At 72.0% G+C, this 56,031-nt stretch carries 51 protein-coding genes and 2 pseudogenes (2 of these 53 running past the window's edge); 21 read left to right on the forward strand and 32 right to left on the reverse strand.

All coding sequences use genetic code 11. From position 1 onward, the window contains the following. Positions 1 to 386, reverse strand: partial view of a Rossmann-like and DUF2520 domain-containing protein gene (locus tag OG276_RS15760; protein WP_266905924.1) — the start only. 619 nt of this gene lie to the left of the window's left edge; 386 of the gene's 1,005 nt are visible here — the first part of the coding sequence; it begins with the start codon at positions 384 to 386; the stop codon falls past the left edge of the window. Between the two features lie 548 nt (positions 387 to 934). Here OG276_RS15760 and OG276_RS15765 point away from each other — a divergent pair. After that, positions 935 to 2,041, forward strand: coding sequence for a low specificity L-threonine aldolase (locus tag OG276_RS15765; protein WP_266912858.1), 1,107 nt, complete (start codon positions 935 to 937; stop codon positions 2,039 to 2,041). 77 nt (positions 2,042 to 2,118) lie between these two features. Here the strand turns inward: OG276_RS15765 and OG276_RS15770 are convergent, their stop codons facing one another. Then, positions 2,119 to 2,328, reverse strand: a complete 210-nt coding sequence (locus tag OG276_RS15770) for a hypothetical protein (protein WP_266905926.1) — start codon at positions 2,326 to 2,328, stop codon at positions 2,119 to 2,121. 644 nt (positions 2,329 to 2,972) lie between these two features. Here OG276_RS15770 and OG276_RS15775 point away from each other — a divergent pair. Both OG276_RS15775 and OG276_RS15780 read left to right on the forward strand, forming a co-directional pair. Next, positions 2,973 to 4,097: a DUF5937 family protein gene (locus OG276_RS15775; protein WP_266905928.1), complete on the forward strand. Its 1,125-nt coding sequence runs from the start codon at positions 2,973 to 2,975 to the stop codon at positions 4,095 to 4,097. A gap of 339 nt (positions 4,098 to 4,436) precedes the next feature. Next, entirely contained in the window at positions 4,437 to 5,993 is a 1,557-nt protein-coding gene (locus tag OG276_RS15780) for a M28 family metallopeptidase (protein WP_266905930.1), read from the forward strand. A 310-nt stretch (positions 5,994 to 6,303) separates the two neighbouring features. Here the strand turns inward: OG276_RS15780 and OG276_RS15785 are convergent, their stop codons facing one another. Further along, positions 6,304 to 7,305 carry an SAM-dependent methyltransferase gene (locus OG276_RS15785; RefSeq protein ID WP_266912860.1) on the reverse strand — a complete coding sequence of 334 codons (1,002 nt, stop codon included), beginning with the start codon at positions 7,303 to 7,305 and terminating at the stop codon, positions 6,304 to 6,306. Positions 7,306 to 7,432: 127 nt separating this feature from the next. On the opposite strand from OG276_RS15785, the gene OG276_RS15790 reads away from it, so the two are divergent. Continuing rightward, on the forward strand, positions 7,433 to 8,632 hold the full coding sequence (locus OG276_RS15790) for a sensor histidine kinase (RefSeq protein ID WP_266905932.1): 1,200 nt from the start codon (positions 7,433 to 7,435) through the stop codon (positions 8,630 to 8,632). A 2-nt stretch (positions 8,633 to 8,634) separates the two neighbouring features. Further along, positions 8,635 to 9,330, forward strand: coding sequence for a response regulator transcription factor (locus OG276_RS15795; protein WP_266905934.1), 696 nt, complete (start codon positions 8,635 to 8,637; stop codon positions 9,328 to 9,330). A 56-nt stretch (positions 9,331 to 9,386) separates the two neighbouring features. Here the strand turns inward: OG276_RS15795 and OG276_RS15800 are convergent, their stop codons facing one another. The 3 genes from OG276_RS15800 to OG276_RS15810 all read right to left on the reverse strand — a co-directional run bounded on the left by OG276_RS15800 (position 9,387) and on the right by OG276_RS15810 (position 12,080). Next, entirely contained in the window at positions 9,387 to 10,001 is a 615-nt protein-coding gene (locus OG276_RS15800; protein WP_266905936.1) for a hypothetical protein, read from the reverse strand. A gap of 187 nt (positions 10,002 to 10,188) precedes the next feature. Then, a complete protein-coding gene (locus OG276_RS15805; RefSeq protein ID WP_266905938.1) occupies positions 10,189 to 11,526 on the reverse strand; it encodes a PH domain-containing protein in 1,338 nt (445 codons plus the stop codon). Between the two features lie 62 nt (positions 11,527 to 11,588). Continuing rightward, positions 11,589 to 12,080 (reverse strand): PH domain-containing protein, encoded by a 492-nt coding sequence (locus OG276_RS15810; RefSeq protein WP_266905940.1) that lies wholly within the window; start codon positions 12,078 to 12,080, stop codon positions 11,589 to 11,591. Between the two features lie 135 nt (positions 12,081 to 12,215). Between OG276_RS15810 and OG276_RS15815 the strand changes: the two genes are divergently transcribed. The 4 genes and pseudogenes from OG276_RS15815 to OG276_RS15830 all read left to right on the forward strand — a co-directional run. Next, on the forward strand, positions 12,216 to 13,358 hold the full coding sequence (locus OG276_RS15815; protein WP_266905942.1) for an NADH-quinone oxidoreductase subunit D: 1,143 nt from the start codon (positions 12,216 to 12,218) through the stop codon (positions 13,356 to 13,358). 70 nt (positions 13,359 to 13,428) lie between these two features. Further along, the gene (locus OG276_RS15820; protein ID WP_266905944.1) at positions 13,429 to 14,337 is read left to right on the forward strand and encodes an arylamine N-acetyltransferase; all 909 of its coding nucleotides are present in this window, start codon (positions 13,429 to 13,431) and stop codon (positions 14,335 to 14,337) included. 85 nt (positions 14,338 to 14,422) lie between these two features. After that, positions 14,423 to 14,638, forward strand: a complete 216-nt coding sequence (locus tag OG276_RS15825) for a hypothetical protein (RefSeq protein WP_266905946.1) — start codon at positions 14,423 to 14,425, stop codon at positions 14,636 to 14,638. A 51-nt stretch (positions 14,639 to 14,689) separates the two neighbouring features. After that, positions 14,690 to 14,945, forward strand: a pseudogene (locus OG276_RS15830) (alpha/beta hydrolase); the annotation flags it as partial. 30 nt (positions 14,946 to 14,975) lie between these two features. Here the strand turns inward: OG276_RS15830 and OG276_RS15835 are convergent. From OG276_RS15835 to OG276_RS15850, 4 genes are all read right to left on the reverse strand, one after another. Continuing rightward, the gene (locus tag OG276_RS15835; RefSeq protein WP_266905948.1) at positions 14,976 to 16,106 is read right to left on the reverse strand and encodes a hypothetical protein; all 1,131 of its coding nucleotides are present in this window, start codon (positions 16,104 to 16,106) and stop codon (positions 14,976 to 14,978) included. Positions 16,107 to 16,203: 97 nt separating this feature from the next. Then, a complete protein-coding gene (locus tag OG276_RS15840; RefSeq protein WP_266905950.1) occupies positions 16,204 to 17,193 on the reverse strand; it encodes an ABC transporter substrate-binding protein in 990 nt (329 codons plus the stop codon). A gap of 56 nt (positions 17,194 to 17,249) precedes the next feature. After that, positions 17,250 to 17,915 (reverse strand): ABC transporter permease, encoded by a 666-nt coding sequence (locus tag OG276_RS15845; RefSeq protein WP_266905952.1) that lies wholly within the window; start codon positions 17,913 to 17,915, stop codon positions 17,250 to 17,252. After that, the gene (locus OG276_RS15850) at positions 17,915 to 18,640 is read right to left on the reverse strand and encodes an ABC transporter permease (RefSeq protein ID WP_266905954.1); all 726 of its coding nucleotides are present in this window, start codon (positions 18,638 to 18,640) and stop codon (positions 17,915 to 17,917) included. The genes OG276_RS15845 and OG276_RS15850 overlap by 1 nt, the downstream gene beginning before the upstream one ends. A gap of 133 nt (positions 18,641 to 18,773) precedes the next feature. On the opposite strand from OG276_RS15850, the gene OG276_RS15855 reads away from it, so the two are divergent. Further along, positions 18,774 to 19,790, forward strand: a complete 1,017-nt coding sequence (locus OG276_RS15855) for an ABC transporter ATP-binding protein (protein ID WP_266905956.1) — start codon at positions 18,774 to 18,776, stop codon at positions 19,788 to 19,790. A 13-nt stretch (positions 19,791 to 19,803) separates the two neighbouring features. Here the strand turns inward: OG276_RS15855 and OG276_RS15860 are convergent, their stop codons facing one another. After that, positions 19,804 to 20,910, reverse strand: a complete 1,107-nt coding sequence (locus OG276_RS15860; RefSeq protein ID WP_266905958.1) for an esterase family protein — start codon at positions 20,908 to 20,910, stop codon at positions 19,804 to 19,806. A 153-nt stretch (positions 20,911 to 21,063) separates the two neighbouring features. Here OG276_RS15860 and OG276_RS15865 point away from each other — a divergent pair, with 153 nt between their 5' ends. The 6 genes from OG276_RS15865 to OG276_RS15890 all read left to right on the forward strand — a co-directional run bounded on the left by OG276_RS15865 (position 21,064) and on the right by OG276_RS15890 (position 26,167). Next, on the forward strand, positions 21,064 to 22,923 hold the full coding sequence (locus tag OG276_RS15865) for a phosphatidylglycerol lysyltransferase domain-containing protein (protein ID WP_266905960.1): 1,860 nt from the start codon (positions 21,064 to 21,066) through the stop codon (positions 22,921 to 22,923). A gap of 210 nt (positions 22,924 to 23,133) precedes the next feature. Further along, on the forward strand, positions 23,134 to 24,039 hold the full coding sequence (gene folP, locus OG276_RS15870) for a dihydropteroate synthase (RefSeq protein ID WP_266905962.1): 906 nt from the start codon (positions 23,134 to 23,136) through the stop codon (positions 24,037 to 24,039). Continuing rightward, positions 24,036 to 24,479 (forward strand): nuclear transport factor 2 family protein, encoded by a 444-nt coding sequence (locus tag OG276_RS15875; RefSeq protein ID WP_266905964.1) that lies wholly within the window; start codon positions 24,036 to 24,038, stop codon positions 24,477 to 24,479. Before folP ends, OG276_RS15875 begins: the two co-directional genes overlap by 4 nt. Positions 24,480 to 24,619: 140 nt before the next feature. Next, a complete protein-coding gene (gene folB / locus OG276_RS15880) occupies positions 24,620 to 24,979 on the forward strand; it encodes a dihydroneopterin aldolase (protein ID WP_030010912.1) in 360 nt (119 codons plus the stop codon). A gap of 8 nt (positions 24,980 to 24,987) precedes the next feature. Next, a complete protein-coding gene (folK, locus tag OG276_RS15885; RefSeq protein WP_266912862.1) occupies positions 24,988 to 25,584 on the forward strand; it encodes a 2-amino-4-hydroxy-6-hydroxymethyldihydropteridine diphosphokinase in 597 nt (198 codons plus the stop codon). A 94-nt stretch (positions 25,585 to 25,678) separates the two neighbouring features. Further along, on the forward strand, positions 25,679 to 26,167 hold the full coding sequence (locus OG276_RS15890) for a DUF3180 domain-containing protein (RefSeq protein WP_266905966.1): 489 nt from the start codon (positions 25,679 to 25,681) through the stop codon (positions 26,165 to 26,167). Here the strand turns inward: OG276_RS15890 and OG276_RS15895 are convergent. The 7 genes from OG276_RS15895 to dacB form a co-directional block, all read right to left on the reverse strand. Continuing rightward, positions 26,164 to 26,721, reverse strand: coding sequence for a GNAT family N-acetyltransferase (locus OG276_RS15895; protein ID WP_266905968.1), 558 nt, complete (start codon positions 26,719 to 26,721; stop codon positions 26,164 to 26,166). The genes OG276_RS15890 and OG276_RS15895 overlap by 4 nt on opposite strands. 55 nt (positions 26,722 to 26,776) lie before the next feature. Then, a complete protein-coding gene (gene folE / locus OG276_RS15900; RefSeq protein ID WP_112449909.1) occupies positions 26,777 to 27,385 on the reverse strand; it encodes a GTP cyclohydrolase I FolE in 609 nt (202 codons plus the stop codon). 95 nt (positions 27,386 to 27,480) lie between these two features. Next, on the reverse strand, positions 27,481 to 29,508 hold the full coding sequence (ftsH, locus tag OG276_RS15905; RefSeq protein ID WP_266905970.1) for an ATP-dependent zinc metalloprotease FtsH: 2,028 nt from the start codon (positions 29,506 to 29,508) through the stop codon (positions 27,481 to 27,483). Positions 29,509 to 29,690: 182 nt separating this feature from the next. Next, the gene (gene hpt, locus OG276_RS15910; RefSeq protein WP_243339812.1) at positions 29,691 to 30,251 is read right to left on the reverse strand and encodes a hypoxanthine phosphoribosyltransferase; all 561 of its coding nucleotides are present in this window, start codon (positions 30,249 to 30,251) and stop codon (positions 29,691 to 29,693) included. 66 nt (positions 30,252 to 30,317) lie between these two features. Then, positions 30,318 to 31,442: a tRNA lysidine(34) synthetase TilS gene (gene tilS / locus OG276_RS15915; RefSeq protein WP_266905974.1), complete on the reverse strand. Its 1,125-nt coding sequence runs from the start codon at positions 31,440 to 31,442 to the stop codon at positions 30,318 to 30,320. A 234-nt stretch (positions 31,443 to 31,676) separates the two neighbouring features. Then, on the reverse strand, positions 31,677 to 32,828 hold the full coding sequence (locus tag OG276_RS15920; protein ID WP_266905976.1) for a zinc-dependent metalloprotease: 1,152 nt from the start codon (positions 32,826 to 32,828) through the stop codon (positions 31,677 to 31,679). Between the two features lie 57 nt (positions 32,829 to 32,885). Next, positions 32,886 to 34,328 carry a D-alanyl-D-alanine carboxypeptidase/D-alanyl-D-alanine-endopeptidase gene (gene dacB / locus OG276_RS15925; RefSeq protein WP_266905978.1) on the reverse strand — a complete coding sequence of 481 codons (1,443 nt, stop codon included), beginning with the start codon at positions 34,326 to 34,328 and terminating at the stop codon, positions 32,886 to 32,888. A gap of 172 nt (positions 34,329 to 34,500) precedes the next feature. Here dacB and OG276_RS15930 point away from each other — a divergent pair, with 172 nt between their 5' ends. Then, complete coding sequence (locus OG276_RS15930; RefSeq protein ID WP_266912864.1) at positions 34,501 to 34,995, forward strand: inorganic diphosphatase; 495 nt, start codon at positions 34,501 to 34,503, stop codon at positions 34,993 to 34,995. Between the two features lie 422 nt (positions 34,996 to 35,417). After that, positions 35,418 to 37,079, forward strand: coding sequence for a threonine/serine exporter ThrE family protein (locus OG276_RS15935; RefSeq protein ID WP_266905980.1), 1,662 nt, complete (start codon positions 35,418 to 35,420; stop codon positions 37,077 to 37,079). A gap of 69 nt (positions 37,080 to 37,148) precedes the next feature. Here OG276_RS15935 and OG276_RS15940 read toward each other — a convergent pair whose 3' ends face one another. From OG276_RS15940 to OG276_RS15975, 8 genes and pseudogenes are all read right to left on the reverse strand, one after another. Continuing rightward, a complete protein-coding gene (locus tag OG276_RS15940) occupies positions 37,149 to 37,685 on the reverse strand; it encodes a S1 RNA-binding domain-containing protein (protein ID WP_266905982.1) in 537 nt (178 codons plus the stop codon). A 187-nt stretch (positions 37,686 to 37,872) separates the two neighbouring features. After that, positions 37,873 to 38,502, reverse strand: a pseudogene (locus OG276_RS15945) (DedA family protein); the annotation flags it as partial. Positions 38,503 to 38,593: 91 nt separating this feature from the next. After that, positions 38,594 to 39,346 carry a MerR family transcriptional regulator gene (locus OG276_RS15950; RefSeq protein WP_266905986.1) on the reverse strand — a complete coding sequence of 251 codons (753 nt, stop codon included), beginning with the start codon at positions 39,344 to 39,346 and terminating at the stop codon, positions 38,594 to 38,596. Positions 39,347 to 39,427: 81 nt separating this feature from the next. Further along, on the reverse strand, positions 39,428 to 40,027 hold the full coding sequence (locus tag OG276_RS15955) for a PadR family transcriptional regulator (RefSeq protein ID WP_266905988.1): 600 nt from the start codon (positions 40,025 to 40,027) through the stop codon (positions 39,428 to 39,430). An 85-nt stretch (positions 40,028 to 40,112) separates the two neighbouring features. Further along, entirely contained in the window at positions 40,113 to 40,616 is a 504-nt protein-coding gene (locus tag OG276_RS15960; RefSeq protein WP_266905990.1) for a DinB family protein, read from the reverse strand. Positions 40,617 to 40,724: 108 nt separating this feature from the next. Continuing rightward, a complete protein-coding gene (mrdA, locus tag OG276_RS15965) occupies positions 40,725 to 42,803 on the reverse strand; it encodes a penicillin-binding protein 2 (RefSeq protein ID WP_266905992.1) in 2,079 nt (692 codons plus the stop codon). A gap of 60 nt (positions 42,804 to 42,863) precedes the next feature. Further along, the gene (locus OG276_RS15970) at positions 42,864 to 44,321 is read right to left on the reverse strand and encodes an aldehyde dehydrogenase family protein (protein WP_266905994.1); all 1,458 of its coding nucleotides are present in this window, start codon (positions 44,319 to 44,321) and stop codon (positions 42,864 to 42,866) included. 115 nt (positions 44,322 to 44,436) lie between these two features. Further along, positions 44,437 to 45,273, reverse strand: a complete 837-nt coding sequence (locus tag OG276_RS15975; protein ID WP_266912866.1) for a helix-turn-helix transcriptional regulator — start codon at positions 45,271 to 45,273, stop codon at positions 44,437 to 44,439. A 355-nt stretch (positions 45,274 to 45,628) separates the two neighbouring features. On the opposite strand from OG276_RS15975, the gene OG276_RS15980 reads away from it, so the two are divergent. Continuing rightward, on the forward strand, positions 45,629 to 46,144 hold the full coding sequence (locus OG276_RS15980) for an ATP-binding protein (RefSeq protein ID WP_266905996.1): 516 nt from the start codon (positions 45,629 to 45,631) through the stop codon (positions 46,142 to 46,144). 74 nt (positions 46,145 to 46,218) lie between these two features. Here the strand turns inward: OG276_RS15980 and OG276_RS15985 are convergent, their stop codons facing one another. The 5 genes from OG276_RS15985 to OG276_RS16005 all read right to left on the reverse strand — a co-directional run bounded on the left by OG276_RS15985 (position 46,219) and on the right by OG276_RS16005 (position 51,841). Continuing rightward, on the reverse strand, positions 46,219 to 47,379 hold the full coding sequence (locus OG276_RS15985) for a transposase (RefSeq protein WP_266905998.1): 1,161 nt from the start codon (positions 47,377 to 47,379) through the stop codon (positions 46,219 to 46,221). 173 nt (positions 47,380 to 47,552) lie between these two features. Next, positions 47,553 to 47,789: a DUF397 domain-containing protein gene (locus OG276_RS15990; RefSeq protein ID WP_112450436.1), complete on the reverse strand. Its 237-nt coding sequence runs from the start codon at positions 47,787 to 47,789 to the stop codon at positions 47,553 to 47,555. Between the two features lie 104 nt (positions 47,790 to 47,893). Beyond that, complete coding sequence (locus tag OG276_RS15995) at positions 47,894 to 49,975, reverse strand: FUSC family protein (protein ID WP_266906000.1); 2,082 nt, start codon at positions 49,973 to 49,975, stop codon at positions 47,894 to 47,896. A gap of 245 nt (positions 49,976 to 50,220) precedes the next feature. Further along, entirely contained in the window at positions 50,221 to 51,399 is a 1,179-nt protein-coding gene (locus OG276_RS16000) for a DUF2786 domain-containing protein (RefSeq protein ID WP_266906002.1), read from the reverse strand. A 4-nt stretch (positions 51,400 to 51,403) separates the two neighbouring features. Continuing rightward, positions 51,404 to 51,841, reverse strand: coding sequence for a helix-turn-helix domain-containing protein (locus tag OG276_RS16005; protein ID WP_266906004.1), 438 nt, complete (start codon positions 51,839 to 51,841; stop codon positions 51,404 to 51,406). A gap of 99 nt (positions 51,842 to 51,940) precedes the next feature. On the opposite strand from OG276_RS16005, the gene OG276_RS16010 reads away from it, so the two are divergent. Both OG276_RS16010 and OG276_RS16015 read left to right on the forward strand, forming a co-directional pair. Then, complete coding sequence (locus tag OG276_RS16010; RefSeq protein ID WP_266906006.1) at positions 51,941 to 52,762, forward strand: NAD(P)H-binding protein; 822 nt, start codon at positions 51,941 to 51,943, stop codon at positions 52,760 to 52,762. Between the two features lie 334 nt (positions 52,763 to 53,096). Then, a complete protein-coding gene (locus OG276_RS16015; RefSeq protein WP_266906008.1) occupies positions 53,097 to 54,764 on the forward strand; it encodes a bifunctional 3'-5' exonuclease/DNA polymerase in 1,668 nt (555 codons plus the stop codon). Between the two features lie 10 nt (positions 54,765 to 54,774). Here OG276_RS16015 and OG276_RS16020 read toward each other — a convergent pair whose 3' ends face one another. Next, positions 54,775 to 56,031, reverse strand: the 3' portion of a protein-coding gene (locus tag OG276_RS16020; protein ID WP_266906010.1) for a hypothetical protein. It continues 15 nt past the right edge of the window; 1,257 of the gene's 1,272 nt are visible here — the last part of the coding sequence; its start codon lies beyond the right edge, outside the window; its stop codon occupies positions 54,775 to 54,777.

The following is a 56,031-nucleotide window of genomic DNA, read 5'->3' on the forward strand; positions in this document are numbered from 1 at the left end:
TACCGCCCGGAGGTGTGCACGAGGAGCTGCCCGGGACGGACCGCGCCGGTCTCGGCGAGGCCCTCCACCAGGGACGGCAGGGCGTCGTCGGGGACCGTCAGCAGCACGAGGTCGGAGGCCTGCAGCACCTGCGCCGGTGACACGACGGGCACGTCGGGCAGCATCCGTGCGGCGCGGCGGCGCGAGGCGTCGGAAACACCGGACACGGCGACGGGCCGGTGCCCGGTCTGCTGCAGGGCACGGGCCAGCGCCGGGCCGACCCTGCCGGCTCCGACGACACCGACGGAGAGCCGGGCGGGGCGCTCCGCCTGGGGGGCTGTGTTCACGCGGGGGAGGCCTTCCGTTCCGTTCCGGTCCGCGGGGGGTACCGGACGATACGTCGCCATGCTAGCCCCTGGTGTGCGGGCCGGTCGGCGATGATCGGGGCATGAACCAGGACACGGAGCGGACGACGACCGCGGGGCCGGGCTCGGGGCCCGGCGGCGGTGCGGGGCCGGGCTCGGGGCCCGGCGGGGGTGTGGGGGCGGGGGCGGGCTCCGGCGGAGGGTCGGGCAGGCACACGGGCGTGCAGCGGATCGCGGAACCGGACGCGGCGGCGGAGCGGGCCGGGGGCCCGGAGCGTATCGCGGAACCGGACGCGGCAGCCGAACTTGCCGCGGGCCCGAACCCGGCACAAGCCCCGAACCCGGACCCGCAGCGGGGCACGGACGCGGCCGGGGAGCGAGCGGCCGGTCGGGTGACGGACCCGGGCGAGACCGCGAAACCGAGCGCGGAGCGGGTCCCGGACGACCTGGCGGCGCAGGCCACGGACGACGTGACGGCTCAGGCGGCGGACGACATGGGGGCGCAAGCCGCAGACGACCTGGCGACTCAGGCCACGGACCACGTGACGGCTCAGGCTGCGGACGACCTGGCGGCTCAGGCGGCGGACGACATGGCGGCGCGGTTGGTGGTCGCCGGGCGGGCGGCCGGGCGGAAGCTGTCGGACAGTCTGCGGGAGGCCACGGTCGGCGAGCTGCTGGCGGAGTTGGGGACGCTGGCCCCGGACCCGGACGAGCCGGGCGACATCTACGGCAACGGCATCGTGGAGCGGCTGGAGCGGCGGGTCGCGGAGCTGCTCGGCACCGAGGACGCGGCGTTCTTCCCGACCGGGACCATGGCCCAGCAGATCGCGCTGCGCTGCTGGGCCGGCCGCACCGGCAACCCGGTGGTCGCCCTGCACCCGATGAGCCACCCGGAACGGTGGGAGGGCGGCGCGCTGTCCGTCGTCTCGGGGCTGCGGACCATCCACCCGACGGGCGAACCGCGCCAGCCGACCGCGTCCGAACTCGCCGAGCTGCCGGAGCCCTTCGGGACGCTGATGCTGGAACTGCCGCTCCGCGACGCGGGCTTCCTGCTCCCGACCTGGGAGGAGCTGTCGGCCCTGGTGGACACCGCCCGGGAACGGGACGCGGTGGTCCACTTCGACGGCGCCCGGCTGTGGGAGTCGACGGTCCACTTCGGCCGGTCCCTCCCGGAGATCGCGGCGCTCGCGGACTCGGTGTACGTCTCCTTCTACAAGTCCCTCGGGGGCCTCAGCGGGGCCGCCCTCGCCGGATCCGCGTCGCTCGTGGCGGAGGCGAGGGTGTGGCGGCACCGGTACGGGGGCCAGATCTTCCGCCAGTTCCCGGCCGCGCTGTCCGCGCTGGCCGGGTTGGAGCGGGAGCTGCCGGAGCTGCCCTCCTACGTGGCCAAGGCGCGGGAGGTGGCGTCCGCGATGTCCTCGGCGCTCGCCGCGGCCCCGGAGGTGCCCTGGTTCCGGGTCCACCCGGAAATCCCCCACACCCACCAGTTCCAGGTGTGGCTCCCCTACGACGCGGACCGCCTCACGGAGGCGGGCGTCCGGCTGGCGGAGGAGACGGGCACTGTCCTCTTCCGCCGCTGGTCCCCCGACGGCCCGCCGGGCCTGTCGCTGACGGAGGTCGAGGTCACCCGCCCGGGCCTGTCCTGGACGGAGGCCGAAGTCGCCACGGCGGTAGCGGACTTCGTGTCCCGCCTGTAGCCCACCCGACCGAACCCGGCCGGCCCGCGCCAAGCTGGACCAGAGCTCCCCAGACCCGGGGGCCGCGCTCCCGTGCCTCAGGCGGTTGGGCGGCGGGTCAGCAGGCGGTGGAGGGCCTCGCGCCAGAGGTGGCGGGACGGGGCGCCGTCGGGTACGGCCCGGAACTGGCCGTAGGCGCGGGCCCCGCGCAGGACGGCCACGTCGTCGCGGCCCGGCGGCGGGGGCATGGGGGTGCCGTGCTGTGAGGCCCGGTAGGTGTCGACGAGGTACTGCTCGATCGCGGTCATGCGTCCACCCTGAGCCTGGCTGCGGGTGCCGTACGCGCGGATTGACCGATGTCGTCAATCCGCCAAGCGGGGTTGCGAGGCCGCTGCGCGGGCCGGAATTCCCCGACCCGCCCTTCCCCCGTTCCCAGGGCCGGCCCTGCCCCGGTCCTCAAGCGCCGGACGGGCTGAAAGCACAAGGGCCCCGGGCTACGCCCGAACCCCTGGGGCTCCGCCCCAGACCCCGGTCCTCAAACGCCGGACGGCTGGATTGGCCCCCTGGGGCTCCGCCCCAGACCCCACGCCTCAAACGCCGGCGAGGCTGAATTCGGCGGCCCGGGTCGGGGACGGGGGTGGGGTGGGGTGTCGGCCTGGACGTAGAGCGTGATTTGTGGCGCTGGTGCATGTCGCGCCCTGTCGGAGTTCAGGAGAGGGCGCCTAAATCATGCAGTCCAGGCCGACACCCCACCCCGCCCCCGGCACCGGCCCCCATCCGCAGCCGGGCCGGACCCAGGCCAACCCCAGCCCCGCCGGCGTTTGAGGCGCAGGGGTCCGGGGACCGGTCCCCGGCAACGGCGCCGCACCAGACGACCGCCCCCGCTCCCCCGGGTGGGCGAAGGCCGCGTGCCCTGGCAGGCACAAGGGCCACGCACCGGCAGAATGATCCGATGAGCGTCACCATCGACATCACCGGGCTCCCCGCGGAGCGGATCGGCTTCGCGCCGTCCCCCCTCGCAGAGCTCTGCATGGCGTTGCACGCGCTCTCCCAGCCCGGCCACCACCCCGGGCTCACCTCCTGGACCTCCACCACCGCGGCCGCCCTCGACCCCGACCTCGCGGACCGGCTGCTGGAGGGCGATTTCATGTGGCGCAGCTCCTTCGCCGATCTGTTCATGGCCTTCGCCGGGATTCCCGGCGGCTCCGGCCGGCCCGCCGCCACCCTGGCGGGCGAGCTCGACGTGCTCGACCAGCTGGACGACGAGCGGTTCGCGACGGCCGCCCTGGAGCACTGCCGGCTGGCCCTCTACAACGACAGCACCGGACCGTCCCCGCTCTCGGATCCGCTCGCCCGGGCCAAGGCCCTGGAGACGGCCTCCGCGCGCGGGCCGCAGCAGCTGGCCTTCGCCGTGCGGGTGCTCGACGACACCGCCGGTGTCCGGGTCTGGCTGCGCCGGCTGATGGAGGACTGCGACGAGGCCTTCTTCGCGGAGACCTGGCGCCGGGTCGAGCCCCGCCAGAGCGCGGACGTGCGGCACAAGACGGAGGTGCTGCGGCGCAAGGGGCTGCCCGCCGTGCTGAAGGAGGTCTCCTCGGCGCTGAGCGTCGACGAGCGGCTGACCACGGTCACGGTGGACAAGATGGTCCACGGGTCGACGACCGCGACCGATCCCCGAATAGGCGGCGGCCTGCTGTTCGTGCCCACGAACTTCGGCTGGCCCCACCTGCTGGTGCTGCACGCCCCCGGCTGGCTCCCGGTGATCCATTACCCGCTCGGCTCGCCCGAACTGGCCTCCTCCCCGGGGTCGGTGGAGCTGTTGCAGCGGCGCATGGAGGCCCTGGCCCATCCGATGCGGATGATGCTGTGCCGCAATCTGGCGCGTGCTCCCTACACGACCGGCGAGTTGGCGGCCGCGCACGGGGTCACCGCCCCGGAGGTCTCCCGCCACCTGGCGGTGCTGAAGAAGGCCGGGCTGATCCAGACCCGCCGCCAAGGCCGGTACGTCCAGCACCAGCTGGACCTGGCGGCGGTCGCACGGATCGGCACGGACTTCATCGAGGGCATCCTCCGCTAGCCCCGCGGAGCCCAGCCGGGCCCCACGGAGCCCAGCGCGAGCGAAGAGCGGGCACTGGCCTGTTTTCGACGGCTCAGATACTCCGATATACGGATTTCACAAACCGGAATCAGTGAAAAGTCTGGCCATGGCCGCCACTTGATGTCTAACGTGCGTCCACCGCTCCCCCACTCGGCGCAACGCACCCGACCTGCGTCTGCATCCGCGTCCCCACACCCCTGCACGCCGCATCCCTGCACGCCGCACCCCCGCACGCCGCATCCCTGCACGCCATAGCCCCAACGCCGTACGCCATACGCCATACGCATGCGCACGCGCATCTGCCGTGGAAGGACTTTCATGCCCTCACGCCGTATAGCCGCAGCCACCGCCGCCCTGGCGGCCGCGGCACTCGTCTCCCCGCTGCTCCTCGCCGGGCCCGCCGGAGCCACCGGCAGCCCGCAGAGTGACGCCGCCCGGGGTGACGCGCTGGCCCGAAAGCTGGTCAAGGACGCCACCGGCAAGGGTGCCAACAACCACCTGAAGGTCTTCCAGGCCATCGCCGACTACAACAAGGGCAACCGGGTGGCGGGCTCGAAGGGCCACGTCCAGTCGGCCCAGTACGTCGAGCTCGTCATGCGCGCGGCCGGGTACAAGGTCACCAAGAACGAGTTCGACTTCGTGTTCGTCGAGACGGTCGCCGAGACCCTGAAGGTCAACGGCCCGGCCGGCCGCGACGTACCGATCAAGCTGATGACGTACACCGCCAGCGGCCCGGCGAACGGCGTGACGGCGCAGATCGCCGTCGCCCCGGTCGACGCCGACGGCACCAACGGCTGCGAGCCCGCCGACTTCGCCGCGGGCACCTTCACCGGCAAGGTCGCGCTGATCAAGCGCGGCGGCTGCGCCTTCGCGGTCAAGCAGCAGAACGCCGCCACGGCCGGCGCGGTCGGCGCGGTGATCTACAACAACGCCGAGGGCGCCCTGAACGGCACCATAGGTTCGGCCGACGCGGGCAAGATCCCGACCGGTGGCGTCACGCTGGCCGAGGGCCAGCGGCTCGCCGCCGACGCCGCCGCGGGACCGGTCGAGGTCACCCTCGACATCCGCGAGTTCCGGGAGAACCGCAAGACGTACAACGTCGTCGCGGAGACGCGGGGCGGCGACGAGAACAACACCGTCTTCCTCGGCGCGCACCTCGACTCCGTCGCGGCGGGCCCGGGCATCAACGACAACGGCTCCGGCTCGGCCGGCATCCTCCAGGTCGCGCAGAAGCTCGCGCACAGCCAGGGCAAGATCAAGAACAAGGTCAAGTTCGCCTGGTGGTCGGCGGAGGAGTTCGGCCTGCTCGGCTCCGAGGCGTACGTCGCCGGGCTGACGGAGGAGCAGAAGAAGCAGATCAAGCTGTACTTGAACTTCGACATGATCGCCTCGCCGAACGCCGCGTACTTCGTCTACGACGGCGACGACTCGGACAAGGTCGGCTCGGGCCCCGGCCCCGAGGGTTCGGCCCAGCTGGAGAAGGGGATCAACGACTTCCTCAACTCCAAGAACATCCCGCGCGAGGGCACCGACTTCTCGGGCCGCTCCGACTACGGCCCGTTCATCGAGGTCGGCATCCCCTCGGGCGGTACGTTCACGGGCGCCGAGGGCATCAAGACGGCCGAGCAGGCCGCGAAGTTCGGTGGTCAGGCCGGTGTCGCGTACGACGTGAACTACCACGGCAAGGGCGACACGATCGCGAACATCGACCAGAAGGCGCTCGACATCAACGTCGACGTCATCGCTGACGCGGTCGGTCACTACGCGTTCGATCTGGCGCCGCTGGGTCGGCCGGTCGTCTCCGAGCCGACCAATGGCGGGGGCAGTGGGGGTGGCCTCCACGAGGGCCACGACCACGTCGACGCCACGGAGTAGTCCGTCCCGAGGGGGCGGGTAGGGAGGCGGCCGCTGCGCGGCGCCGAGTCCCCTACCCGCCCTTCCTCCGTTCCCCGGGCGCTGCCCGGACCCGGAAAGACCCTGGGGCTCCGCCCCGGACCCCGGTCCTCGAACGCCGGACGGCTGAGATGGCCGGCGCCGGCCAAATCCAGCCCCTCCGGTGTTTGAGGAGCGGGGGTCCGGGGGCCGGCCCCCGGGAACGGCGCCGCGCGCGCACTCGGGTCCGGGCAGCGCCCGGGGAACGGTGGAAGAGCGGGTAGGGGATTTCGCCCCGCGCAGCGGCAGTCGCCTACCCCGGCCAGGGCCCCACCCCGACCGGCTGGACCAGCCAGCCGAAGTCGCCCAGCCCGCCCCGCGCGGTGAGTTCCGCGGCCTCCCCGGCCCCCGACAGGGCCCGTACGTACGCCGCCGGGTCCGTAGAGGCCAGTGCCAGCGGGGGCCGGGCCCCCGAGACGCCGAGGGCCGTCAGCGCGTCCCGCTGGGTCAGCAGCACCGCCCCCGGCCCCGCGCACGCGTCGAGCGCGACGTGCGCGGTGACGTCGCAGCTCCCGTCCGGCACCGGGGCGGTCTCCCGCCCGGCGCGGAAGCCGGTCAGCGTCCCGAAGGGCGGCCGGGCCTCCCGGGTGTGGGCGTAGTCCACCGCGACCGCGAGCCCGCGCTCCACGGTCGCGACGGCCGCCGCCCAGGCTTCGTCACGCGGCCGGCCGATCTCCGCCCGGCCCCCGCCGGACTCCTCGCCGGACTCCCCTCCCGACTCCGCGCCCGCCTCCGGCCACCACCGCTCCAGCCAGTCCCGGTCCGGGCCGTCCACAGGTCCGCCCGGGCGCTCCGTACCGTCCCGCGCGACCTCCACGTAGCGCCCGTCCTCCGCGAGGTCCAGCGGTACGTTGTCGAGCCACTCGTTGGCGAAGAGCAGCCCCCGGATCCCCCGGGGCGGCTCGCTCACCCAGCGGATCCGCCCGTCGAGCCCGGCGGGCCGCCCCGCGCGCTCCACCCCGTACGGCCGCACCCGCGCGGCCGTCTCCGGCGGCAGCGCCGCAAGCACCCCGGCCAGCAGCTCCCCGCGTCCGGCCCCTACGTCGACCAGGTCCAGCTCCTCCTGGCGACCGAGCTCCCCGTCCACCCACAGGAGCAGCCGGGCCACGGCCCGCGCGTAGAGCGGCGAGGCGTGCACCGACGTGCGGAAATGCCCTGCGGGGCCGGGCCCGCCGGGGCGGACGTAGAAGCCGTCGGGGCCGTACAGCGCCCGCTCCATCGCCGTCCGCCAGCGGACCGGCCCCTCGTGCTCCATGGCTTCACCCTGAGTGCTCATCGCTGAAAGGTTATGGTCGCCTCCACCTCCGGTAGTACTCGCGTCTCGCACGGATCGCCCCTCTGGTTGACTCCAGCACCTATCGGCTGTCCCTACTCTGGGTTACGTGCAGCGCCTCTACGATTTCCTCCGCAGACACCCGACGGGCGTCGACAGCTTCTGGGCTGTCCTCTTCTTCGGGTTCTCGATGGCCGTCGTCGCCTCGATGCACGAGGGCACCACCGCCGCGCTGCTCGCCACCCCGTGCGTGGTGGCGCTGAGCACCGCCGTGGCCCTGCGCCGCAAGTGGACCGTCCCGATGTTCTGGCTCACCGTCGCCACCGGCCTCTACCAACTGGCCATCGGCGCGGAGGCGAACTTCTACGACTTCGCGATGCTCGTCGTCCTCTTCACGGTCGCCGCCTCGGACGTGCCGCGCTGGGTCTCGCGCACCGCCCTGGGCTGGGGGCTGCTCGCCTCCCCGCTGTACTTCCTGCGCATCGGCGTGGACAAGGGGGTCTCGGGCGTCGAGAGCATCCTCTTCGTCATGTTCCTGATGGTCCCCTTCGCCCTCGCCTGGGTGATGGGCGATTCCCTGCGCACCCGCCGGGCCTATTACGCCCAGCTCGTCGAGCGCAACCAGCGCCTGGAGAAGGAGCGCGCGGCCCAGGCCAAGGTGGCCGTCGCCGCCGAGCGGGCCCGCATCGCCCGCGAGCTGCACGACGTCGTCGCGCACAACGTCTCGGTGATGGTGGTCCAGGCCGACGGAGCCGCCTACGTGATGGACGCGGCCCCCGAGCAGGCCAAGGAGGCCCTGCAGACCATCTCCGGCACCGGGCGCCTGGCCCTCGCCGAGATGCGCCGGCTGCTGGGCGTGCTGCGCACCGGCGAGCCGCAGGAGTCCGAGGACTACGTGCCGCAGCCCGACGTGGAGCAGATCGAGGTGCTGGTCGAGCAGGTACGGGCGGCCGGGCTCTCGGTGGACTTCGAGGTCGAGGGCGCCCCGCGCAAGCTGCCCAGCGGCGTGGAGCTGACGGCGTACCGGATCGTCCAGGAAGCGCTGACGAACACGCGCAAGCACGGCGGCCCGGCCGCGAAGGCCAGCGTGCGCCTCGTCTACTTCGACGACGGGCTCGGCCTGCTCGTCGAGGACGACGGCCGGGGCGCGGCCCGCGAGCTGTACACGGACGGCGGCGCGGACGGCGCCGGACACGGGCTGATCGGCATGCGCGAACGCATCGGTATGGTCGGGGGCACCCTCGACGCGGGCCCCCGGCCCGGTGGCGGCTTCCGGATCAGCGCCCTGCTCCCCCTGAAGAAAAGGTGACCATGTCCTTCCCCACCGGCCCCTCCATCCGCGTGATGCTGGTCGACGACCAAGTACTGCTGCGCACCGGTTTCCGGATGGTGCTCGCCGCACAGCCCGACATGGAGGTCGTCGCCGAGGCCGGCGACGGCCTGGAGGCGCTGGAGGTGCTGCGGGCCACCAAGGTGGACGTGGTGCTGATGGACGTCCGCATGCCCCGTCTCGACGGGGTCGAGGCGACGCGCCGCATCTGCGAGCCCGAGGAACACCCCAAGGTCATCATCCTGACCACCTTCGACCTCGACGAGTACGCCTTCTCGGGCCTGAAGGCGGGCGCGAGCGGCTTCATGCTCAAGGACGTCCCGCCGGGCGAGCTGCTGGCCGCGATCCGCTCGGTGCACAGCGGCGACGCGGTCGTCGCCCCGTCCACGACGCGGCGGCTGCTGGACCGGTTCGCGCCGATGCTTCCGTCGACCTCGGCGGAACCCCGGAACAAGGACGTCGAGCGGCTGACCGAGCGCGAGCGCGAGGTCATGCTGCTGGTCGCCCAGGGCCTGTCGAACGGCGAGATCGCCGCCCGCCTGGTCCTGTCGGAGGCCACGGTCAAGACCCACGTGGGCCGCATCCTGACCAAGCTGAACCTGCGCGACCGGGTACAGGTCGTGGTCCTGGCGTACGAGACCGGGCTGGTCCGCGCGGGCGGCGGCGGGGCGGCGTAGCCCCACCCCCGGCGGCGGCGGAGCGGGCTCGCCCCGCCGCCGCCCGGCGGGGCGGTCTAGAAGCGCTGCACGAACTCGCACGTGCCCGGAACGACGGCGTCGAGGGTGGCCGAGTCGGCCAGCAGCATGTCGAAGTCACCGGTGTTCTCGCCGCAGTTGATCCGGTCGTATCCGCCGTTGCGGCTGAGGACGGTGTCGTTGCCGCCCCGCCCGTCGAAGGTGAGGGTGCTGCCCGGCGAGGCGTTCCAGCCGTCCGAGTCGGTCAGCCGGTCGGCGCCGCTGCCGCCGACGAGGATGTCGTCCCCCTCCCCGCCGACGAGGTCGCTGGGGATCGCGGTGTTGTTGGTGGCCACGTCGTCGCGGTCGCCCAGCGACGCCTGGATGCGGGTCACCCCGGCCGCCAAGCCGCAGCGGACGGTGTTGGGATTGCCGAACTGCACACAGCCGAACCCTGGGGTCAGGGCGTTCGCCGCGTCGCTCACCTGGAAGAAGCCGCCGCTGATGCTGAAGGTGACGTTGTTCGACTCTCCCGGCAGCGCGGCGAAGTTGATCTGGCTGCCGTTGCGCATCACGAACGCGGGGTCCGCCGACGCGGGGCCGGCGAGGGCCAGCGTCAGCGTGAGGGCGGCCAGGGCGGGAGCGGCGACGCGTGCCGTACGGAGGATGTTCACGGGTGCTGTCCTTCGGTTGCCGCATGCGGACCGGGTCGAGGGTCCGTCGGTCCTGAGCGCTACCCAGAGCAACCGTCAGTTTCATATCATCTACACGGAGTTACCTAGACTGCCGTACACAAGACCCCGTCCGGCCGCCGCCGACCGGCCCAGCGCGGGTCCCGCGGGCCGCGTGCCCGCCCGGACCTCAGGTCATCCAGCGGTCCGGGCGGGCCGCGGCCCGGGAGGTGCGGGAGCGGGCCGCCTGCGCGTGGAGCAGCTCGGCGGCCTCGGCCGCGTCGCGCAGGCGGGCCGTGACCGTGCCGTTCGCGCCGGTGTCCACGCAGACGTCGGCCACCCCGCGGGCACGCTCCCAGGGGCCCTGGGTCAGCCGCACGCTCTGCACCTTGGCGTGCGGGACGATCTCCGTACGCCGGCACAGGCGGCCGTGGCGGGCGGCGAACACGTCCGCGTTGACGGCCAGGCCGTACCCCTTCCACCACACCGGCACCACCCAGCGCGATCCGCTCCGGGGCGAGGGCTCGAAGACCAGGCCCCCGAGGTCGACGCCGGGCAGCACCCGCTCGACGACGGCGTGGGCGTCGGCCCGGGTGGCCACCGGGACCAGGACGTTGTTCTTCGAGCCGGCCACCGCCAGCTCCACCCGGACCCAGCCGCGCCGGCGCCACAGCAGCGGCTCGACGATCCGTACGGTCTGCACCCGGCCCGGCGGCACCGTCTCGTGGGCGCGGTCGAGCATTCCGTGGTCGATCCGGAGCCCGTCCGGGGACTCGGCGACCCGCCAGTCGTACTCGGTCAGGAACCGGCCGGCGCTCCCGGCCCACATCGCGCCCAGGACCGGGAGCAGGGCGACGATGGCCACCCACGGGCTGGAGCTGAACCACCACACCAGCGAGGGACCGACGATCCCGCCGGCGAGGATCGCCCAGGTGGTCAGGGTGAGCAGCAGGGACACCACCAGATCGCGCGGCCCCACGCGGAGCAGCTCCCGCTCGGGGGCCTCGCCCATGAGCGGCGCCTCGGCCGGGGTGAAACCGGCCGCGCGGGCGAGCAGCTCGGCGCGCAGCGAGACGGCGTCCTTCTCCGAGAGGAAGGCCAGCTCGTCCTTGGCCTCGGTACCGATGACGTCGAGCCGCAGTTTGGCGACGCCCGCGAGACGGGCGAGCAGGGGGCGGGTGACGTCGACCGCCTGGATCCGGTCGAGGCGGATGTGCGCGGTGCGGCGGAAGAGGAGGCCGCTGCGGATGCGCAGTTCGGTGTCGGTGACGGCGTAGTGCGTGAACCACCAGCTGAGGAAGCCGTACGCGCCGAAGACGAGGACCAGCGCGACCAGCGCGAGGACCCGCAGCATGACGGAGACGGCCGTCACCCACTCGGTGAAGTTCTGCCCCTGCTGGGCGGCGAGGCCGATGGTCGCGGCGATCGGCACCCAGGCACGGCGCAGCGGGGTGAGGAAATGCAACCGCCGCTCCTGGCCGGGTACGGGCGCGGGCGCGGGCCCTTCGCCCGCCACGGCCCCTGCCACGGCTCCGGCTCCGGCTCCTTCACGCGCCACCGCGCCGGCCCCGTCGTCCCCCGCCGGCGGCGTCACAGCCCCGCCGACCTTGCCTCGCCGAGCTCCGTCAGCCGGTCGCGCAGCCGTTCCGCCTCCTCGGGCGCGAGTCCGGGGATCCTGGCGTCGGACGCCGCCGCGGCCGTGTGGAGCTGTACGGAGGCCAGCCCGAAGCGGCGCTCCAGCGGGCCCGAGGTCACCTCCACCAGCTGCATCCGCCCGTACGGCACCACGGTCTGCTCCCGCCACAGCACGCCCCGGCTGATCAGCAGGTCGTCCGCGCGCTCCGCGTACCGCCAGGACCGCCAGTTCCGTCCGAGCACCACCCAGCCCCAGGCCAGCACCAGCAGCCAGAACCCGCCGGCCGCCGCCCACCCCGGGCCGGCCGCCATTCCCAGTACGACGGCCGTCACCACCGTGAAGAGGGACATCCACAGCACCAGCAGCAGCCTGCGCAGAGTCAGCAGTCCTCCCGGCAGCCCCACCCACTCCGGCAGCCCCGTCCCACCCTCTGTCCCCGTGTCCATCCCCCCACCCTAGGCCGGTGCCCCCTCCTCCGGGCAGGGCCGGGACCTGTCGTCGAACTTCCGCCGGCCGCCGCGCCCCGATCCGCAATCCGGACCGAGCTACGGCTCACCCCCGCCGGCTGAGACAATGCCGCCATGACGGAGACCACGGTCGGCATCGGCGGCGCGGCGGAGAGCACCGACATGGTGCTCAACATCGGCCCCCAGCACCCTTCCACGCACGGCGTGCTGCGCCTGCGCCTCGTCCTGGACGGCGAGCGCATCGTGAGCGCCGAGCCGGTGGTCGGCTACATGCACCGCGGCGCCGAGAAGCTCTTCGAGGCCCGCGACTACCGCCAGATCGTGATGCTCGCGAACCGCCACGACTGGCTGTCCGCGTTCTCCAACGAGCTGGGCGTGGTCATGGCCGTCGAGCGGATGCTCGGCATGGAGGTGCCCGAGCGGGCCGTGTGGATGCGGACCCTGCTCGCCGAGCTGAACCGGGTCCTGAACCACCTGATGTTCCTCGGCTCGTACCCCCTGGAGCTGGGCGGCATCACCCCGATCTTCCACGCGTTCCGCGAGCGCGAGGAGCTCCAGGCCGTCATGGAGGAGATCTCCGGCGGCCGCATGCACTACATGTTCAACCGGGTCGGCGGCCTCAAGGAGGACCTCCCGGCCGGCTGGCTGGGCCGGGCCCGCGCCGCCATCGCCGACGTCCGCACGCGCATGCACGTGTACGACGACCTGGTGCGCGGCAACGAGATCTTCCGCGCCCGCACCCGCGGCGTCGGCGTCCTGTCCGCCGAGGCCGTCCACGCGTACGGGGTCTCCGGCCCCATCGCCCGCGCCTCCGGCGTCGACTTCGACCTTCGCCGCGACGAGCCGTACCTCGCCTACGGCGAGCTCCAGGACGTCCTGAAGGTCGTCACCCGCACCGAGGGCGACTGCCTGGCCCGCTTCGAGGTGCTGCTGGAGCAGACCCACAACGCCCTGGACATCGCGGTCGCCTGCCTGGACCGGATGGCGGAGCTGGCACCCGGCCCGATCAACCAGCGGCTGCCGAAGGTGCTGAAGGCGCCCGAGGGCGAGACCTACGCGTGGACCGAGAACCCCCTCGGCATCAACGGCTACTACCTGGTCTCCAAGGGCGAGAAGACCCCGTACCGGCTCAAGCTGCGCTCGGCGTCGTACAACAACATCCAGGCGCTCGCGGTGCTGCTCCCCGGGCAGCTCGTCGCGGACATGGTCTCGATCCTCGGTTCGCTCTTCTTCGTCGTCGGTGACATCGACAAGTGACCGGGCTCGCGGCCGCTGTCCCACCCGCCGCCCGGGGGCCGCTGTCCTACCCGCGGCCTAGGCTGCCCGCATGACCTCCGGCACAGCAGCAGGCCCCGACTCCGGCATGGACGCCCCGTACGCCGCCTACCTGCGGCGGCTCGGTGTCGAGGAGCCCGGCGCGCCGTCCGTGGAGGGGCTGTTCGCCCTCCAGCGGGCGCACCTGGAGCGCGTCCCGTACGAGAACGTCGACATCCAGCTCGGCCGCGCCCCCGGCATCGACCCCGAGCTGTCGGCCCGCCGCTTCGCCGCCGGACGCGGCGGCTACTGCTTCCACCTCAACGGGGCCTTCGCGGTGCTCCTCGGCCACCTCGGCTACGAGGTCACCCGCCATGTGGGCGGCGTGTACAAGGAATCCCAGTCCGAAGAAGCCCTGCGGGGCGTGAGCGGCGACCACCTGGCGCTCACCGTCCGCGTGCCGGGGGCGGGGGCGGGCGGGGACCGCGTCTTCTACGTGGACACCGGGCTCGGCGACGGCCCGTACGAGCCGCTGCCGCTGCGCGAAGGCTCGTACGAGCAGGGGGCCTTCACCTACTCCCTGGAGCACCTGCCCGGAACGGGCTGGCTCTACCGCAACCCGGGCAGCTCCGCCCCGCTCGTGAACTTCCGCACGGAGCCCGCCGACGCGGCCGCGGCGGCCGTCTTCGAGGCCGAGCACGTCCGGCTGTCGACCTCCGAGGACTCCGGTTTCGTACGGACCTTCGCGGCCCTGCGGCGCGACGCGGACGGCATCGACACCCTGCGGGGGCGGGTGCTGAGCCGGATCGACCCGGTGAAGGGGAACTCGGAGCGCGTGCTGGAGGGTCCGGAGGAGTTCTTCGCCGCGCTGGAGGGCGTCTTCGGCCGGGTGCTCGACGACCTGACCCCGACCGACCGCACGGCCCTGTGGACCCGGGTGGCCCGGGCCCACGAGAGCTGGGCGGCCGGGCGAGAGGGCTGACCGGGAGCGGCGCCGCCCGGCGGGCCGCGGCCCGGTCCCGCCGGCCGGGCGGGCCGATGTCCGTGGGGCAGGGCAGACTTGGGGGATGTCCCTCTCACCCCGCCGGGCCTGCCCCTCATGCGGCCGCGACTGCGCCGTCACCGCCGGGCGGATCGCCCGCCACGACCCGCCCGCCGGGCGCGGCCGCGGGGACCTCGTCTCCTGCCCCGGCTCCCGCGCCCGTGTGACCCTCGGCGCCGCCGCCCCCACGCTGGACGGCTTCACCCTGTCCCCGCTGCCGGGCCAACTCCCGCTGTTCTAGGAAGGCTCGCCGGGGTCTCGGGCAGGGGACAGCACCCCATAACCGCCGTGGGACACCCGGTCCTCGGTCACCGCCTCCGTGGACATGCTGAAGGCCGCCCGGACCGCGGCCGACCGGCTGGGGCGCCCCGTCACCCGGGACGTGTACGCCACCGGGTTCTCCCGGGGCGGCCAGGTGGCGATGGCACCGGGCCGCGAACTGTCCCGCCCCGGAAGCCGCTTCCGGCTTCCACCTCTCCTCTTACGCGGACCCGGCCGAGGTGTTCCGCGCACCTTATGCACAGGCTGTGGAAAGTCTGTTCGACGGGAAGCCCGCCGCGCCGGGAGACCGGGCCGCGCTAGGAGATCGCGGTGCGGAGCTGGACCACGTCGATCGACTCGGTCTCGTCGTGGGCGGTGAGGTCGATGACCTGGCCCACGGCACGCTGCTCGGCGGTGGGCGCCTTGAACTCCGGCTCCGCCCCGCCCCGGGCGGACTCCGCCTTGTGGACGGCGAGGGCCTCCTCACCGACGACGTCGGCGAGGTCCTCGTTCTGGACGGACTCGATGACCGCGCGGGCCTGCGCGGCCGTCTTCGTACCGAAGAAGTCGAAGCCGCCCTCGACGCGCGAGGCCGGACGGCGCTGCGCGGCGTACGGGGCCACGGCGGCCGCGAGCCTGCGCGCGGGAACGGCGGCCGCCGGGCCCGCGGGCACCGGGCCGGCGAGTGCGGGGCGGGAGTGCGCCTCCAGCTGGGCCGGCTTCGCCGGGGCGGCGGGGGCAGCCGGGGCGGCGGGAGCCGTGGGAGCCGCCGGAAGAGCGGGAGCGGCCGGAGCCGCGGAGAGGGCGGGAGCCGCCTTCCGGGCCTCCGGGGCGGAGGCGGCGGCGGCCTTCGCCGCCTTGTCGGCCAGCGCCACGAGTGCGGCGTGGGCGCGGGCGAAGCCCACCGAGGTGGCGGCGCCGGCGCTGGTGCGCTCCTCGGACACCGCGGGAAGTTCCTTGGGACCGGCGGCGGAGGCGGAGGCGGCCGGGGCCGCGACCTCGATGGCCAGCAGCCGGCGTCCCTCCAGGGCGCTCGCCCGCTCGGTCTCGGCGGTGGCGTACCGGCGCAGCAGAGAGGCGTGCTCCCCGCGCAGGGCCGCGAGTTCGACCCGCTTGGCGCGCAGTTTGGCGTCGAGCTTGCCGCGCAGCACCCGGGCCTCTTCGAGGTCGGATTCGAGCTCGGCTATCCGCTCGTCCGTGCGCCACTCGTCCTTCACCCGCTCGCGCCCGAGCTCGCTGACCCGGCGGCCGGCCGACAGGTCCCAGGAGCGCATGACGACGGCGCCGGCCAGGCCGGCGGCCGCGGTGAGCGCCACGAGCAGGCGCAGCGCCATCGGTTCCGCGAGCAGCCAGGCGGCGCCGGCGCCGGCAACGGACACACCGGCGACGGCCGTCGGCGTGAGCAGCCGGTGAAGGGGTTCGGGATTGCGGTGGCGTCCACGGGGCATGGCCTGAAATTTACAGGGCGTGGACAGGGTGTGGGGTAGCCGCCCGGGAATCTGTTTCCGAGCAGTTACCGCACCGCCCTCACGAAAGGCGCAACTCCTACTTCTTCAGCAGCCCCTTGGACTCCAGATAGGCCTTGGCGACATCCGCCGGCTTGGCGCGCTCGGCGTCGACCTTGCGGTTCAGCTCGACGAGGTCGGCCGTGGTGAGCGCCTTGGTGATCTTGTCGAGGGCGGCCGCGATCTCGGGGGCGCCGGCGTCCTTGGCGTTGACCACCGGAAGCACGTTGTCGGCGTTCTGGAGCTTCTTGTCGTCCTCCAGCAGGACGAGGCCGAAGCCGTCGAGGGTGGCGTCCGTGGTGGTGGTGAGGACCAGCTGGTCCGCGCCGTCCTTCACCGCCTGCTTGGCCTGCGGGGTTCCGACGCCCTTGGGGTCAATACCGGAAACATCGATTCCGTATGTCGTCTTCAATCCGGGTGCGCAGAAGGGGCGCACCGCGCATTCGTCACCGGCCGCGATCTTCACCTTCAGACCGGACTTGCCAAGATCGGAAAGGGTCTTGAGATTGTTCTTCGTGGCGAATTCCTTGCTCACCGCGAAGGCGTTCTGATCGACCGCCGAGCCCGCGGGCAGCGCCTTCAGCCCCAGCGGGCCCGCCAGCTTCTCCAGGGCCGCCACCGTCGCCGTCACATCGCTCGACGCGACCGGCTTGTCCGTCGGCGCCTTGGAGCCGTTCACCTTGGCATTGAGGAACTCCGCGAGGGTCGCCGCGTACTCCGGGACGACGTCGATCTCGCCCTTCTCCAGCGAGGGTTCGTACAGCTCGCGGTTGCTCACCGTGGTGATCGAGGTGCTGTAGCCGGCGTCCTTGAGGATCTGCGCGTACAGCTCGGCCAGCACGTTGGACTCGGTGAAGCCGGCGGCGCCGATGACCAGCTTGCCGCCCTTGCCGGTCTCGGCCGACCCGGCGGCGGCGGAGGAGCCGCCGTCCTTGGTCTTCTCCAGGCTGTCGCCGCCGCACGCGGCGAGCGATGCGGTCAGGGCGACCGCGCCCAGGGCCGCGCCGAGGGCGCGCGTGGACTTGCTCATCTCAATCTCCTTCAAGGGGTGGTCCGACAAGAGGTGGGCGAGGTGTCGGGGCCCGCTCAGCGGGTGGCCGCGCCCGGCAGCAGCCGGTCCGCCGCCAGCAGCGCGCCCTCCACGAGCAGGGCCAGCGCGGCGACCAGCAGGGCGCCCGCGACGACCTGCGGGGTGTTGTACGTGTTGAAGCCGGCGGTGATGATCCGGCCGAGGCCGCCCTGGCCGACCATGGCGGCGATGGTGGCCGTGGCGATGACCTGGACGGCGCCCGAGCGCAGTCCCGTCATCACCAGGCCGCGCGCGAGCGGCAGTTCCACCCCCCAGAAGAGCTGGCGGCCGGACATGCCCATGCCCCGGGCGGCTTCCACCACCGAGCGGTCCACCTCGCGCATGCCGACGTAGGCGTTGGTCAGGAGCGGCGGGATCGCGAAGAGCACCAGCGCGGCGATGGTGGGCACGTACCCGGCATTGCGCAGCGGGGAGACCATGAACAGCGCCAGCACCGCGAAGACCGGGACGGCCCGCCCGATGTTGGAGACGTTGACGGCGAGGCCGCCGCCCTTGCCGAGGTGGCCGAGCCACAGCCCGACCGGCAGGGCCACCGCGCAGGCCAGCGCCAGGGCGATCCCGCTGACGTACGCGTGCTCGCCGAGCCGGTGCCAGACCCCGCTCTCCCCGGACCAGTTCGCCCCGTCGGCCAGCCAGTCCCAGACCTGTCCCAGCACTCCCATCAGACGGCTCCCGCGCTGACGTCGGCGCCGCGGGCGGCGCGGGTCCTACGGGGCGCCCGGGTCGCACGGGTCCAGGGGGTCAGCAGCCGCTGGAGGCCGAGCAGCGCCAGGTCCGCCACGAGCGCGAGGAGTACGCACAGCACCGCGGCGGTGAGCACCTGGGCCTTGAAGGAGCTGTTCACCGCGGGTGCGATGAGATTGCCGAGGCCGCCCTTGCCCACGATGGAGCCGACCGTCGTCAGCGCGACCGTGGAAACGGTCACGATCCGGACGCCGGCCAGCAGGGCGGGCAGTGCCAGCGGCAGCTCGACCTGCCACAGCAGCCGGCCCGGGCCGTACCCCATCCCGCGCGCGGCTTCCCGTACGTCCTCGGGCACGGCTTCGAGACCGGCCAGCACGTTGCGCACGAGGATGGTCAGCGAATACAGCACCAGGCCGGTCACCACCAGCGCCGCCGACAGCCCGAACACCGGCAGGAGCAGGGAGAACATGGCGAGCGAGGGGACCGTGTAGAGCAGGGTGGTGAGACCCAGGACGGGGGCTGCCCAGTGGCGGCCGCGGCGGGCCAGCAGGGCGAGCGGGACGGACACGGCGATGCCGATCAGCACCGACACGCCCGTGATCCACACGTGTTCGAGGGTGGCGTCGGTGAGCTCCTGGGAGCGGGACGTGACGTACTCCCAGCAGATCCAGTCGTTCGCCACCAGGCAGTTCTGCCCGGCCATCGCTCCTCACCCCCCGTCACCGACCGTACGTAGGAGCGACCATAACCCCCGGCACCGACAATGGCCGGAATCCTTCGCACACGGGCAACACGCCCTTCACAAACGGACCCCGCGGGTAGGGAAAGATGGCGGGGTGATCCGATTCGAGCAAGTGACCAAGCGGTACCCCGACGGGACGACCGCCGTCGCGGACCTGTCCTTCGAGGTCGCCGAGGGCGAACTGGTCACCCTGGTGGGCCCGTCCGGCTGCGGCAAGACGACCACCATGAAGATGGTCAACCGGCTCATCGAGCCGACCTCCGGCCGGATCCTGCTGAACGGCGAGGACATCGCCGCCGCCGACCCGGTCGAACTGCGCCGTCGCATCGGCTACGTCATCCAGCAGGTCGGGCTGTTCCCGCACAAGACGGTGCTGGAGAACACGGCGACCGTGCCGCAGCTCATCGGCACCCCGAAGGCCAAGGCCCGCGCGCGGGCCGCCGAACTCCTCGACCTGGTCGGGCTGGACCCGGCCGTCTACGGCGGCCGCTACCCGGAACAGCTCTCCGGCGGCCAGCGCCAGCGCGTCGGCGTGGCCCGGGCGCTCGCCGCCGACCCGCCGGTGCTGCTGATGGACGAGCCGTTCGGCGCGGTGGACCCGGTGGTGCGCGAGCGGCTGCAGAACGAGTTCCTGACGCTCCAGCAGACCGTGCGCAAAACGATCCTGCTGGTCACGCACGACCTGGAGGAAGCCGTCCGGCTCGGGGACCGCATCGCGGTCTACGGGGCGGGCACCATCGAGCAGTTCGCCAGCCCGGCGCAGGTCCTGGGCGCCCCGGCGACCGACTACGTGGCCGGCTTCGTCGGCTCCGACCGCGGACTGAAGCGCCTCGCGGTCACCGCCGTGGCACAGGCCGACCTGACCGACCTCGCCGACCTGGCCGACCGGACCGGCCGGACCGGCCTCGCCGATCCGGCCTCCGCCGACGGAAAAGCCCCCACCGCCAAAGTGGCGCTGGGGGCCAGTCTGCGCGAGGCGCTCGCGCTGCTGCTCCAGGAGGACTCGGGGCGGATCGGGGTCACGGATCCCGACTCCGGCGAGCTGATCGGCGTACTCACCCCGGAAGGGGTGCACCGGGCCCTGCGCCGGGCCCGGTTGCAGGAGGCCTGACCACTCCTGCTTCCTACGCCTGGATCCTGGTGCCCATCCACACCAGCATCGGCGGGATCTCGCGGCGCCAGGTGTTGAAGTTGTGGCCGCCGCTGTCGAGGATGATCGAGGAGACCCGGTCCGGGCCCTTGACCAGCTTGATGAACTTCTTCGTGCCGGCGAGGTTCGGCTCGCCCTTCTCGCTGCTGGTGACCAGGAACGACGTACCGGACGGCTGCTTGGCCTTGATGGACTCCAGCACGTTCGCGCGCGCCTTCAGCTTGTCGTCCCCGTGGAAGAGGTCACCGGTCGTCGGGTCGTCCGCGGCCTCGTAGTACGCGGACAGCCCCGCGGCGGCACCGAAGGTCTGCGGGTAGTGCGCGGCGATCTTCAGGGCGCAGTAACCGCCCGTGGAATTGCCGATGAAGCCCATGTTCCCGGGCTTCTTGCCGACCCGGAAGGTGCTCTGGACGGCCTGCGGAAGGTCCTGGCCGTAGAAGGTCTCGGTCTGCGGGCCACCGGGTATGTCCACGCACTCGGTGTCGCGCGAACCCGGGGTCGGCCGGAGCATGACCAGGATCATCGGCTTCATCTTGCCCGTCTTGGCCTGCCTGAAGGCCGTCATCGGGTAGTCCAGCCCTTTGATCAGGTTCTCCGCCATGCCCGGGTAGCCCGTGAGGACGATGGAGGCCGGGAAGTTCTGCTCCTTGTACTGCGGCTGGAAGTACTCCGGCGGCAGCCACACGAAGCCGGTCGTCGTTATCTTCGACTTCTGGCCGGCTATCGCCACTTTCAGGATCTGCCCGCCCACCGCCGGCTTGGCGCCGCCCGGCACGTCCAGGTGCTGCTTGTCGACGACCTTGATGTCGGCGCTGCTCATCGAGTGGTCGATGACCTTGCCGATCGAGGTCTCCTGGCCGAAGAGGTCGGCCCATGACCCGTAGAACAGGAACGACTTGTTCGCGCCGAGACCGATCGCCGCGAACAGCGCCAGCTGCGTGGCCAGGAGGAGGCCGATCCGGCCGAGGACCGAGCGCCAGGAGCGGCCCGAGAGCTTCGGCCAGAACCACACCGTGGCCGCGAACAGCAGCACACCGGCAAGGATGGCCAGCGCCAGAACCGTATTACTGGTGAGACCCATGAGCAGTCAGTCGACTTTCTATGGCAGGACTAGTTTTTTCTCGACGGAAGAGTGAACCCGCTCCCCTTCGATGTCGTCCTAGTGGACGCACCACCCAGCGAAGGGCCCCAGCGGCCTTCGGCCACATGATCTCTCGCGGAGCAACGGGAAGCGATGTCTAGCAGGATAGATGGCGATAAGTCGGGACAGGTTCCGAAGCCTGTCAGCCGAATCCTCCGAGGCCCACGACCGGAGACCGTCCCCGGGATCGTGGGCACCGCCGTCACGGTCGTCGGCCTGCTGGACATCGCCGCGGGAGTCTTCCCGCGCTTCCGGCACAGCCGCATCCACGCGGTCACCGAGGTGCTGCCCGGCTCCTTCGGCCCCTTCGCGGCCGCCCTGGCCCTCAGCGCCGGCGTCCTGCTCCTGCTGCTCGCCCACGGGCTCAAGCGCCGCAAGCGCCGGGCCTGGCGGGCCGCGGTGGTGCTGCTGCCGGCGGGAGCCGTCGCGCAGTTCACGTACCGCCACTCGATCATCGGCGTGGTCATCGCGGCGCTGCTCCTGGCGCTCCTGCTGCGCCACCAGAGTGAATTCAAGGCGCTGCCCGACCCGCGCAGCCGCTGGAAGGCGCTCGCCAACTTCGTGCTGATGAGCGCGGGCTCCATCGGCCTCGGTCTGGTCATCGTCAACTCGCACCCCGGTCGCGTTGTAGGCAATCCGGGTGTTTACGAGCAGATCAGCCACGTCGTCTACGGGCTCTTCGGCTTCGAGGGCCCCGTCGACTACGCCGGCCGGGTGTCCTGGACCGTCGGCTACTCCCTGGGCGCCCTCGGCATGCTGACCGCCGTCACCACCATCTACCTGGCCTTCCGCCCCGAGCACCCGGCCGCCCGGCTCACCGCCGACGACGAGGTCAAGCTCCGCGAGCTGCTCGCCAAGCACGGCGGCCGCGACTCGCTGGGCCACTTCGCGCTCCGCCGCGACAAGGCCGTCGTCTTCTCCCCCAGCGGCAAGGCCGCCGTCACCTACCGCGTCGTCTCCGGCGTGATGCTCGCCTCCGGCGACCCGGTCGGCGACGTCGAGGCCTGGCCCGGCGCCATCGAACGGTTCATGGAGGAGGCCAAGACCCACTCCTGGACCCCCGCCGTCATGGGCTGCAGCGAGACCGGCGGCGAGGTCTGGACCCGCGAGACCGGCCTCGACGCCCTGGAGCTCGGGGACGAGGCGATCGTGGACGTCAAGGACTTCTCCCTCTCCGGCCGGGCGATGCGCAACGTCCGGCAGATGGTCAAGCGCATCGAACGCAACGGCTACACCACCCGGGTCCGCCGGGTCAGCGAGCTGACCGCGACCGAGCTGGAGCAGGTGCGCGGCGCCGCCGACGCCTGGCGCGGCACCGACACCGAGCGCGGGTTCTCCATGGCGCTCGGCCGCGTCGGCGACCCGGGCGACGGCGACTGCTACATCGCCACCGCGCACCGCGTCGAGGAGGGCGACACCTCCCCCTTCGGCGACCTCAAAGCCGTCCTGCACTTCGTTCCCTGGGGCAAGGACGGCATGTCGCTGGAGCTGATGCGCCGCGACCGCGCCGCCGACCCCGGCATGAACGAGCTGCTGATCGTCGCTTCCCTGGAGGCCTCCCCCGCGCTCGGCATCGAGAAGGTCTCCCTGAACTTCGCGATGTTCCGCTCGGCCCTGGCCCGCGGCGAGAAGATCGGCGCCGGCCCGGTCCTGCGGATGTGGCGCAGCCTGCTGGTGTTCCTCTCGCGCTGGTTCCAGATCGAGTCGCTGTACAAGTTCAACGCGAAGTTCCGCCCCCGCTGGGAGCCCCGCTTCGTGGTCTTCCGCACCACCCGGGACCTGCCCCGCATCGGCTTCGCCGCGATGCAGGCCGAGGGCTTCGTCACGCTGGCCCTGCCCCGCCTGTTCGCCGGCCGGCGCCGCCCCAAGCCGGTCCGCACCTGCGCCCACCACCGCGTCCAGCCCCCGACCGCCGTACCCACCCAGCCGGAACACAAGATCCAGGCCGCCTGAGCCGAACCCCGGCGGGCACATCCGGCCCCGCCGGCGCTTGAGGCGCGGGGGCCCGGAGGCGGAGCCCCGGCTGGGGGTCCCCCCGGACGGAGTCTGGGGGATGGAGGAAGGGCGGGCCGGGGAGCAGCCCGCGCAGCGGCACCCTCCCACCCGCCGCCGCCCGGCCAGGGCCAGGGCAGGGGCCAGGACACGGGCCCTACCCTGGGAACCATGAACACGAACCGCGGCCCCGCCCCCAGGGGCCTGGTGACAGGCCTGCCCGACTGGGACCGCTGCGCGGTCATGGGCGTAGTCAACGTCACCCCCGACTCCTTCTCCGACGGCGGCCGCTGGTTCGACACCACCGCGGCCGTCAAGCGCGGCCTCGACCTCGTCGCCCAGGGCGCCGACCTCGTGGACGTGGGCGGAGAGTCCACCCGCCCCGGCGCCTCCCGCGTCGACGAGGAGGAGGAGCTGCGCCGGGTCGTCCCCGTCGTCCGCGGCCTCGCCTCCGAAGGCATCGTCGTCTCCGTCGACACCATGCGCGCCTCCGTCGCCGCGCGGGCCGTCGCCGCCGGCGCCACCCTGGTCAACGACGTCAGCGGCGGCCTCGCCGACCCCGGCATGATCCCGGCCGTCGCCGCCGCCGAGGTGCCCTTCGTCGTCATGCACTGGCGCGGCTTCAGCGACGGCATGAACAGCCTCGCCGTCTACGAGGACGTCCTCGCCGAGGTCACCGCCGAACTCCGCACCCGCATCGACGCCGTCGTCACCGGCGGCATCGCCCCCGAGCGGCTGCTGGTCGACCCCGGTCTGGGCTTCGCCAAGAACGCCGAGCACGACCTGGCCCTGGTCGCCCACCTCGCCGAGCTGCGCGCGCTGGGCTTCCCGCTCCTGGTGGCCGCCTCGCGGAAGCGTTTCCTCGGCCGGGTGCTGGCCGGCGCCGACGACGCCTCCCCGCCGCCGGCCCGCGAACGCGACGCCGCCACCGCCGCCGTCACCGCCATCGCCGCCTCCGGGGGCGCCTGGGCCGTACGGGTCCACGAGGTACGGGCGAGCGCCGACGCGGTTCGGGTGGCCCGCGCCGTGGAAGGGGCACTGGGTACGACCCGTAGCAACGAGGAAGGGGCACGGTGAGCCGTACCGACATCGAATCCGTCGAAGAGGTCAACACGGCCTTCTACGAGGCCATGGAGCAGGGGGACTTCGACGCACTGTCGGCGCTCTGGCTCGAAGACGAGATCTCCTGCGTGCACCCGGGCTGGCCGGTGCTGTCGGGACGCGGCGAAGTGCTGCGCTCCTACGCGCTGATCATGTCGCACACCGAGTACATCCAGTTCTTCCTCACCGACACCAAGGTCACCGTCATAGGCGACACCGCCCTGGTGACCTGCACCGAGAACATCCTCAGCGGCGGACCCGCCGAGGACGGCGGCGAACTGGGCCCGCTGGTGGGACAGCTCGTCGTCGCCACGAATGTGTTCCGACGCACACCGGAGGGCTGGCGGCTCTGGTCGCACCACGGTTCTCCCGTCCTCACGGACTCCGATGAGGACGACGAGGAGGAGTCCTCCTAGCCCCTCAGCCGGGACCCTGTCGGGGTCGGAGGTATTTCGCAGGTAAATTCGAAGGTGGACGACGCCGACCGCACTCGGCTTGGCCATGGATCCGGGGAGTCCCGGACCGGAAGCACCTACGAAAAGCAGGAGTGATTCGCGTGGATCGTGTCGCGCTGCGCGGCCTCAAGGCTCGCGGGCACCATGGCGTCTTCCCCCGGGAACGCGAGGAAGGCCAGACCTTCATCGTCGACCTGGTGCTCCACCTCGACACCCGTCCCGCGGCGGCGGGCGACGACCTGGCTAAGACCGTGCACTACGGGGTAGTCGCGGAAGAAGTCGTCGACGTGGTCCAAGGCGAGCCCGTGGACCTGATCGAGACCCTCGCCGAGCGGATCGCCCAGCAGTGCCTCAAGCACGAGGCGGTCGCCCAGGTGGAGGTCGTCGTCCACAAACCGGACGCGCCGATCACCGTCCCCTTCGACGACGTGACCATCACGATCACCCGGAGCCGCGCGTGAACAACGGAATGAACGCCCAGAGCGACCCCACGGTCCAGCCCGTACCCGCCTCCGTGGTCGAGGCCGTCGACGCGGCGGACGTCACGCTGTCGAACCCCAAGTGGGCCGTCGTCGCGCTCGGCGCGAACCTGGGCAACCGTCTGGAGACCCTCCAGGGCGCCATCGACGCCCTCGGCGACACTCCGGGTCTTCGGGTCAAGGCCGTCTCCCCCGTCTACGAGACGGAGCCGTGGGGCGTGGAGGCGGGCTCGCAGCCCTCGTACCTCAACGCCGTCATCTCGGTGAAGACCACCCTGCCCCCCAGCTCGCTGCTGGAGCGCGGCCACGCCATCGAGGAAGCCTTCGACCGCGTCCGCGAGGAGCGCTGGGGGCCCCGCACGATCGACGTCGACATCATCGCCTACGCCGACGTGGTCTCCGCCGACCCGGTCCTGACCCTCCCGCACCCGCGCGCCCACCAGCGCGCCTTCGTGCTGGCCCCCTGGAACGACATCGACCCCGAAGCGCAGATCCCGGGCCAGGGGCCCGTCGCCGCGCTCCTGGCGGCAGTCGGCCTCGCCGGACTCACCGAGCGCACGGACCTGGAACTGCGCCTCCCCGAATGAGCCGCGCCCGCGGGGCGGGGCCGTCGACCACTTAGGATCACCGGATACGCACGCACGGAGAGCGGGCGCTGCGGGAATGGCGGGAGAGGCGCACGTGAAGCAACTGAGGCCGGCGGTCCTGGCGGGCATTTTCGCGATCGCCGCGGTGCTGTCCTGGGCCGGAGCCCGGCTGTGGAACGCGTACGGCACGCTCCCCGGCGTCCCCGTGGCCGCTCCCATCGTGCTCGCCGCCATCGCGGTGGTCCTGCTGGCGACGGCCCTGTCGCTGCGCTCCCGCCTGAAGGCCCAGCGCGACCGGGTGCCCGGCGCCAAGGGCGTGGAGCCGCTGATGGCGGCCCGCGCGGTCGTCTTCGGCCAGGCCAGCGCCCTGGTGGCGGCCCTGGTCGCGGGCGCCTACGGCGGCGTCGGCGTCTTCCTGCTCACCACCGCGATGGACGTCCCCGCCCGCCGCGACCAGACCTGGTACGCCGGCTTCTCGGTCCTGGCGGGCGTGGCGGTCGTGGCGGCGGCCCTCTTCCTGGAACACGTCCTGAAGCTCCCGGACGACGAGGACCCCGCCCCCGAGGCCCCGGCGCGGGCCTAAGGGGCCGGGCAGGCCGCGCCGACCACCCCGTACACGCGGTCGCCGAGTTCGAACTCCCCGAGCGGGGTCATGCCCAGCCCGTCGACGTGCACCGTCCAAGAGGCCCGGTTGCTCATCTCGATGAAGGCCACCATCACCTCGGCCCGCCCCGAGGCGGCCTTCAGCCCTGCGTCGAACAGCCCGCGGGCGATCCCCCGGCCGCGGTACGCGGCCGCGACCACGACGGGCCCGTAGAGCAGCCACCGCGCGGCCCCCAGCGGCCGCCCGCGCCACAGCAGCTCGTCCTTGGCCCCCAGCAGCGCCCGCACGGGCGGCGGCGGCCCCGGCACGCTCTCGGCCCGTACGAGCCCGAGCAGCCCGGCGATCGCCCCGCCGTCGTCCGCGACGAGCAGCCCGCCACCCACGGCCATCGCCCGCAACGCGTCCTCGTCGAGCGCCCCCTGCACGAACCCCTGCCGGGCCCGCTCCTCCGCGCTCAGCGCATCGTGGTGATTGGCGGCGAACAGCCCCGCCATGGCCGGCGCATCCGCCGCGGTGGCGGCCCTGTAGTGCATGCCTCCGATGCTGACACGCACCGGGGCTGCCTGCCCGTCCAGTGCTGTGACCGCACTAGCGGGCCATGATCAGGCTCATCGCCTCGTTGCGGGTCGCGGGGTCGCGGAGCTGGCCGCGGACGGCCGAGGTGATGGTCTTCGCGCCGGGCTTGCGGACCCCGCGCATGGTCATGCACATGTGCTCGCACTCGATGACCACGATGACCCCGCGCGGGTCCAGGATCTCCATGACCGACTCGGCGATCTGGGTGGTCAGCCGCTCCTGCACCTGCGGGCGGCGGGCGAAGACGTCCACGAGGCGGGCCAGCTTCGACAGGCCGGTGATCTTGCCGTCGACGGACGGGATGTAGCCGACGTGCGCCACGCCGTGGAACGGCACCAGGTGATGTTCACAGGTGCTCATGACTTCGATGTCCTTCACCAGGACCATCTCGTCGTGGCCGAGGTCGAAGGTCGTCGTCAGGACGTCCTCCGGCTTCTGGTAGAGGCCGGCGAATATCTCCTTGTACGCCCGCGCGACCCGCCCCGGAGTCGCCAGCAGCCCCTCGCGGTCCGGGTCCTCGCCGACCGCGATCAGGAGCTCGCGGACCGCCGCCTCGGCGCGCTTCTCGTCGAACTCGCCGATCGTGCCCTCGCCACCGGTCAGGGTCACTGGGTCGGTCATCTCTTCCTCGTTCCTGTGTGCACGGTCCCGGCACGTGAAAGTGCCGCGCCCCCCAGGCTAGAACCTGGGGGGCGCGGCTTCCATTCCGGGAGGGACTAGGCCTCCGGGAGCTCCTCCGGGGAGGGCTCCGGGGACTTCTCCACGGATACGGCCGAGGCCGCGGACGTGCCGTTCGCCGCGTTCGTCAGCTGGAGCTCCTTGGGAGAGAGCACCGGCGGACGGGTGGACGGCGTGCGGTGCGAGGAGCCGGTCCACGCCGGGCGGGCCGGGCGCTTCACGATCGTCGAGAAGACCTCGGCGATCTGCTCCTTGTTGAGCGTCTCCTTCTCGAGGAGGGCGAGGACGAGGTTGTCGAGGACGTCGCGGTTCTCGACCAGGATTTCCCAGGCCTCGTTGTGCGCCGTCTCGATGAGCTTCTTGACCTCTTCGTCGACCAGTGCGGCGACCTCTTCCGAGTAGTCCCTCGGGTGCGACATCTCGCGGCCCAGGAACGGCTCGGTGTTGTCCCCGCCGAACTTGATCGCGCCGAGACGCTCGGTCATGCCGTACTGGGTGACCATCGCGCGGGCCGTTGCCGTGGCCTTCTCGATGTCGTTCGCGGCGCCCGTGGTCGGGTCGTGGAAGACCAGTTCCTCGGCCGCGCGCCCGCCCAGCATGTACGCGAGCTGGTCGAGCATCTCGTTGCGCGTGGTCGAGTACTTGTCCTCGTCGGGCAGGACCATGGTGTAACCCAGGGCCCGGCCGCGGGACAGGATCGTGATCTTGTGGACCGGGTCGGAGTTCGGGGAAGCCGCCGCGACCAGGGCGTGGCCGCCCTCGTGGTACGCGGTGATCTTCTTTTCCCGGTCCGACATGATCCGGGTCCGCTTCTGCGGACCCGCCACGACGCGGTCGATCGCCTCGTCCAGCGCGTGGTTGTCGATCAGCTTCTGGTCCGAGCGGGCCGTGAGGAGCGCGGCCTCGTTCAGGACGTTGGCGAGATCGGCACCCGTGAAGCCGGGCGTACGGCGGGCAACCGCACCCAGGTCGACGTCCGGGGCGACCGGCTTGCCCTTCTGGTGGACCTTGAGGATCTCCAGACGGCCCTGCATGTCCGGACGGTCGACCGCGATCTGGCGGTCGAAGCGGCCGGGGCGCAGGAGGGCCGGGTCGAGGATGTCGGGACGGTTCGTGGCGGCGATCAGGATGACCCCGCCCTTCACGTCGAAGCCGTCCATCTCGACGAGCAGCTGGTTGAGGGTCTGCTCGCGCTCGTCGTGACCGCCGCCGAGGCCCGCACCGCGGTGCCGGCCGACTGCGTCGATCTCGTCGACGAAGACGATCGCCGGGGCGTTGGCCTTGGCCTGCTCGAACAGGTCGCGGACACGCGAGGCACCGACACCGACGAACATCTCGACGAAGTCGGATCCGGAGATCGAGTAGAAGGGGACACCGGCCTCGCCCGCGACGGCACGCGCGAGCAGGGTCTTACCGGTGCCGGGCGGGCCGTACAGCAGCACGCCCTTGGGGATCTTGGCGCCGACGGCCTGGAACTTCGCCGGCTCCTGGAGGAACTCCTTGATCTCGTGGAGTTCCTCGACGGCCTCGTCCGAACCCGCGACATCGGCGAACGTCGTCTTCGGGGTGTCCTTGGTGATGAGCTTGGCCTTGGACTTCCCGAACTGCATGACCCGGGAACCACCGCCCTGCATCTGGTTCATCAGGAACAGGAAGACGACCACGATGAGGACGAACGGCAGCAGCGAGAGCAGCACGCTCAGGAACGGGCTGGTCTTGTCCGGCGTGACGGAGTATCCGTCAGGGATCTGACCGGCTTCGAACTTGGTCTGGAGGTTCTGGGCGAGCTGTACGCCCTGGTCCCCGATGTAGTTGGCCTGGAACTTGGTGCCGTCGTTGTCGCCGAGCTTCTGGTCCTTCTTCAGCTCGATCTTGATCATCTGGCTGTCACCGGTGGTGAGCTTGGCGCTGTCCACCTGGCCACTGTTGATCGCCTTGATGACCTCGCTGGTCTCCACCGACTTGTAGCCGCCGCCGGAGCCGACGACGTTCATCAACACGACCACGGCGAGGACGGCCAGCACGATCCACATAACCGGCCCACGGAAGTATCGCTTCACGTCCATCCATACGGGGCGCTAGGCACCCCGTCCCTCCTGCCCGTAGGTAAATGCTGCTGTGAGTAAAGACTGTTCTTCGGAATGTACCCCTGCATTGTCACCCGCGGCCTCATGGGACGGCTGACAGACCCGCCTTTCCATGCTCCAACGGCGGGAAACGCTCCAGGGTTCCCCTGTCGGGCTCTGGATCAGCCGCCGTAGACGTGGGGAGCGAGGGTGCCGACGAACGGCAGGTTGCGGTACTTCTCGGCGTAGTCGAGGCCGTAGCCGACGACGAACTCGTTGGGGATGTCGAAGCCGACCCACTTCACGTCGATCGCGACCTTGGCGGCGTCGGGCTTGCGCAGCAGCGTGACGACCTCCAGGGAGGCCGGCTGGCGGGAGCCGAGGTTCGACAGCAGCCACGACAGGGTCAGGCCCGAGTCGATGATGTCCTCGACGATCAGGACGTGCTTGTCCTTGATGTCGGTGTCCAGGTCCTTGAGGATCCGCACCACGCCCGAGGACTGGGTCCCGGCGCCGTACGAGGACACCGCCATCCAGTCCATGGTGAGCGGGGTGGACAAGGCGCGCGCCAGGTCCGCCATGACCATCACCGCGCCCTTGAGGACACCGACGATGAGCAGGTCCTTGCCCGCGTACTCCGCGTCGATCTTCGCGGCCAGCTCTGCCAGCTTCGCGTCGATCTCTTCCTTGGTGATGAGCACCGACTGGAGGTCGTTGCCCATGTCCTTCTCGTCCACCCGCATCACTTTCGTTGTCGGCTGGGGCTCCGGGGGGTGACCCCGGAGGTCTCAGCCGTGTTTCAGCACCAATCAGCCCTGCCGGATGACCAGTCTGCCACCCTGCCGCTGGGCCTCGACCCGGCCGGGCAGGTTGATGGCTCCCTGACCGCGCCATCCGGTGATGAGCCGGTCGACTTCCTCGATGTGGCGGGCGAAGAGGGAGCCCGCGGGAGAGCCGGCGGCGACGACGGCCCGGCGCAGCACCCGGCGGCGGACGGCCGGGGGCAGCGCGTACAGCTTCGCGCACTCCAGGCGGCCGGCTTCGTCGCGTACGCCGCTCTCGGCCTCGGCGGCCCAGGCGTCCAGGGCGTCGGCGTCGTCGCGGGAGAGCTGGGCGGTGCGGGCGAGCGCCTCCACGACCCCCTTGCCGAGCGCCTTCTCCAGGGCGGGCAGTCCCTCGTGGCGCAGCCGGGAGCGGGTGTAGGCGGGGTCGATGTTGTGCGGGTCGTCCCAGACGGCGAGGGACTGGACCATGCAGGCCTTGCGGGCGGTCTGCCGGTCGACCTGGAGGAAGGGCCGGCGGTAGCGGTGGCCGCGGCCCCGGGCGCCGGGGTCTCCGGGGCCTCCGGAGACTTCCGCCATGCCGGAGAGCGAGCGGGTGCCGGAGCCGCGGGCGAGGCCCAGCAGGACGGTTTCGGCTTGGTCGTCACGGGTGTGGCCGAGCAGCACGGCGACGGCGCCCAGCCGGTCGGCGGCCTCGTCCAGGGCCGCGTAGCGGGCGTCGCGGGCGGCGGCTTCGGGGCCTCCTTCGCGGCCGACGCGCACGGCGACGGACAGGGCGGGGTCCAGGCGCAGCGCGGTCATGCGGGAGACGACCTCGGCGGCGCGCAGGGCGGAGCCGTCCTGGAGGCCGTGGTCGACGGTGATGCCGCCGGCCCGGATTCCGAGTTTGGGGGCCTCGAAGGCGAGGGCGGAGGCGAGCGCCATGGAGTCGGCGCCGCCGGAGCAGGCCACGAGGACGAGCGGGGCGGTGTCGGGGAGGGGGTCGTGGGGGGCGGCACCGGCCGAGGATCCGACGGTGCGGCCGGGGCGGCCGACGCGGGGTGCGGGGGTGGTGGCGGGCCGGCTGTTGAGTTCTGTCAGGTCGGTGAGGACGTCGTGGAGTACGCGGCGGACCGCCAGGCGTATCGCCGCGACCGCAGGATGGGGACCCATATCCGGTGCCCTTCGGTGGAGTTCGGATGCCTCGAGGCGCTGGGGAGGCGTTGGGGGAGGGTGGTGTGCCGGTGTGCTGCCCGGCTCCCCCCGCGGGCGGGGGTTGTCACTCAGAGTGCGTCGATGGTGACAGAACCGAGCCGTTCCCCGAGCATCGCACGCCCTTCCACGCCCCACGGTCCCTCGGACGGGTGACGCTGCTTCCCCCAGAGGGACATCTTCACGCCTCTTGGGTCACACCTCTTCGCTTGCCTCGCTCTGCTCGCTCCCCTTGCGGTGGACCCGGGCCACCCAGTCCGCGGGGCTGGCGATCTCGGCCTTGGTCGGCAGTGTGTTCGGGGAGGTCCAGACCCGGTTGAAGCCGTCCATGCCGACCTGGCCGACGACGGCGCGCACGAAGCGTTCCCCGTCGCGGTACTGGCGCAGCTTGGCGTCGAGGCCGAGGAGTTTGCGCAGGGCGGCGTCGAGGCGGCCCGCGCCGCTGGCCCTGCGCTGCTGGAACTTCTCGCGGATCTCGGCGACCGAGGGGACGACCTCGGGGCCGACCCCGTCCATGACGAAGTCGGCGTGGCCCTCCAGCAGGGACATGACGGCGGTGAGCCGGGCCAGTACCTCGCGCTGTTCGGGGGTCTGGACGAGCTCGACGAGGGAGCGGCCCTCTTCTCCGCGTTCCGCGTCGGGGCGGGCGCCGGCGAAGGACTGGGCGGCCTCGCGCAGTCGCTCCAGAACGGTCATCGGGTCCACTTCGGTGGCGCCGAGGAACGTCTGGATTTCACCCTCCAGGTGTTCGCGGAGCCACGGTACGGCCGTGAACTGGGTACGGTGCGTCTCCTCGTGCAGGCAGACCCAGAGCCGGAAGTCGTGCGGGTCCACCTCCAGCTCCCGCTCGACGTGGACGATGTTCGGCGCGACGAGCAGCAGCCGGCCGCCCGTGGCCGGGCCCGGGAGGTCCAGGCCCGCGGGCGCGAAGGTCTCGTACTGGCCGAGCACGCGGGAGGCCAGGAAGCTGAGCAGCATGCCCAGTTCGACGCCGGTGACCTTGCCGCCGACCGCGCCGAGCACGGCGCCGCCGGGAGTGCCGGCGCGGCGGTCCTGCATCTTGCCGAGGAGGGGGGACAGGAGCTCGCGGAAGCCCGCGACGTTGGCCTTGACCCAGCCGGCCCGGTCCACGACGAGGACGGGGGTGTCGGCCGGGGTCATGCCTTCGGGCATCATCCGCGTGAACTCGCGCACGTGCCGTTCCGAGGTCTTGGCGTGCCTGCGCAGCTCCGCGACGACGGCCCGCGCCTCTTCCCGGCTCACCTCCGGACCGGGCCGCACGAGCCTGGTCGCGGTCGCCACCGCGAGGTTCCAGTCGACCATCTCCGCACCGCCGAAGCTCGTCATGCGTCAACCGTACGTGGACCTGCGCGCGGGCGGGATCCCCAGGACGCCCAGGACCGCCTAAGAGGTGGTGGCCACGGCCGCGGCGAGTTTGTCGAGGGCCTTCTCGGCGGGGCCCGCGTCCGGGGTGTTCGCGGCCAGGAAGGCGAAGGCGAGCAGTCGGCCGGTGGGGTCGACGACGGTGCCGGCGAGGGCGTTCACGCCGCTCAGGGTGCCCGTCTTGGCCCGCAGCAGGCCGGCGGCCGGGGAGCCGCCGGTGTTGCGGCCGCGCAGGGTGCCGGTGAATCCGGCGACGGGCAGTCCGGTGAGGACGGGCCGCAGTTCGGGGCGCTGCGGATCGGCGGCCTTGGCCAGGAGGGCGGTGAGCAGGCCGGCGCTGACCTTGTCGGCGCGGGCCAGGCCGCTGCCGTCGGCGAAGCGGGAGCCGGCGGTGTCGACCCCGAGGGCGGCGAGTCTGGCGCCGGTGGCCTGGGCGACGCCGTCGAAGCTCCCGGGCGCTCCGGAGGCGAGGGCGGTCTGGCGGGCCAGGGCTTCGGCGATGTCGTTGTCGCTGTGGGTCAGCATCCGCTCGACCAGCCCGGCGAGCGGGGGCGAGAGGGTGGTGGCGAGCGGGACGGCCCCCGTGGCGGCCTTGGCCCTGGCGGGCTCGCCGGTGACCTTGACCCCGCGTTCCCCCAGCAGGGCCGCGAAGGCCCGGGCGGTGTCGCGGGAGGGGTCCGTGCTGCGCTTGACGGGGCCGGAGAAGGATTCGTCGGGGCGGCCTTCGTCGGCGGTCAGGGCCGTGACGGGCGCGAGGTTGGGGTTCTCGCCGATCGGGTGGCGGACGGGGCCGGTGTAGAGCGAGTCGTCGTAGCCCAGGGCCACGGAGTCGGTGCCGGAGGCCTTGAGGGCCTGGGCGGTGTCCGCTGCGAGGGCGACGAGGCTGCCGCCGGAGCCGGCGGGGGCCTTCTTCTTGGCGGTGAGCGAGGGGTCTCCGCCGCCGACCAGGATGATCCGGCCGGGTCCGGCGCCGGGGGTCACGGTGGTGCGGATCCGGTGCTCGGGGCCGAGGGCCGCGAGGGAGGCCGCCGCGGTGGCGATCTTGATGGTGGAGGCGGGGGTCATGGCCTGCCGGGCCCCGGCTTCGTAGAGGACCTGCCCGGTGGCGGTGTCGATCACGCAGGCGCCGCGGGCGGTGCCGAGGGCGGGGTCGGCGAGCAGCGGCCGCAGGGCGGCGGCGAGGGCGCCGGGGTCGGCGGCTCCGGCCTGGTCGCCGGAGCCCGCTCCGGCCGGGCGTACGCCGGCGAGCACTCCGGGGGCGCTGGGGGCGGCCCGCGGGAGCTGCGCCGCAGGGTCCGTACCGTGATCTGCGCCACCCGTACGGCCCCAAGAGGCGGCCTTGTCCCGCTCGGCCTTACGCTGGCCGGAGTCCCAGGGACCCGCGGCGGCCACCGTCGCGGCCGACAGGGCGAGGCCGGCGACGGCCGACACCGCGATGAGCTGCCAGGTCTTGACCAATGGCACCTCGGACCAGCCCCTTTCGCGATCACACATATGCGTGAGGGACACTTAACCATTGCGTCTTGCCGCGAGCATGGCACCCCACCCGGCAGGGCCGGGTCGGCCACGCACGCAGGCGAATCAACGCAGTCTCGAAGCAATCAAGCTGCTGAAGCTGATCATGGAGGAGCAGGACGTGGAGTTCGACGTCACCATCGAGATCCCCAAGGGTTCGCGGAACAAGTACGAGGTGGACCACGAGACCGGCCGGATCCGTCTGGACCGTCGTCTCTTCACCTCGACCAGCTACCCGGCCGACTACGGCTTCGTCGAGAACACCCTCGGCGAGGACGGCGACCCGCTGGACGCGCTGGTCATCCTTGACGAGCCGACCTTCCCGGGCTGCCTGATCAAGTGCCGCGCGATCGGCATGTTCAACATGACGGACGAGGCGGGCGGCGACGCCAAGCTGCTGTGCGTGCCGGCGTCCGACCCGCGTGTGGAGCACCTGCGCGACATCCACCACGTGTCCGAGTTCGACCGCCTGGAGATCCAGCACTTCTTCGAGGTCTACAAGGACCTGGAGCCGGGCAAGTCGGTCGAGGGCGCGAACTGGGTCGGCCGCGTTGAGGCCGAGGCCGAGATCGAGGCCTCGTACAAGCGCCTTGAGGCCCAGGGCGGCCAGCACTGAGCTCCGCTCGGTGAGGTTGGCCCGTGGGCGGGCTGATGCCCGTCGGTCGGCCCGGCCCCTGTGACATCGCGGGCGGTATCCCTTCGGGGGTGCCGCCCGTTGTCGTGTCCTGGTGCGGGTGCGGGGCCCGGGTGCGGGTGCGTTTCCCAGGGGCGCTGCCCCCGGACCCCCGCGCCTCAAACGCCGGCGGGGCTGGATTTTGGCTTGCCCCGGCTCGGCTCGGGTCGGCCCGGCTCGGATCGGGTCGCCCCGGCTCGGATCGGGTCGGCCCGGCTCGGATTTGGCTTGCCCCGGCCCGGCTCGGCCCCGCTGAAAGATCGTCGGCGGGGCTGAAAGTTCAGCTGCGGGGCAGATTCCTGTTTCGCCGTGGATGAGACGGTTCCGCATACTGATACCGGCTGGGCTCGGGGACTGGAGGACGCGTGGCGGAAGGCGAAGGATCCGGGACCGAGGACCGGAAGCCGAAGTCCGACGAGGCGCACAGCGCGTTCTCCGTGCCGGACGGGGTCGGGGTGGACCCGGAGGTGACCGAGGAGGATCAGCCGACCTCGGAGTTCGCCGTCCCCGACGGGCTCGCGTCCGTGGCCGTGGACCCCGATGGCCCTGCGTCCGCGTTCGCCACGCCGCACACCTACAGCGCCGCCCACTCCCCGCCGGCCTACACGGGCCCTCCGGGCTTCCCCGTCACCCGGTTGAAGGAGTCCCCCTGGCAGGACCGCATGCGCACGGTGCTGCGCATGCCGGTCGACGTCCGGCCGGTGCCGGAGCCCTCCCAGCGGCTGACCGTGGAGACCGGGCCCGCGGTGGGGCGCGTGCTCGACCTGACGCTGCGCATCGGCGAGCTGCTGCTCTCGGGCGGCGAGGGCGCCGAGGACGTGGAGGCCGCGATGTTCGCCGTGGCCCGCAGCTACGGCCTGGACCGCTGCGAGCCCACCGTCACCTTCACCTTGCTGTCGATCACCCACCAGCCCTCCCTGGTGGACGACCCCGTGTCGGCGAACCGCACCGTCCGCCGCCGCGGCACGGACTACACCCGGCTCTCGGCGGTGTTCAGCCTCGTCAACGACATCACCGCGCACGAGGTCGACATCTCGCTGGAGGACGCCTACCGCCGGCTCGCCGAGATCCGCCGCAATCGGCACCCCTACCCCGGCTGGGTGCTCACCGGCGCCGCCGGCCTGCTCGCCGGCGCGGCCTCCACGCTGGTCGGCGGTGGCGTGCTCGTGTTCTTCGCAGCCGCACTCGGGGCGGTGCTCGGCGACCGGCTGGCCTGGCTGTGCGCCGGGCGCGGGCTGCCGGAGTTCTACCAGTTCGTGGTCGCGGCGATGCCGCCGGCCGCGATGGGCGTGGCCCTGAAGATGACCGATCTGGACGTGCGCTCCTCGGCCGTCATCACCGGCGGGCTGTTCGCCCTGCTGCCGGGGCGCGCCCTGGTGGCAGCGGTGCAGGACGGTCTGACCGGCTACTACATCACTGCGTCCGCCCGGTTGCTGGAGGTGATGTACCTCTTCATCGGCATCATCATGGGTGTGCTGGTGGTGCTCTTCGTCGGCGTCCAGTTCGGCTCCAATCCGCAGCCGGAGGACATCCTCCAGATCGAGCAGCGGCCGCTGCTCCAGATCGCCGCCTCGATGGTTCTGGTGTTCACGTTCGCGATCCTGCTCCAGCAGGAACGTTCCACCGTGTGGTTCGTGACGCTGAACGGCGGGATCGCCTGGGTGATCTACGGGGCCCTGCACTACGCCGCCAAGATGCCGCCGGTGCCGTCCACCGCGATCGCCGCCGGGCTGGTCGGCCTCTTCGGGCAGCTCCTCGCCCGGCACCGGTTCTCCTCGGCCCTCCCCTTCGTCACGGCCGCCATCGGCCCGCTGCTGCCCGGCTCGGCCACGTACTACGGGCTCCTGCTGATCGCCGAGAACCGGCTGAACGAGGGGCTGGGCTCGCTGACGAACGCCGCGGCCATCGCCCTGGCCATCGCGATCGGCGTCAACCTGGGCTCCGAGACCTCCCGCCTGTTCATGCGCATCCCCGGCGCGGCCAGCGCCGCCAAGCGCGGCGCGGCGAAGCGCACCCGCGGGTTCTAGACCCTGCTTTTCGGATCATGCAGGTTCCTCGAAAGGCTGGGGGGAGGCTGGCCTGCGCGCGTTCAGGAGCTACGGCAGGCGCTCGGTCAGCAGGATCCGGTTCCGCTCGTGGTCGACCGTCACGATCTGCACGGACATCTCCCGGCCTTCACGGAAGGACTCCGAGGAGGCAGCCGAGCCGGTGATCGGAACGAGTCCCTCGACGCAGTCGGCGAGGCGTACGAAGACGCCGATGGGCGTGATCTTCGTGATGCGTCCGCCGACGACCTGACCGACCCGGAACCGGGGCAGCAGGTCCTCGTGCTCGGCCCAGTCGCTGAGCACGACCCCCACCTGGTGGTTGTGGTCGGCGTGCCAGACGACCTCGCCGGTGACGCGCCGCCCCACGGCCGGCAGCTCCATGCACCGGGGCATCCTGTTGATCCTGGCCAGGCCCATGGCGTCGGGGAGGCCGTCGACGGAGAGGAAGACACCGAAGGGCTGCCGACCGACGACCTCACCGGTGATGCGGGTACCGACGGGCAGAACGCGGACGGTCTCGGTCCAGGCCGAGGCCGCGTCGGGCACGCGTCCGCCGTTCTCCCCGGGCCAGGAGTACTCGCTCATCCGCAGATCATGGCATGAGCCGGTCAGGCCTGAGAGGTGCCGGTGACACGCAGATGCCCCGCGGACCGGTGATCCGGTCGCGCGGGGCATCGTACGAGGCTGCGAGGAGCCGCTACCGCTTGGCGTGGCGGCCGCTGCGCTGCTGGCCCGGGGCCGGGTCGTCGCCGGCGCCGGGCTCAGTGCCGCCGGCCTCCGCCGCCGCCTTCTTCTGCTTGCGGGACTTGAGCACCTCGAAGATCACCGGGATGACCGAGATCAGGACGATGCCGATGAAGATCGGCTCGACGTTGTTCTTGATGACCTCGAACTGGCCGAGCTGGTAGCCCAGGATCGTCACGCCGGCGCCCCACAGGATGCCGCCGATGACGTTGAAGGTCAGGAAGGTGCGGTACTTCATCGCGGTGGCGCCCGCGACCATCGGCGCGAAGGTGCGGATGATCGGCACGAAGCGCGCGAGCACGATGGCCTTGGGGCCGTGCTTCTCCATGAAGTCGTGCGCCGCGTCGAGGTTCTCGCGCTTGAAGAGCTTGGAGTTCGGCTTGTTGAAGATCTTCGGGCCGAAGACCTTGCCGATCATGTAGCCCACCTGGTCACCGATGATCGCGGCGGCCACGATCAGGGTGCACACCAGCCACAGCGGCTGGCTGATGGTGCCGCTCGCGACGAACAGACCCGCCGTGAAGAGCAGCGAGTCTCCGGGCAGGAACGCGAAGAGACCGGATTCCGCGAAAACGATGACCAGGATGCCGATCAGGCCGAAATGGCCGATCAGGTACTCCGGGGAGATCCACTCAGGACCGAGCGCAAGCGTGTTCACGGGTTCCGGGCTCTCCTGGATCAGGCGGCAGGTGGGGGTGTCCGTCCAATTATGAACGCACACCGCCCCCGCCTGGTTCCAGGGACCGGCGCTACGCCTTGCGGATCGCGTTCGCCAGGATGGCGTCCCGCACGAACACCGCCAGCCCCGGCCGGACCGCCTCGTAGTACGCCGTGAACCGCTCGTCCGCGACGTACATCTCGCCGAGGCCGGTGTGGATCTCGTACGTGCAGAAGTAGTAGCTGCCGTTGATCCAGCCGCGGTGCTCCTCGGCCAGGTCCATGGCCGCCTCGGACTCCGCGGGCGTCCCGGAGTCCAGCAGGGCGGCGAACCGCCGGTTGATGTCCTCGGCCAGGGCCTGGATCCGCAGCCAGTCCTCCTTGGTGTACGAGGCGGTCCGGCGGGCGGACTCCCGGTACGTGTCGCCCCAGCGGCGCTCGGCCTCCTCGGCGTGCTCCTCGGGATCGAAATCCCCGAAGACCTCGAACTTCTCCTCGGGCGTGAGGTTGATGCCCATCTTCTTCGCCTCCATGGCGTGCTCGACGGCCTCGGCCATCCGCTGGAGCCGGGTGATCCGGTCGGTCAGGAGGGCGTGCTGCCGGCGCAGGTGCTCCCCCGGGTCCGATTCCGGGTCGTCCAGCAGGACCGCGACCTCTTCGAGCGGAAAGCCGAGCTCCCGGTAGAACAGGACCCGCTGCAGCCGGTCGAGGTCGGCATCGTCGTACCGCCGGTGTCCCGCATGGCTGCGGCCGCTCGGTGAGAGCAGCCCGATCTCGTCGTAGTGGTGCAGGGTGCGCACCGTCACTCCGGCGAATCCGGCGACCTGGCCCACGGAGTAGCCCATCGCTTTCCGCTCCTCTTCTCGGGTACGCGTCCAGCCTGGTCCCTCACGCCGCGTGAGGTGCAAGCGCGGCGGGCCGGGCCTTCAGGAGGAAGGGGCGAGCACCCCTGCGAAGGCGTCGCCCGGGTCGTCGGCGAAGGAGTACGCGCCCCCCTCGATCCGGGCGATCAGTCCCCGGGTCCAGTCCGCCTCGGCGTCCGCGGAGTGGATCCAGCGGTGCATGATCTCCCCGATGTGGCCGAGCGGCTCGGGGCCCTCCTCGGGGACGTAGTGGTCCGTGACGGCGGAGCGCCAGGCGGCCAGCCGGCCCAGGCGCTCGCGGAGCAGGGCCAGGGCCTCGGCGCGGGGCAGGTCGACCATGAAGCCGAGGGCCGAGGCGAGGACGTCGGCCTTCTGGTCGTAGGACGACAGGGCCTCGCGGAGCAGCTTGAAGTACTCGGCGCGGCCCGCCTCCGTCAGCTCGTACTCGGTCCGCGGCGGGCCTCCCGCCGCGGACGGGGCCACCTCGTGGGCCAGCAGTACGCCCTGCTTCGCCATCTGCTTGAGCGCGTGGTAGATCGACCCGGGTTTGGTGTTCGACCACTCGTGGGCGCCCCAGAACTCCAGATCGGCCCGGACCTGGTAGCCGTGGGCCCGCCCGTGCTGGCGGACGGCGCCGAGGACGAGGAGGCGGATCGCTGACATGGGGCCAGGCTACTGACCCGGCCCCGGAGCGCCGCGGCTAGCCCATGGCGCGGGTCCGTGGCTGCCCATGGCGCGGGTGCCGTGGCTAGCCCATGGCGCGGGTGCCGTCGATGGACTCGCGGATGATGTCCGCGTGGCCGGCGTGCCGGGCGAACTCCTCCACCAGGTGCAGGAGCATCCAGCGCATCGAGACCTTGGCGTCCGCCGGGAACCACGGGGCCGCGGGCAGCGGGAAGCTGTCGTCGAGGCTGGGGACCGCGGCGATGAACGCCTCCGTCTCCTGCCTGATCCCGTCCCAGTGGGCCAGCACCGAGGGCATGGACTCGCCCTCGACCAGGCGGAAACCGTTGGCCCAGTCGCCCTCCGGGTACTCGGTCGCGCCCTGCGCCATCCGCAGCCAGCCCTCCTCGCAGTTCGCCGCGTGCTTGAGCAGCCCGGACAGGGACAGCTCGCTGGCGCTGGGCTTGCTCGCCGCCTGCTCCTCGGTCAGCCCCTGCGCGGCCTCGCGCAGCGCCGTGCGCTGGGCCTCGACGAAGGCGAGGAGCGTGCCGCGCTCGTCACCGGGGATCTCCATGGAAATCTGAGCCATGACCTGACCGCCTTCTGTTCCGTGTGTCCTGTGTCCTGCGGGTTTCTCCTGCTGACAAGAACCACGTTACGAACCCTTGCGGTCAGTTCCTGTCCTCAATCACCGGAATCACTGATTTTCCTGCCGGACCGGCGGGAGTTCCTTCTGCGGCTTGGGGAGGAGGGCCTTCTTCAGGTCCTGGGCACCCTTCGCGTCGAGGCCGTACATCGCCTCGTAGATCTTGCGGACGGCCGGTCCCGAGGCTCCGGAGCCGGTGCCGCCCTGGGAGATCGTCATGACGATCGCGTAGTCCTCGGTGTAGGAGGCGAACCACGAGGTGGTCTGCTTGCCCTGGACCTCGGCCGTACCGGTCTTCGCGTGCATCGGGATCTGCTTCTGCGGCCAGCCGCCGAACCGCCAGGCCGCGCTGCCGGTGGTGGCCACGTCGGCGAGGGCCCCGTCGATGTCGCCCAGGAGCTTGGAGTTCATCGGGAGCTTGCCCTGTTCCTTCGGGGCGATCTCCCGCACCGAGGTGCCGTCGGCGCTGACCACGGCCTTGCCGATGCTGGGCTGGTGCAGGGTGCCGCCGTTGGCGATGGCGGCGTAGACGGAGGCCATCTGGATCGGGGTGACGAGGGTGTCGCCCTGGCCGATGGAGTAGTTGATCGCGTCGCCCTCGCGGAGCTGGTTGCCCTGGCGGCAGTTCTCGTAGGCGATCTTCTCGGCGTACGAGCCGTTCTTCTTGCCGTCGCGGCACCAGGCGGCCTTGTTCGCCTCGAAGAAGTCCTTCTTCCACTGGCGGTCGGGGACCCGGCCCGGGACCTCGCTGGGCAGGTCGATGCCGGTGCGCTTGCCGAGGCCGAACTCGTGGGCGGTCTTGAAGAACCAGTCGCCGGGCTTGGCCTTGGGCTTGATGCCGCCGTCCTTCTTCCACTCCTTGTCGGCGATGGCGTAGTAGACGGTGTCGCAGGAGACTTCCAGGGCCTTGCCGATGGTGATGTCGCCGTAGCCCTGGGACTCGAAGTTGGTGAAGACCTGGCTGCCGACCGAGTAGGAGCTCGGGCAGCCGTAGAGCCGGTTGAAGGGGTAGCCGGCGTTCACCGCGGCCGTCGAGGAGACCACCTTGAAGATCGAGCCGGGGGCCGCCTGGCCCTGGATGGCGCGGTTCAGCAGCGGGTAGTTCGAGGCCTTGTCGGTGAGGGAGGCGTAGTCCTTCGCGGAGATCCCGCCGACCCAGGCGTTCGGGTCGTAGGTCGGGTTCGACGCCATCGCGACGACCCGGCCGGTCTTGGCCTCCATGACCACGACGGCGCCCGAGTCGGCCTCGTAGTGGCGGCCCGTGTTGTTCTTGTCGATGCCCTTGCGGGCCTCGATCATCGCGTTGTTCAGCTCGCGCTCGGCCACGGCCTGCACGCGCGAGTCGATCGAGGTCACGATGTCGGCGCCCGGCTGCGGCTTGTCGCTCGTGCCCTCGCCGATGATGCGGCCGAGGTTGTCCACCTCGTAGCGGGTGATGCCCGCCTTGCCGCGCAGGTCCTTGTCGTAGGTGCGCTCCAGGCCGCTGCGGCCCACCTGGTCGGAGCGCAGGTACGGGGAGTCGGAGCCCTTCGCCTTGGTGATCTCCTCGTCGGTCACCGGGGAGAGGTAGCCGAGCACCTGGGAGGTGTTGGCGCCGCTGGGGCCGGCGTAACGGCGCAGGGCGGTGGGCTCGGCGGTGATGCCCGGGAACCGCTCGGCGTGCTCCCGTATCTCCAGGACCTGGTCGGTCGTCGCCTCGTCGGTGATCGGGATCGGCTGGTACGGGGAGCCGTTCCAGCAGGGCTTGGGGGTCTTGGCGTCGCACAGCCGGACGCCGTTGACCACGTCCTCGGGGTCGAGGCCCAGCACCACGGCGAGCTCCGTGAGGACGCCCTTGCCGCGGTCCTTCATCTTGGAGAGCTCGGTGCGGCTGGCGGAGACCACCATGCGGGTCTCGTTGTCGGCGAGCGGGATCCCGCGGGCATCGAGGATCGAGCCGCGCACGGCGGGCTGGACCACCTGCTGGGTGTGGTTGTTCTTCGCCTCGTCCGTGTACTCCTGGCCGTTGCGTATCTGCAGGTACCACAGACGCCCGCCGAGGGTCAGCAGCAGCGAGAACACCACGATCTGGATCATGACGAGCCGGTTCTGGACCCGGGGTGTGCGCCCGGTCTCCGGTATGTTGCTCAACTCGGCTCTCCCCGGGACTGGTCCTCGCCTGACCCGCCCGAGTCTAGATGGCCCGCGGTACTAGAACGGGAACTGCGTCCGGCCGTGCTGGACCGAGATCCACTTCTGGGTGGTGAAGGCCTCGATGGTGGCCTCGCCGTTGAGGCGGCCCATGCCGGAGGCCTTCTCCCCGCCGAACGCCGCGAGCGGCTCGTCGCCGATGGTGGAGTCGTTGACGTGGATCATGCCGGTCTCGATGCGCTTGGCGAAGCGGACCCCGCGCTCCACGTCCCGGGTGTGGACGGCGCCGCTGAGTCCGTACGGGGTCGCGTTGGTGAGGCGCACCGCCTCGTCCTCGCCGTCGAAGACGACGAGGAGGGCGACGGGACCGAAGATCTCCTGGCCGAGCAGCGGGGAGTCCTCGGCGAGCCCGGCGAGCACGGTGGGCTCGACCAGGTTGCCGCGCGTAGAGCCCCGTACGAGCGCCTGTGCGCCGGCCTCGACGGCGCGGTCGACGAGCGCGGTGAGGGCGTCGGCCTGGAAGGAGTTGATGAGCGGGCCGATGTGGGTGTCGGCCTCGTGCGGGTCGCCGGTCTTCAGGGCGCGCACGCGGGTGGTGAACTTCTCGGTGAACTCCTCGGCGACCGAGGCGTCGACCAGGATCCGGTTGGCGGCCATGCAGACCTGGCCCTGGTAGACGAAGCGGCTGAAGACGGCCGCGTCCACCGCGTAGTCGAGGTCGGCGTCGTCGAGGACGACGAGCGCGCTGTTGCCGCTCAGTTCCAGGACGGTCCGCTTGAAGTGGCGGGCGGCGACCGCGCCGACGTGCCGGCCGACCCGGTCGGAGCCGGCGAAGGAGATGACCTTGGGGACGGGGTGCGTCAGGAGCGCGTCGCCTATCTCGGCGATGTCGGTGACGAGCACGTTGAGCAGGCCGGCGGGCAGGCCCGCTTCCTCGAAGATCTTGGCGATGACCCCGCCGCCGACGACGGGCGCGTTCTGGTTCGGCTTGATGACCACCGCGTTGCCCAGCGCCAGGGCCGGGGCGACCGACTTCAGGGTGACCAGGAAGGGGAAGTTGAAGGGGCTGATCACGGCGACGACCCCGACGGGCAGGCGCTGGATCCGGTTCTCCTTGCCCTCGACCGGCGAGGGCAGGATGCGGCCCTCGGGGCGGACGGCCAGCTGCATGGCCTCGCGGATGAACTCCTTGGCGAGGTGGACCTCGTACTCGGCCTTGGGACGGGTCCCGCCGAGCTCGTCGATCATCGCCTCGACGATCTCCTTCTCGCGCTCCTCGGTGATCCGCAGGGCGCGTTCCAGGACGGCTCGTCTGGTGTAGGGGCTGGTGGCGGCCCAGTCCTTCTGGGCGCGCTCGGCCGCCCGGTAGGCCTGGTCGACCTGCTCGACGGTGGCCACGGTGATGGCCGCGAGCTTCTCCCCGTTGTACGGGTTGACGTCGATGATGTCCCACGACCCGGTTCCGGCCAGCCATTCGCCGTCGATGTACTGGTGAGCCAGGTCCTCGAATATGGACATGCCATCCCTTACGTCGAACGCGCTTCCTTGCGCTGCACCGGAGACCCAGTGGTCATCCGGGTCATCGTCACGCTCTGATTATCACGGCCTGATCAGGCGTCATAGTACGTGTGAATCAAGACAGTTGGAGCAGACCGCGAAGGAGATCCCGGGTCTTGTCGGGGTCCGGGCAGTCGCTTTGGAGGCGCACCATCGCGCGCTCGTACTGCTTCACTTCCTCGTCTTTGTCGAGGTAGAGGGCGCTGGTGAGCTGTTCCAGATAGACGACGTCCTGGAGGTCGGACTCGGGGAAGCGCAGCAGGGTGAAGGCGCCGCTCTCGCCGGCGTGACCGCCGAAGGAGAAGGGCATGACCTGCAGGTGCACGTTCGGCCGCTGCGAGATCTCGATGAGGTGCTCCAGCTGACCGCGCATCACGTCCCGGTCGCCGTACGGGCGGCGCAGCGCGGCCTCGTCGAGGACGGCGTGGAAGACGGGGGCGTTCTCGGAGACCAGCACCTTCTGGCGCTCCAGGCGCAGGGCGACCCGGCGGTCGATCTCGGCGCGGCCGGCGCCGGGCATGCCGCGGCTGACCACTGCCTGGGCGTAGGCCTCGGTCTGCAACAGGCCGTGCACGAACTGGACTTCGTAGATGCGGATGAGGGAGGCGGCGCCTTCCAGACCCACGTACGTCTGGAACCAGCCCGGCAGGACATCTCCGTAGCTGTGCCACCAGCCGGCCACGTTGGCCTCGCGGACCAGCCCCAGGAGGGACTCCCGCTCCGCGCCGTCCGTGACTCCGTAGAGCGTGAGGAGGTCCTCTACGTCTCTGGCCTTGAAGCTCACCCTTCCCAACTCCAAGCGGCTGATCTTCGATTCGGATGCGCGGATCGAGTAACCGGCCGCCTCACGGGTGATGCCGCGGGATTCTCGGAGTCGCCTGAGCTGGGAGCCCAGGAGGATGCGGCGCACCACAGAACCACTGGCTTCTGCGGTCACGAGTCCTGCCCCTCCCCATGCCGTGGATGGATACGTACGGGTACGCGTATGTAGCTGCGTCTGACTGCGTCGCAGGGGCCCCCGCGCCCCTCAAAGCCCGCAGTCTGCCACCAAAACGCATCTGTCCGTACTCGTTCTGTAACGGATTTGGCCGCGCTGTAAAAGAAGTCCGTAAGTCTGCGTAGGAAGAAATGGGCAAGAACCGTGACGGGGCCGGACAGGTCCGGCGCGTGCACGTGCATCTGCCCTTGCATCCGGCTCCGGCATTCGGAACCATGGTCCCGCGCACCTGCGTGCCCCGCAGTTCTTTCGAATCCCGGGAGTGCCTCGCATGGGGACGAATGGATCGACCATGCTCGAGCCGTTACGGCAGGGGCTTCCCCCGGTCGACCCCACGGCTGTCTCCGGGTCCGCGTCCTGCGCCCTTCCCGCCCGCCTCGAAGCGGTGCGAGGTGCACGCACCTTCACGCGTTCCACCCTTTCCCAGTGGGGCCTCGACGACCGGTTCGACGACGTGGCACTGGTCGTCTCCGAACTCGTCACCAACGCGCTGCGCCATGCCCTCCCGGACGACGTCCTGCCGGCCGCGGGCGAGAGCGAGCCGCCGGTGCGCCTGCACCTGATGCGGTGGAGCACCCGGCTGGTGTGCGCGGTGCGCGACCCCAGCGAGGACCGGCCCGGCGGGAGCTTCGCGCCGGAGGCCACCGAGCGCAACTGCGACCTGGAGTCGGGGCGCGGACTCTTCCTCGTCGACTCCTACAGCGACAGCTGGGGCTGGCATCCGCTCGCGGGGCGGCTGACCGGCAAGGTGGTCTGGGCGCTGTTCACGCTCCAGGAGTCAGCTTGACCCGGCCCTGAAGGACCGGGCTTGGAGGTAGGGCACCACTGGTTGTGGTGTGGCCTCCTCCGTCCGGACCACCCCTATGGGGTGGCTGGGACGCGTGACTCACGCCCCGCGGTCCACACGGCTTCGCCTTTGCGGGCGAGGTTGTGGGACGCGTTGTCGTCCGCGTGCATGATGACGCCGCAGGCGCGGCACACGAACGTTGCCTGATCGACCCGGTTCCTCCGGTCGATGTGTCCACACTCGGAGCACTGCTGGCTGGTGTACGCCGGATCGACGTACACGAGTGGCACTCCGGCCCGCCGAGCCTTGTAGGCGATGAACTGGCCGAGCTGGTGGAAGCTCCACACATGCAGTGGTGCCCGCTGGTCCTTGCGGAGCCGTACCCGGTCGCGGATGCCCGTGAGGTCTTCCAGGGCGATCCCACGGCCGGTGCGTTCAGCGGTGGTGACGATCTTCTTCGAGATGATGTGGTTGATGTTCGCCGCGTGCCGCGCCTCTTTGCGGCCGCGCTGCTTCAGGCGCCGCTTCGCGGACCGGGTGCCCTTTGCCTGCAACTTGCGGCGGAGTTCCGACTGCCGCTTGCGGTGCCGATTCACACCGCGCCCGGCAGCCCGGTAGCGGGTGGACGTGGTGGCGATGTTGACGATGCCGAGATCCACACCGATAAACCCGGACGGGTTCTCGTTGACCGGGGCCTCGGGGATCTCGCACACCGCGATCAGGTAGAACACGCCGTCGCGCTCGATCAGGTCCGACTCGCCCTTGCGGTACTCGCGGAGCAACTTGAGCGCGTCCGCGGAGCAGGCGAAACGAACTTCCTTGAGCCGCCCCGCCGTGGTCCAGATACTGACGGTCCGCGCGTCGAACTGCCAGGACAGGCACCGGTCGTCGTACGGATGGGCGGCCTCGGGCCGGAACGTGACCGGCTTCGACTCCACCTTCAGCCGGCGCTTCGAACCGGGCCTGCCGAGATTTCCGGCCCGGATGTTCGCCTTCAGCGTGGCGTACGCATCGCACACCTTCTTGATCGTGTGCTGCGCGGCCTGCGCCCCGAGACCGGAGGCCTTCAGCTCAGCGTAGGTGTGCTTCCGCAGTTCGTACTCACGCGGCACACCGTGCTCGAACGCCACGAAGGACACCCAGTTGGCCCGTTCGTTGACCATGCGCAGGGTCGCTGACAGCCCGGATGCCTGCGCGGCATCCGGCATCAGCTTCACCTGGGCAACAACCTTCACGCAGAAGACGCTAGGAGGACCGGCCGGAGCGGATCAACCTGAGGCCAGAACAGCTACACAGCGCAGACGCCCAGGACCTCTACCGAATCGCCACATAGACGACAAGCGGCCGGGATTGATCATGGCGATCAATCCCGGCCGCTGCACGTGCATGGCTGATCCTCGGCTGGTCTTCAGCTGATCAGGTGGTCGAACTCGCCGTCCTTGACACCCAGCAGCAGCGCTTCTATCTCGGCCGGCGTGTACACGAGTGCCGGTCCGTCCGGAAACCGCGAGTTGCGCATCGCAACGTCACCTCCGGGCAGTTTCGCGAACTCCACACAGGAACCTTGCGAGTTGCTGTGTCTGCTCTTCTGCCAGGTCACCCCGTCAAGCTCTGCAGCTGCCATCCCGTTGTACGCGTGGTCCACAGGAAGCCCCCGATAGTGCAGATGTCAACTGCTCCGGATCATAGCTGTGTTCATGAACGCCTGCATGGGCAGATGCACGTGCACGAACGGAGGGCAAGCCACCACTAAGGGTGACGACCTTCCCCGGGCCCGGGACGGGACGGGGTGCGCAGGGCGTCGGAGACCTCCTCCAGGGAGTCCAGCAGCTGCCGCGCCGCCCCGCGCAGCACGCCCGGATCGGGGGTGTCCCCCTCGGCCAGGGCCGCGCGGACCCCCTCCCAGTCGGGCACCCGGCGCTCCCGTACCGCCTTCGCTCCCGCCTCCGTCGCCTCGCGCAGCGCCCGGGCCAGCTCGGCCGCGCCGGGGACCGGAGGGCGGGACCGGTCCGGGAAGTGCGCCTCCAGCAGCATCGCGTGACGGCCCATCGCGGCCAGGGCCCGGCCCGCCTCCTCGGCGGCCGCGCCGGAGATCCCGCGGTGGCGCACCGGCTCCCCCGAGGCCCGGTCCACCGCCTCCTGCCAGGCGACCCGGGCGTCGCGCACCGCCAGCAGGGCGGCCCGCACGTCCTCCCGCCGGGCCCCGGCCGGGTCGGCGTACTGCCCGAGCACGGCCGCCGCGTACCGCCCGTTGGCCGCCACCCAGTCCGCCAGCCGGGTCCGCAGGCGCGGGGTCTCCCAGGCCGGGTAGACGGCGTAGGAGATCATCGCGAGGACCCCGCCGACCAGGGTGAGGGTGACGCGGTCCGGCACGGTCTGGTCCCAGCGCAGGCCGCCCATGCCGAGCAGGAAGACCACGTAGGCGGAGACGAAGACCATCGAGACGGCGTACCCGGTGCGCATGAAGGTGTACATCAGGCCCGCGCTGACGACGGCGAGCAGCCCGGACACGTACATCCCCGGGTGCGCGAGCTGGACCACGGCCGTCGCGAGGGCGACTCCGACCAGGGTGCCGCCGAAGCGGGCGACGGCGCGGGTGTAGGTCTGCGTGAAATCGGGCCGCATGACCATGACGGAGGCCATCGGCGCCCAGTAGGCGTGGCCGAGCGGCAGCACGTGGCCGATGCCGTAGCCGGCGCAGGCCACGGCGGTGACCCGCACGGCGTGCCGCAGGATCGGCGAGCCGGGGTGCAGCTCGGCCCGTACGGCGGCCAGCACCATCGGAGCGAGCGCCGGCAGGGTGGGCCGCAGCATCGACTCGCCGGGATCGGCGGTGCGCCCGGAGCCCGGTTCGGCGGTGTCGAGCACGTCGTCCAGCAGGGCGGCGAGCCGGCGCGCGGCGCGCAGCGCGGCACCCTGGAGCAGGTCGGCGGTGTCGGGGGCCTTGAGCACCGCGAGGTCCGGCCCGGGCAGCCGTACCGCCTCACCGCGCCGGATCGCGTGCGCGGCGGCGTCCAGCACCGCCCCGGCCGCGGCGAGCAGTTCCCGTGCCCGGTCCCGCCCCGGCCCCTCGGCCGGGGCCCCGACCGCCGGGTCGGCCAGCAGGGCCAGCACCGGCCGGATCCGCTCCGCGATCCCCCGCGCGCCGTGCAGCTCGGCGGGGCGGCGGCGGGACTGGCGCACCGTCACCGTCGCGGCGTCGCGCGCCCTCATCAGCGGCTGCGGGTCGAAGGAGGCGACGGGGTCCTGGCGCAGGCGGCGGGCGTAGTCGGCCTCGGCGGCGAGGGCGTCGGCCAGGGCGTCGCGCTGCGCGCCCCAGCGGCGGATGGGGAACAGGACGATCAGCAGGGCCTGCACCACCCCGCCGGCGGCGATCATCGCGGCGTGCCCGGCGGCCTGGGGCACGGAGGTGGGCAGGGTGACGGTGACCAGCATGATCGCGACGTTGCCGGAGGCGATCATGCCGGCGGTGGGGCCGGCCGCCCACATCAGCCCCGCCGCGAAGCTCCACACGGCGAGCAGCAGCAGGAAGGCCACGGTGTGCGAGGACCCGACGAGGTAGCCGATGAAGGTGGACAGGGCCAGGGTCAGCCCGGCGGCGAGCGCGAGGACGGGCCGGGGACGCCAACTCTTCTGGAAGGTGGCGACGGCCGCCATGTACGCGCCGAAGGCGGAACTGGCGGCGGCGCCGGGCCCGAGGAAGGCGAGGCTCAGGCCGATGACGATGGCCAGGCCGACGGCGGCGCGGAGCGCGAGGAGGGGTTGGAGCCGGGTCCGCTCGACCCGCAGTCCGGATCGGGCGGTGTCCTTCAGCGCCCGGACCCAGCTCATGGCCCCGAGCGTAGCCGCGGCGGGGTCGGAACCCGGGAGCCCGCGCCTGGCCGGCCAACGCGTCGGGGCCCGGCCCCGGGTGCGCACCGCTGCGCGGGGCGAAGTCCCCTACTCGCCCTTCGCCCGTTCCCCGGGGCTGTGCCCCGGACCCCCCTGGGGCTCCGCCCCGACCCCGCGCCGCAAACGCCGGCGAGGCTGGATTTTCCTCGCAGCCCTGGCCGGCTCGCCCCCACAGGGGGGCCGGGCTACGGCCGGAGGGAGGCGCGGCCGGCGTTCGCCACGTGCGCCCGGTCGGCGGCAGCCGTGCCGTCCTCCCACCCCGCGAGGTCGGTCGCCCCGCGCAGCCGGGTCGTCGTGGTCCGCGGGAACATCTCCTCGGCCCGCGAGGTGACCGCCACGTCCCGGGCTACGAGGGCCGGCAGGTTGCCGGGGGCCTCGGCCACGGTGTCGGCCACCGTGTGCTCGGCCGTCTCCGCGAGCCGCTGGCCGAGCCGGCTCGCGTAGGCCAGGAGGAAGGACTGCCGGAAGGTCTTGGTGCGCTTGCGCCCGCCCGCCCGCTGCCCGGCCTCCGCGCGGGTCATCGCAGCGGTGCCCTGGACGAGCAGGGAGGTGTACAGCAGTTCCACCGCCTCCAGGTCGCTCTCGAAGCCGACGACGGTGGAGAACTCGTAGGCGCTGTTCCACACGGACCGGCAGCGGTTCGCGCCCGCCACCGCGTCGAGCAGCACCGCCTTGGCCTCCTCGTACGGGGCCTCGACGCCGATCCGGCAGGCGCCGGGTATCTGCGTGCTGCCCGACTTCACCGCGAGCAGGGCCGCGTCCACGGTGTGCCGGGCCATGAGCTCCTGCGCCTTGGCGCTGAGCGCCTCCGCCTCCTCCGGGAAGGTGGTCGCCTCGGCCTTCGCGAGCAGCGCCCGGATCCGCCCGAGCATGCGGGGCTCGATGTGCGCGTGTTCGAGTACGTCGGCGGGGTCACCCGGCAGCGGCCCGACCGGTTCGATGGACGGCAGCCGGATCAGCAGCCGGAACACCTCCAGGACGGCCCCGGCGAGGCTGAAGCGGTCGGTGCGCTCCCGCTGGACCAGCCGCTCCCCGTACTGGGGGTCGTCCCCCCACCACGCCTCGGCCTCGGTCCACCGCTCGGGCAGCCGCGCGTACCGCCGGGCCTCGGCGGCGATCAGGTCCTCGGTGATCCGCAGGTGCGGCTGCTCCAGGTCCCGGCGTACGAGCCGCAGCACGTCGGCCGGGCGCCACCCGCGCTCCCAGGCCTGCCGCAGGTACGCCTCCCCGCGCGCGAGCAGCGCCTGCCCGACCCCGCCCCACCGGTCCCCCTCGGCAACGAGCACCGACGCCCCGGCATCCAGCCCGGCGTCGTCCTGGTTGTACAGCGCGGCCTCACAGGCCCGGTCGACGATGTCTCTCACCTCTTCAGCTTGGCATGCCCGCCTGCTCCGCCTTCTCCCCGTCCCACTCGGCCCTGGCGGCCGCGATCTGCGGGCGGTGGGCCAGGGACCAGTCGGCGAGGCCCTTCACGAGGTGCGTCAGGCTGTGGCCGAGCGCGGTCAGCTCGTACTCGACCTGCGGCGGCACGGTCGGATACACGGTCCGCCGCACGAGTCCGTCGCGCTCCAGGCGGCGGACGGTGAGGGTCAGCATCCGCTGGGAGACGCCCTCCAGGGACCGCTGCAGGGCGTTGAACCGCAGGGCTCCGGCGGCGAGCTGGACGACGACGAGGACCGACCACTTGTCGCCGAGCCGGTCGAGGACGTCGCGGATCCCGCAGTCGTCGTCGCAGCTGACGACGGGGGCGGGGGCAGGCCCGAGGGCAGGCCCGGGGCCGGTTACATCGGTGTGCCCTGCTGACATGAATGTGCCTCCTTATGCGCCGCGCACTGATCGAACACGATAGGCGTGACGCGAAACGCGCAGCTCAGACGCACACCCTGATGGCTCGGAGGCCCTCCCATGCTCTTGATCACCGGCGCTTCGGGCGGCCTCGGCTCCCTGGTCGCACAGCGGCTGGCGGACCGCCCGGACGTCCGCATCGGCACCCGCCGCCCCACCGGCCCCTCCCAGGTCCAGGTCGACTTCGACGTCCCGCCGACCCTGGACTTCCGGGGCGTGGACACCCTCCTGCTGATCTCCGCCGGCTACGGGGAGGACGACGAGGTGATCAGCCGTCACGAGGCGGCCGTCACGGCGGCCGAACGGGACGGGGTCCGCCACGTCGTCTACACGAGCCTCACGAAGGACGGCGACCACCTCCCCTACGCACTGGCCCACCGCTGGACGGAACGCCGCCTCGCCGCCTCGCCCTCCCTCGCCTGGACCGTCCTGCGCAACGGCCTGTACGCGGAGCTCCTGGCCGCCCTGGCCGCGCCCGGCCCCGACGGGCGGATCACCGCCCCGCTGGGCCGGGGCCGACTGGCCGCGGTGGCCCGCGAGGATCTGGCGGAGGTGGCGGTACGGGTGTCCCTCGACCCCGCCGCACACGCGGGCCGGGTGTACGAACTGGTGGGAGACCAGCCCCTGTCGGGCGCCGACCTGGCCGCCGCGACGGACTCCGTCTACGCCCCGGCCACCCTCGCCGAGGCCCGCGCGGCCCTCTCCGCCCCCGGAACGGCCCCCTTCCAGCCCCCGATGCTGGTCGGCACCTACTCGGCCATCGCCGCCGACTTCCTCTCCACCCCGGACCAGGGCCCCCTCCGCACCCTCCTGGGCCACACCCCACGCTCGGCCCTGGAGACCTACAAGACCTCCCAACAAATCCAGCCGTCCGGCGTTTGAGTGTTCTCAGCCGTCCGGCGTTTGAGTGTTCTCAGCCGTCCGGCGTTTGAGGACCGGGGTCTGGGGCGGAGCCCCAGAGGGGCCCGGGCGCAGCCCGGCACCCCTCCCCAGCCCGTCCGGCGCTTGAGGACCGGGTCAGGGCAGAGCCCTGGGAACGGTGGAAGGGCGGGTAGGGGAACTCCGCCCCGCGCAGCGGCAGGGGCCACCACGCGGACTGCGGCCCCGCGCAGCGGCAAGGGTCGCTGCGCGGACCGCGCCCCGCGCACCGGCACGCACGCCTGTACGAGCGCGGCGCGCACGAGCACTGTCGGACCCCGATGGGACACTCGCACTCATGAGCGATCGCACCCCTCGGTGGGCCCTCGCCGAGGACGGCGACGCCCGCTGGCACGCCGCGCCCCTCCCCGGTCCCGACGGGCCCACGGACGGAGCCCGTGTCACCACCACCGACCCCGCCGAGGCGATCCGCGCCGCCCCCGCCGGCACCCGCTGGGTCTGGCGCTCCACACAGGCCGTCTACCCCCGGCTCCTCGCCGCCGGAGCCCGCGTGGACCGCTGCCACGACATCGAGGACGCCGAGCTGCTGCTGCTCGCCCACGAGGGCCGCCTCGGCGAGCCCCGCTCGGCGGCCGCCGCCTGGGCCCGCCTGACGAACGCCCCCGTACCGCCCGATCCCCCGCAGCGCGCGGCGGAGCCCGGCAGCCAGCACTCGCTCTTCGACCCCCAGCCCGCCCCCGTACCGCTCGACGCCCTCGTCGCCGTCCACGCCGACCAGGCGAAGCGGCTCGACGCCACCGCCCACCCCGACCGGATGCGGCTGCTGGTGGCTTCCGAGTCGGCGGCCTTCCTGGTCGCCGCCGAGATGAACCGCGCGGGCCTGCCCTGGCGGGCCGACGTCCACCGGGCCCTGCTCACCGAGCTGCTCGGCGAGCGGTACGCGGGCCGCGGCCAGCCCCGCCGGCTCGCCGAGCTGGCCGACGAGGTCTCGGCGGCGTTCGGGCGCCGCGTACGGCCCGAGCTGGCCGCCGACGTCATCAAGGCCTTCGCGGAGGCCGGGATCAAGCTCAAGTCCACCCGCCGCTGGGAGATCCAGGACCTGGAACACCCCGCGGTGGAGCCGCTGCTCGCGTTCAAGAAGCTGTACCGGATCTACACCGCCCACGGCTGGTCCTGGCTCGCGGACTGGGTCCACGACGGCCGTTTCCGCCCCGAGTTCATCCCCGGCGGCACCTTCACCGGCCGCTGGGTCACCAACGGCGGCGGGGCCCTGCAGATCCCCAAGGTGATCCGCCGGGCGGTCGTCGCCGATCCCGGCTGGCGGCTCGTGGTGGCCGACGCCGACCAGATGGAGCCCCGGGTGCTCGCCGCGATCTCCCGGGACCCCGCCTTCATGGAGGTGGCCGGCCGCCCCGAGGACCTGTACACCTCCATCTCCCGCCAGGGCTTCTCCGGCGACCGCGACATGGCCAAGATCGCCGTCCTCGGCGCGGTGTACGGGCAGACCTCCGGGGACGGCCTGAAGAACCTTGCCGCGCTGCGCCGCCGCTTCCCCCGGGCCGTGGCCTACGTGGACGACGCCGCGAAGGCGGGCGAGGAGGGCCGGCTCGTACGGACCTGGCTGGGCCGGACCTGCCCGCCCCCGGCCGATCCGGAGGAGGCGGAGGAGGCCCCCGACGGCTATGTCCCCAGCTACGCCTCCACCGACGCCCGGGCGCGCGGCCGCTTCACCCGCAACTTCGTCGTGCAGGGCAGCGCCGCGGACTGGGCGCTGCTCCTGCTCGCCGCCCTGCGCCGGTCCCTCGCGGAGGCGGGGATGCGGGCCGAGCTGGTCTTCTTCCAGCACGACGAGGTCATCGTCCACTGCCCCGAGGAGGAGGCGCAGGCCGTGGCCGCGGCCATCCGCGAGGCGGGCGACCTGGCCGGCCGCATCACCTTCGGCGACACCCCGGTCCGCTTCCCCTTCAGCACGGCGGTGGTCGAGTGCTACGCGGACGCCAAATAGCCGCCCGCCACTACTGCCCGTACTCCGCGGCCCACTTCCGGCTCGTCGCGAGCTCCGTCATCCGCTCCACCGTCAGCACCGGCGCCTTGCGGGTCGCCGCCGACGACTGGCTCTCGGAGTTGAACGAGGACACGATCACCCGGGTCCCGTTCGGCAGGAGCGCCTCGGCGCTCCACCAGATCACGCCCTTCCCGCCCTTCTCCCCCGGCCGCTTGCGGGTCAGGAACTTCGTCCCGTCCGGCAGCGTCTCGGCAGAAACGAACACCTCGTCCCACATCCCCGGGTACTTCACGCTGTCGGGCTGGATCTGGAGGCTGACCAGCGACTTGCCCTTGCCGTCGTCGAGCACCAGGTAGCCCAGGTCGTCCCCGTCATCGTCCCGGCGCACGACCGGGATCCCGTCCTTGCTCAGCATTTCGCCCAGGATGTCCACGGCCTTCGGCCCCCGGCGGGCGGGCTCCTGCTGCGGCGACTGGCCGGCGGCGGGCAGGTCGTTCAGGGCGGGGTGCCACAGCGGGGACGTCACGAGCGCCTTGAGCTGCGCGAGGGTCAGCGGCGGCGTCGGGCGGGCGACGGGCGCGCCCTTCTGTTCCTCCGCGTTCCACTCCTGGGCGTCCACGAGGAACCCCTGGGGGGTCACGACCGTGGCGCGCCAGCACTTCGTGTCCTCGCGGCGGTCGGGGTACTCGTACCCCTTGAGGAGCAGCAGCCGGGAGCCGTCCGGAAGCTTCTCGGACGTGCAACTGTCCGTGTTCAGCGTGACCTTGGAGGGGCACTTCAGCATGTCGTCGGCCATCTCGCCCTTCGGGTCCACCCGGCTGAGACCGAAGGCGATGCGGCCCTTGCCCTCGCCGTCACCGAAGACCCCGGCCACCATCGGGCCGCCCGTCCGCTCGCCCGTGCCCCTCGCCTCGATGTTGCTGAGCTGCCCCTGTGGCAGCAGCTGCTTGAACACCCCGGTCAGCTGCTCGGCGGAGACGGCCCCGCTGCCGACGCGGTCCATGCCCGGCGGCGGTGTCTGCGGGGCGGGCGGCTCGGGCGAGTTCGCCACGACCTCGCCCCGGTCGCCTCCGCCGCCCGGGCCGAGCAGCCCGTTCGCGTAGGCCCCGAAGGAGCCGATCAGGGCCAGGGCGAGCGCCGAGCCGCCGGCCACGGCGGCCCGGCGACGGGCCACCATCCGCCGCCCGCGCCGCTCCCCGGCGTCGACGAGGTCGCGGCCTTCGGCCGTGAAGCCCTCACCCGTACGCCGGAGGGCTTCACCGAGCTC

The sequence above is a fragment of the Streptomyces sp. NBC_00086 genome (genome assembly GCF_026343255.1).
Lineage (GTDB): Bacteria > Actinomycetota > Actinomycetes > Streptomycetales > Streptomycetaceae > Streptomyces.

What these genes read in the sequence shown, in the direction of transcription:
- OG276_RS15765 (WP_266912858.1), top strand. Translation starts at nt 935, where the DNA reads ATGGCGGCGCGGTTGGTGGTCGCCGGGCGGGCGGCCGGGCGGAAGCTG.
- OG276_RS15770 (WP_266905926.1), bottom strand. Translation starts at nt 2,328, where the DNA reads ATGACCGCGATCGAGCAGTACCTCGTCGACACCTACCGGGCCTCACAG.
- OG276_RS15775 (WP_266905928.1), top strand. Translation starts at nt 2,973, where the DNA reads ATGAGCGTCACCATCGACATCACCGGGCTCCCCGCGGAGCGGATCGGC.
- OG276_RS15780 (WP_266905930.1), top strand. Translation starts at nt 4,437, where the DNA reads ATGCCCTCACGCCGTATAGCCGCAGCCACCGCCGCCCTGGCGGCCGCG.
- OG276_RS15785 (WP_266912860.1), bottom strand. Translation starts at nt 7,305, where the DNA reads ATGGAGCACGAGGGGCCGGTCCGCTGGCGGACGGCGATGGAGCGGGCG.
- OG276_RS15795 (WP_266905934.1), top strand. Translation starts at nt 8,635, where the DNA reads ATGTCCTTCCCCACCGGCCCCTCCATCCGCGTGATGCTGGTCGACGAC.
- OG276_RS15810 (WP_266905940.1), bottom strand. Translation starts at nt 12,080, where the DNA reads ATGGACACGGGGACAGAGGGTGGGACGGGGCTGCCGGAGTGGGTGGGG.
- OG276_RS15815 (WP_266905942.1), top strand. Translation starts at nt 12,216, where the DNA reads ATGACGGAGACCACGGTCGGCATCGGCGGCGCGGCGGAGAGCACCGAC.
- OG276_RS15820 (WP_266905944.1), top strand. Translation starts at nt 13,429, where the DNA reads ATGACCTCCGGCACAGCAGCAGGCCCCGACTCCGGCATGGACGCCCCG.
- OG276_RS15825 (WP_266905946.1), top strand. Translation starts at nt 14,423, where the DNA reads ATGTCCCTCTCACCCCGCCGGGCCTGCCCCTCATGCGGCCGCGACTGC.
- OG276_RS15835 (WP_266905948.1), bottom strand. Translation starts at nt 16,106, where the DNA reads ATGCCCCGTGGACGCCACCGCAATCCCGAACCCCTTCACCGGCTGCTC.
- OG276_RS15840 (WP_266905950.1), bottom strand. Translation starts at nt 17,193, where the DNA reads ATGAGCAAGTCCACGCGCGCCCTCGGCGCGGCCCTGGGCGCGGTCGCC.
- OG276_RS15845 (WP_266905952.1), bottom strand. Translation starts at nt 17,915, where the DNA reads ATGGGAGTGCTGGGACAGGTCTGGGACTGGCTGGCCGACGGGGCGAAC.
- OG276_RS15850 (WP_266905954.1), bottom strand. Translation starts at nt 18,640, where the DNA reads ATGGCCGGGCAGAACTGCCTGGTGGCGAACGACTGGATCTGCTGGGAG.
- OG276_RS15860 (WP_266905958.1), bottom strand. Translation starts at nt 20,910, where the DNA reads ATGGGTCTCACCAGTAATACGGTTCTGGCGCTGGCCATCCTTGCCGGT.
- OG276_RS15865 (WP_266905960.1), top strand. Translation starts at nt 21,064, where the DNA reads ATGTCTAGCAGGATAGATGGCGATAAGTCGGGACAGGTTCCGAAGCCT.
- folP (WP_266905962.1), top strand. Translation starts at nt 23,134, where the DNA reads ATGAACACGAACCGCGGCCCCGCCCCCAGGGGCCTGGTGACAGGCCTG.
- folK (WP_266912862.1), top strand. Translation starts at nt 24,988, where the DNA reads ATGAACGCCCAGAGCGACCCCACGGTCCAGCCCGTACCCGCCTCCGTG.
- OG276_RS15895 (WP_266905968.1), bottom strand. Translation starts at nt 26,721, where the DNA reads ATGCACTACAGGGCCGCCACCGCGGCGGATGCGCCGGCCATGGCGGGG.
- folE (WP_112449909.1), bottom strand. Translation starts at nt 27,385, where the DNA reads ATGACCGACCCAGTGACCCTGACCGGTGGCGAGGGCACGATCGGCGAG.
- ftsH (WP_266905970.1), bottom strand. Translation starts at nt 29,508, where the DNA reads ATGGACGTGAAGCGATACTTCCGTGGGCCGGTTATGTGGATCGTGCTG.
- hpt (WP_243339812.1), bottom strand. Translation starts at nt 30,251, where the DNA reads ATGCGGGTGGACGAGAAGGACATGGGCAACGACCTCCAGTCGGTGCTC.
- tilS (WP_266905974.1), bottom strand. Translation starts at nt 31,442, where the DNA reads ATGGGTCCCCATCCTGCGGTCGCGGCGATACGCCTGGCGGTCCGCCGC.
- OG276_RS15920 (WP_266905976.1), bottom strand. Translation starts at nt 32,828, where the DNA reads ATGACGAGCTTCGGCGGTGCGGAGATGGTCGACTGGAACCTCGCGGTG.
- OG276_RS15940 (WP_266905982.1), bottom strand. Translation starts at nt 37,685, where the DNA reads ATGAGCGAGTACTCCTGGCCCGGGGAGAACGGCGGACGCGTGCCCGAC.
- OG276_RS15950 (WP_266905986.1), bottom strand. Translation starts at nt 39,346, where the DNA reads ATGGGCTACTCCGTGGGCCAGGTCGCCGGATTCGCCGGAGTGACGGTG.
- OG276_RS15955 (WP_266905988.1), bottom strand. Translation starts at nt 40,027, where the DNA reads ATGTCAGCGATCCGCCTCCTCGTCCTCGGCGCCGTCCGCCAGCACGGG.
- OG276_RS15960 (WP_266905990.1), bottom strand. Translation starts at nt 40,616, where the DNA reads ATGGCTCAGATTTCCATGGAGATCCCCGGTGACGAGCGCGGCACGCTC.
- OG276_RS15970 (WP_266905994.1), bottom strand. Translation starts at nt 44,321, where the DNA reads ATGTCCATATTCGAGGACCTGGCTCACCAGTACATCGACGGCGAATGG.
- OG276_RS15980 (WP_266905996.1), top strand. Translation starts at nt 45,629, where the DNA reads ATGGGGACGAATGGATCGACCATGCTCGAGCCGTTACGGCAGGGGCTT.
- OG276_RS15995 (WP_266906000.1), bottom strand. Translation starts at nt 49,975, where the DNA reads ATGAGCTGGGTCCGGGCGCTGAAGGACACCGCCCGATCCGGACTGCGG.
- OG276_RS16005 (WP_266906004.1), bottom strand. Translation starts at nt 51,841, where the DNA reads ATGTCAGCAGGGCACACCGATGTAACCGGCCCCGGGCCTGCCCTCGGG.
- OG276_RS16010 (WP_266906006.1), top strand. Translation starts at nt 51,941, where the DNA reads ATGCTCTTGATCACCGGCGCTTCGGGCGGCCTCGGCTCCCTGGTCGCA.
- OG276_RS16015 (WP_266906008.1), top strand. Translation starts at nt 53,097, where the DNA reads ATGAGCGATCGCACCCCTCGGTGGGCCCTCGCCGAGGACGGCGACGCC.